The sequence below is a fragment of the Flammeovirga sp. SubArs3 genome (assembly GCF_947387565.1).
Taxonomy (GTDB): Bacteria; Bacteroidota; Bacteroidia; order Cytophagales; family Flammeovirgaceae; genus Flammeovirga; species Flammeovirga agarivorans.
This window is the reverse complement of the sequence record NZ_CANDOA010000011.1, coordinates 115,343-173,013: the sequence shown is the minus strand read 5'-3', so window position 1 is coordinate 173,013 and position 57,671 is coordinate 115,343. Positions and strand designations below refer to the sequence as shown.

The 57,671-nt window shown below is 34.7% G+C and carries 28 protein-coding genes (2 of these 28 running past the window's edge); 4 read left to right on the top strand and 24 right to left on the bottom strand.

The window, feature by feature from the left end; translation table 11 throughout:
- Together QL232_RS23585 and QL232_RS23580 are read right to left on the bottom strand one after the other, a co-directional pair.
- Nucleotides 1-2,697, bottom strand: partial view of an efflux RND transporter permease subunit gene (locus tag QL232_RS23585; RefSeq protein WP_281616027.1) — the 5' portion only. It extends 336 nt beyond the left edge of the window; 2,697 of the gene's 3,033 nt are visible here — the first part of the coding sequence; the start codon lies at nucleotides 2,695-2,697; the stop codon falls past the left edge of the window.
- Between the two features lie 6 nt (nucleotides 2,698-2,703).
- The gene (locus QL232_RS23580) at nucleotides 2,704-3,732 is read right to left on the bottom strand and encodes an efflux RND transporter periplasmic adaptor subunit (protein WP_281616026.1); all 1,029 of its coding nucleotides are present in this window, start codon (nucleotides 3,730-3,732) and stop codon (nucleotides 2,704-2,706) included.
- Between the two features lie 271 nt (nucleotides 3,733-4,003).
- Here QL232_RS23580 and QL232_RS23575 point away from each other — a divergent pair, with 271 nt between their 5' ends.
- Both QL232_RS23575 and QL232_RS23570 read left to right on the top strand, forming a co-directional pair.
- Nucleotides 4,004-5,176 (top strand): thioredoxin family protein, encoded by a 1,173-nt coding sequence (locus tag QL232_RS23575; RefSeq protein WP_281616025.1) that lies wholly within the window; start codon nucleotides 4,004-4,006, stop codon nucleotides 5,174-5,176.
- A gap of 180 nt (nucleotides 5,177-5,356) precedes the next feature.
- A complete protein-coding gene (locus QL232_RS23570; RefSeq protein ID WP_281616024.1) occupies nucleotides 5,357-7,042 on the top strand; it encodes a glycoside hydrolase family 43 protein in 1,686 nt (561 codons plus the stop codon).
- A gap of 760 nt (nucleotides 7,043-7,802) precedes the next feature.
- On the opposite strand, the gene QL232_RS23565 is transcribed toward QL232_RS23570, so the two are convergent.
- Nucleotides 7,803-8,813: a LacI family DNA-binding transcriptional regulator gene (locus QL232_RS23565; RefSeq protein WP_281616023.1), complete on the bottom strand. Its 1,011-nt coding sequence runs from the start codon at nucleotides 8,811-8,813 to the stop codon at nucleotides 7,803-7,805.
- Nucleotides 8,814-9,199: 386 nt separating this feature from the next.
- Here QL232_RS23565 and QL232_RS23560 point away from each other — a divergent pair, with 386 nt between their 5' ends.
- Nucleotides 9,200-9,991 (top strand): DUF481 domain-containing protein, encoded by a 792-nt coding sequence (locus QL232_RS23560; protein WP_281616022.1) that lies wholly within the window; start codon nucleotides 9,200-9,202, stop codon nucleotides 9,989-9,991.
- A 116-nt stretch (nucleotides 9,992-10,107) separates the two neighbouring features.
- A complete protein-coding gene (locus QL232_RS23555) occupies nucleotides 10,108-12,462 on the top strand; it encodes an arylsulfatase (RefSeq protein ID WP_281616021.1) in 2,355 nt (784 codons plus the stop codon).
- Nucleotides 12,463-12,525: 63 nt separating this feature from the next.
- On the opposite strand, the gene QL232_RS23550 is transcribed toward QL232_RS23555, so the two are convergent.
- From QL232_RS23550 to QL232_RS23450, 21 genes are all read right to left on the bottom strand, one after another.
- Entirely contained in the window at nucleotides 12,526-16,794 is a 4,269-nt protein-coding gene (locus QL232_RS23550) for a caspase family protein (RefSeq protein WP_281616020.1), read from the bottom strand.
- A 64-nt stretch (nucleotides 16,795-16,858) separates the two neighbouring features.
- Entirely contained in the window at nucleotides 16,859-17,821 is a 963-nt protein-coding gene (locus tag QL232_RS23545) for an AraC family transcriptional regulator (protein ID WP_281616019.1), read from the bottom strand.
- A gap of 1 nt (nucleotide 17,822) precedes the next feature.
- The gene (locus tag QL232_RS23540; RefSeq protein ID WP_281616018.1) at nucleotides 17,823-18,662 is read right to left on the bottom strand and encodes a type II CAAX endopeptidase family protein; all 840 of its coding nucleotides are present in this window, start codon (nucleotides 18,660-18,662) and stop codon (nucleotides 17,823-17,825) included.
- An 81-nt stretch (nucleotides 18,663-18,743) separates the two neighbouring features.
- Complete coding sequence (locus QL232_RS23535; protein WP_281616017.1) at nucleotides 18,744-20,579, bottom strand: hypothetical protein; 1,836 nt, start codon at nucleotides 20,577-20,579, stop codon at nucleotides 18,744-18,746.
- 185 nt (nucleotides 20,580-20,764) lie between these two features.
- Complete coding sequence (locus QL232_RS23530) at nucleotides 20,765-21,613, bottom strand: DUF1735 domain-containing protein (protein WP_281616016.1); 849 nt, start codon at nucleotides 21,611-21,613, stop codon at nucleotides 20,765-20,767.
- Nucleotides 21,614-21,627: 14 nt separating this feature from the next.
- Entirely contained in the window at nucleotides 21,628-23,310 is a 1,683-nt protein-coding gene (locus QL232_RS23525) for a RagB/SusD family nutrient uptake outer membrane protein (protein ID WP_281616015.1), read from the bottom strand.
- Between the two features lie 12 nt (nucleotides 23,311-23,322).
- Entirely contained in the window at nucleotides 23,323-26,352 is a 3,030-nt protein-coding gene (locus QL232_RS23520; protein WP_281616014.1) for a SusC/RagA family TonB-linked outer membrane protein, read from the bottom strand.
- A 12-nt stretch (nucleotides 26,353-26,364) separates the two neighbouring features.
- A complete protein-coding gene (locus tag QL232_RS23515; protein WP_281616013.1) occupies nucleotides 26,365-28,110 on the bottom strand; it encodes a RagB/SusD family nutrient uptake outer membrane protein in 1,746 nt (581 codons plus the stop codon).
- A 38-nt stretch (nucleotides 28,111-28,148) separates the two neighbouring features.
- The gene (locus QL232_RS23510) at nucleotides 28,149-31,268 is read right to left on the bottom strand and encodes a TonB-dependent receptor (RefSeq protein ID WP_281616012.1); all 3,120 of its coding nucleotides are present in this window, start codon (nucleotides 31,266-31,268) and stop codon (nucleotides 28,149-28,151) included.
- Between the two features lie 35 nt (nucleotides 31,269-31,303).
- On the bottom strand, nucleotides 31,304-33,535 hold the full coding sequence (locus QL232_RS23505; RefSeq protein WP_281616011.1) for a beta-galactosidase: 2,232 nt from the start codon (nucleotides 33,533-33,535) through the stop codon (nucleotides 31,304-31,306).
- A gap of 72 nt (nucleotides 33,536-33,607) precedes the next feature.
- Complete coding sequence (locus tag QL232_RS23500) at nucleotides 33,608-34,957, bottom strand: sulfatase-like hydrolase/transferase (protein ID WP_281616010.1); 1,350 nt, start codon at nucleotides 34,955-34,957, stop codon at nucleotides 33,608-33,610.
- 9 nt (nucleotides 34,958-34,966) lie between these two features.
- On the bottom strand, nucleotides 34,967-36,331 hold the full coding sequence (locus QL232_RS23495; RefSeq protein WP_281616009.1) for a sulfatase: 1,365 nt from the start codon (nucleotides 36,329-36,331) through the stop codon (nucleotides 34,967-34,969).
- A gap of 9 nt (nucleotides 36,332-36,340) precedes the next feature.
- Nucleotides 36,341-38,092, bottom strand: a complete 1,752-nt coding sequence (locus tag QL232_RS23490; RefSeq protein ID WP_281616008.1) for an arylsulfatase — start codon at nucleotides 38,090-38,092, stop codon at nucleotides 36,341-36,343.
- Nucleotides 38,093-38,171: 79 nt separating this feature from the next.
- Nucleotides 38,172-40,769, bottom strand: coding sequence for a glycoside hydrolase family 2 protein (locus QL232_RS23485; protein WP_281616007.1), 2,598 nt, complete (start codon nucleotides 40,767-40,769; stop codon nucleotides 38,172-38,174).
- A 455-nt stretch (nucleotides 40,770-41,224) separates the two neighbouring features.
- Nucleotides 41,225-42,559 carry a sulfatase-like hydrolase/transferase gene (locus tag QL232_RS23480; protein ID WP_281616006.1) on the bottom strand — a complete coding sequence of 445 codons (1,335 nt, stop codon included), beginning with the start codon at nucleotides 42,557-42,559 and terminating at the stop codon, nucleotides 41,225-41,227.
- Nucleotides 42,559-45,735, bottom strand: a complete 3,177-nt coding sequence (locus QL232_RS23475) for a T9SS type A sorting domain-containing protein (RefSeq protein WP_281616005.1) — start codon at nucleotides 45,733-45,735, stop codon at nucleotides 42,559-42,561. The genes QL232_RS23480 and QL232_RS23475 overlap by 1 nt, the downstream gene beginning before the upstream one ends.
- 125 nt (nucleotides 45,736-45,860) lie before the next feature.
- A complete protein-coding gene (locus QL232_RS23470; protein WP_281616004.1) occupies nucleotides 45,861-48,629 on the bottom strand; it encodes a T9SS type A sorting domain-containing protein in 2,769 nt (922 codons plus the stop codon).
- 117 nt (nucleotides 48,630-48,746) lie between these two features.
- Entirely contained in the window at nucleotides 48,747-50,702 is a 1,956-nt protein-coding gene (locus QL232_RS23465) for a hypothetical protein (RefSeq protein WP_281616003.1), read from the bottom strand.
- Between the two features lie 105 nt (nucleotides 50,703-50,807).
- Nucleotides 50,808-54,851: a two-component regulator propeller domain-containing protein gene (locus QL232_RS23460; protein WP_281616002.1), complete on the bottom strand. Its 4,044-nt coding sequence runs from the start codon at nucleotides 54,849-54,851 to the stop codon at nucleotides 50,808-50,810.
- A 290-nt stretch (nucleotides 54,852-55,141) separates the two neighbouring features.
- Nucleotides 55,142-56,479 (bottom strand): hypothetical protein, encoded by a 1,338-nt coding sequence (locus QL232_RS23455; RefSeq protein WP_281616001.1) that lies wholly within the window; start codon nucleotides 56,477-56,479, stop codon nucleotides 55,142-55,144.
- A 42-nt stretch (nucleotides 56,480-56,521) separates the two neighbouring features.
- Nucleotides 56,522-57,671, bottom strand: the end of a protein-coding gene (locus QL232_RS23450) for a TonB-dependent receptor plug domain-containing protein (RefSeq protein ID WP_281616000.1). Its footprint extends 1,364 nt past the window's final position; only the last 1,150 of its 2,514 coding nucleotides appear in the window; its start codon lies beyond the right edge, outside the window; its stop codon occupies nucleotides 56,522-56,524.

Sequence of the window (57,671 nt, the reverse complement as noted above, 5' to 3'; positions counted from 1 at the left end):
CCCTACTAATCCGAAGATTACTCCAATAAGAGATAAGGGTAACAATAAAACGACAATCATAGGCTGTTTGTAGTTTCCAAATAAGGCGATCAGAATGGCAATAATTAGCATAAATGCTAATGGGAAGAAAGTGACAATCGCAGACACCGCTTCGGATTGATTTTTCTTTTCTGCATCCCACATTAAACTATAGCCGTCTGGCAATTCGATGGCTTCGATTTTAGATACAATATCATTCTGTAGTTCAGCCGTAGTTATCCCATCTTTTGGATCACACAACGCTGAAATGGCTCTTTGTCTATTGTATGTTTGAATAATAGGGTATTCATAATCTACCTGCATTCCTGTTGTAATCTGCTGAAGTGGAACAGTTTTATTTCCAGATAAAACACCCATATTTTCCACCTTAGTGATATCAGCTACCGTCCCCTCGTTAGTTTTTAACATGATCGGCATCAGCTCATTTTCTTCTCGGTAAGTACCTACCGGAATACCATCACCCATAATTCTAAATGAATTGGCAATATCAGTTCTTGTTACCCCTGCCCTTGCTGCTTTATTGTTAGAATACATTGCATTCCAATTGGGAGACATATTAAACCAAGAACTATGAACATGCCTTGATAAAGGACTTTCCCTCATAATATCCATCGCTACATGGTGCAGAGAGTCTAATACCTGAATGTCTTTACCCATAAACCTCGCTTCAACCTTACCGTCTAATGGAGACATCACAGAATACAATTCAGGACGTACAAAAAGCTCTGGGAAAAGGTCGTATTTCTCTTTTTCTAATCGTTGAAAGACTTTTGATACATTATCAAAATCATCACATTCAACAATAAAACTTAAAACATTGGATTGAGGACCATAAGCAGAAGATGCTAAGAAATATCTCGGTGGAGTCATACCAATGGTCATCGTCACGTCATTAACTTCCTCCTGAGCTTTTAACCAATGGTATACTTTGTCGCCTTGTTCTTCAGTATATAAGATATACGATCCTTCGGGAGCAAATGCATTGATTTTAAATAATCGTTTCTCTAATTCCGGCATAAATACAATTTTCATGTATTTCGCGGTAAACAAAGAAGAAGCAAATAACCCAATGATAATGGCTAATGAAGCGTATTTATATTTGATTGAAGTTCTTAGAACCGATCGGAAAATATCATAGAATTTTCCTTGGTATAAACTTCCCTCTTCCTGTGCATTATTATCATCTTTGATAAAATCATCACACACTAAAGCCGATTGAGTTAATGCGAAGATCCAACTTAGTGATAACGATATGGCCAATACTGAAAATAAAGATGATAGATACTCACCTGTTGCATCTGGTGAAATACGTATTGGTAAGAAAGTCAGAATTGCAATTATAGTCGCCCCTAATAATGGCCAAGCAGAAGATTGTGCCGCTTCTAAAATGGCTTGACGTTTAGGTACTCCTTGCTTGATTTTCATTAAGATTGATTCTATGACAACTATAGAATTATCTACCAACATACCCATTGCGATAATCAAGGCGGCCAGTGATACTCTTTCCATATTGATTCCGAACACCAACATAAAAATAAGTGTACCGAGGATGGAGAATACCAACCCAGAACCTACCAATATGCCATTTTTTAAACCAATAAAGAACAGTAAAATAAGTACCACTGTACCGACTGAAGCGATCAAATTAAATATAAACCCATCATTTGCCTCCTTTGATTCCGCTCCTTGATTATAGATATTCTTTAAAAGAACACCTGCGGGTAAATCCTGCTGTAATTTTTCCAATCTTTGTTCTACCGCAGCACCCACTTCTACCACATTAGCACCGGCTGAGGCAGAAACGGCAAACCCAACTGCTGGTAAACCTTGTATCTTCATTTTAGAAGTATAGGGAGTAACATAGCTTTCTTCTACAGTTGCAATATCTTTTAGCTTTATCTGTTCTCCATTCTCAGTACTTACCAAGAAACTTCCTATTTCATTTACTGTGGAGAAGTCCCCACCGATTTTAACTCTTAAGCGTTGTTTTTCTGTATTGATGAATCCTGCATTCACCAATTTATTTTGTTTATTTAAGGCATTCATTACTTGTTCTAATGAAATACCCAATTGGTTCATTGCTGTGTAGGAGAGTTTAATATCGATGCTTTCTTGTGCCTTTCCAAAAAGGGTTACTTTAGCAACATTTGGTACTTTTAATAATTCTTTCTTGAAATCATCAGCGATATCATTCAGTTCTCTGTAGGAATAACCTTCACCATAAATACCATAGAATAATCCCAATACATCTGCAAAATCATCGTTTACAATTGATGGGTGTGCACCTGTGGGCAATTGAGGTTGAATGTCGCCTACTTTTCTTCTTAAAACATCCCACATTTGTGGGATTTCATCTCCTGGAACAGTTTTTTTGAGTACTACCAGAATTCTTGATACTCCCGGTCTACTATCAGAATCCAAGTAGTCTAAACCATCCATTGCCTGGATCGCCTCTTCCAACTTGTCTGTTACCTGTTGTTCTACTTCTTCAGCAGAAGCTCCCGGATATTGAGTTAATACTACAGCCTGTTTAATGGTAAAAGGTGCATCCTCTAACTTTCCTACTTTTTCGTAAGAAATGATACCTCCTAACACCACCAAGGCCAATACAAACCAACTAAATGGTTTGTTCTCTATGGTGAATTTCGTAAGGTTCATATTTGATTAATTGGCTGTAATGATAGAATTGTCTTGTATAGTTCTTACTTTCTGTCCATCTGATAAGAAAGTTGCTCCAGCGGAAACAATAAAATCTGCAGGTTCTTCTATTTGAACCATCATCTTATTATCGTTAAGTAGCTTTTCGATTTTTACTTGAACTGGAGATAATGTCTGATGATCAGGATGCACCCCCCAAACGAAACGTTGTCCATTCGGGGAAGCCATCACTGCGTTAGTCGGTAGTATAGCAGTATTGAAATTGATAGTAGTTAGATTAAAATATAACTCAGCAGTCATACCCGATAAAAGGGATGTTTCATGATTATCTACCTCTAATATCATTGGATATGCGTAATTAATATTTTCTGTATCGTTTGAGATTTCGATAATTTTCGCCTGGAAAGTTTTCTTCGGCATACCATCAAAAACGACTTGAATATGATCTATTTGTTCTTTGTTCAGCACCATCTCTTCTGGTACATTACATAATACTCTTACCTTAGAAAAATCTTGCAGAGTAATTATCCTTTGAGATGCTCTAACATGTTCGCCTTGTTCTACAGATGTTGTCTTCACATAACCCGAAAATGGGCTAACCAAACGCGTATCCTTCAATGCGTTTTCCGCATTATTAAGATTCACTTTTGCTGTTTCGAAATTTAGGATAGCTTGGTCGTAGTGCTGTTTTGATATATTATTACTTTGAAAAAGCTTTTTCGCTCTTTTCTTTTCAAGCTTAGCCATCTGAAACGAAGCCTCTGCTTTTTGTACTGCTAACTGAAAATCTCTTTGGTCTATTTGCCCGATAAAGTCGCCCTTTCTAATGTATTGACCTTCTTCTAATGTAAATTTTGACAAAGGGCCACTGACTCTAAAAGATAAGTTAACTTCTTTATTTGGTGCGGAAACACCTGTTACAATTTTTGTTTTGTATTGGTTGGATTCGTTGAGTTGAACCACTTTTACCAATTGTGGTTTTTTGTTCTGTTCTTCTTCCTTTTTGGAAGTACAGCCCACGAGAAATGTTATCAAAAGTAAGATAATGCTGTAGTAATTGTTCATCTGAGATGGAAAATAAGGTCATTGATTATGTACATTTTGTTATACACCAATATGTTCATCAATGATGCTGATTCTTACTCAATCCACTTTTTTGGGCTATGAAGCCGACAATCTTACAGATGAAGCCGTATCATTTTGGTATAAACTTCAGGTTAAAAAGCGTTTAATTTTCTTCAACTTCATCCAATTCGGCTATCTTGTAGTACAATTTAAATATTTAAATCAACCATAACGACTTCCAATGAAACTAATTTCAACTTTATTCATTCTATTGTCCGTCTCTCTTTCTACTTTCGCACAAGGTATCCAATTCTTCGAAGGAACTTGGGAAGAAGCCAAAGCCGAAGCAAAGAAACAAAACAAGCACATCTTTATGGATGCTTACACTACATGGTGTGGTCCTTGTAAAATGCTGAAGAAAAAGATATTCCCTCAAGATGAAGTTGGGAAGCTTTACAATGAAACTTTTATCAGTGTTGCCTTTGATATGGAAAAAGGTGAAGGTATTGAGTTGGCCAGAGCTTTTGATGTTAAAGCCTACCCTACACTTTTATTCTTTTCGGCAGAAGGTGAATTAGTCCATAAATCTGTTGGAGCCCCAGAAGCAACGAATTTTATCCAAATAGGAAAAGATGCTGTAGATCCTTCAAAACAGCTTTATGCATTAGAGAAAAAGGCCTTAAAAGAGGATGCAAAACAGGAAGATTTACAAAACTATATCAAGGCAGCAGGCCAGGCATTTACGTCTAATGATGTGATCTTGAATAAATGGCTGAAAACATTATCTGATGATGACTATAAAAATGAGGAGGTCTCAAAACTTATTTTAGTGAGTAGCTATGATGCTGATTTGAACTCTGCTATCATTGATGTCTTACCAAAACTAACAATTGATACAGATGAAGCTTATCAATCGATGGCATACAATACCATGAGACCATTGATAAAAGGTGAAGCTTCTAGAAAAGAATGGGAAGCTTCTTTTGATGTGATCAGAAAGAAAGTACCAAACCATCTTTCAGAGAAAATTATCTCAAATTTCAATATCAATTATTATTTCAAAGCTGAAGATTATCAGAATGCAAGTATCGAAATTGATAAAGCCGCTGCTGCTCTTAAAGAAAAAGAACCACTAATGGCAAGTAATATGCTCAATTCTTTTGCATGGAGATATTATGAACTAGGTCTCGACACAAAGTACATCAAAAAGGCACTTACATGGGTCAACCAATCGGTAATGATTGAAGAAAATTATTACAATCTAGATACCCAAGCTCATATTTGTTTTTCACTTGGAAAATATGATAAAGCACTAGTAGCTTGTGAAAAGGCCATTGAGGCAGGAAAAAAGAAAGGTGATGATGTAAGTGGTACCGAAAGTTTATTAGCAAAAATCAAAAAAGAGATGAAGTAATTTCTCTTATATACCATATTTAAAATAGGAATCTAGTAGTATTATTGGATTCCTATTTTTTTTCAATCGATTGCGGCAACGGTTTTTTCATTTCTCATTTTTACATTAACTGCAAATCTATTTACTTGTAGTCATAAATAAGCCAGAAAACAGAGCACTTTATTAATCGCGTTATTATCAATGAAAAGATTATTATTACTACTCCTTTGCGTTTGTAGTTTATCCGCTTTTGCACAAACGTTTAAGAACCCTATTATACAAGGTGGTTACCCTGATCCATCTATAACCACAGATGGTGAATATTATTATATCGTCAATTCTTCTTTTGAGTACTTCCCGGGGCTACCTATTCATAGAAGTAAAGATCTTGTCAATTGGGAGTTTGCAGGCTATGGCCTACATCGAATTGACCAATGTAATGGTAAGATGAATCTAGTAGACGTTCAGCAAAACGGTGGTATACATGCTCCAACAATTCGTTATCATGAAGGTAAATTCTATATTATCACTACCAATGTGTATTTACCAAATAAGGAAGGTGCTCCAGCAGAAATGATCAATTTTATTATTACAGCTGACAATATTACTGGTCCTTGGTCTGAGCCACATATTATAGAGGGAGCTCCTGGAATTGATCCCGATATTTTCTTTGATGAAGATGGTACTGTTTGGTTTACGGGTACTCATTCTCCAGAAAACCCTAACTATGAAGGAGAAGGAGAAATATGGACTCAACAATTGGATATTGTCAATTGGAAATTAAAAGGAGAAAGACATTACCTCTACAGAGGTGCTTGTGGTGGCGTTTGGGTTGAAGGGCCTCACCTTTATAAACATGATGGCCGTTATTACCTAATGGTTGCAGAAGGTGGTACTAGTTACAACCATGCCATGATGATTGCTGTTAGTGATCATATTACTGGACCATATGTGTCCAACGAAAGAAACCCTATTCTTACAACAAGAAATCTTTCCTACGACAATTGGGTAAATTCTACTGGACATGCTGATATTATTCAATTAAAAGATGGCCGTTGGTATATGGTGGCTTTAGGTATCCGAGGAGATGAAGAAAGAGCATCAAATATGGGTAGAGAGACATTTCTGATACCTGTTCAATGGGAAAAAGAAACTTTCTGGTGGAAAGAACCTAAATATGAATGGCCTGTTGTTGCTCCTGCCACTGGTAGAGTAATGAAAGAAGAAGCCTTACCTTTTGCGGATCAACCACAGATGAGAAATGATGCATATGAAGACAACTTTGATCAAGCAATTTTAGGTTATGAATGGAACTTCAGAAGAGTACCAAGAGAGAAAACGTATTCTTTAGATGCTCGAAAGGGATATTTACGTATATATGCTCATCCACAAAAGATCGCACTAAGAGAAAGAGCTTCTTTAATGGGTATTCGCCAAAAAGAAACAAAGTTTGAATATTCTGCCAAAATGAATTTCAAACCTAAAAAACAAGGTGTTGAAGCAGGTTTAAGTATTTTCCAGAAAGATGATAACTATATCAATTTTACTATCGTCAAGAAAGACGGTGTTTCTATGATCCAGTTAGCTGTTGCTGAGAAAAAACAGGCACCAAAAGTAATCAAAACTACGGCACTTGATAGTTATGAAGGAGATGTAATTCTAAAAATAGATGCTAGAGGAAATGAATATCAATACTTATATTCATTAGACCAAGGTGTTACATATCTCCTTCTAGGTACTACACCTACGAATATACTTCTCAGCTATGGTTGGAATAGTGGCTATACCGGAGCATATGTAGGCATTTATGCCACTTCTAATGGTGGTAACGCAAAAGAATATGCTGATTTCGATTGGGTTAATTACAAAGGGTTTGAACAGGAATGAGTTCTGTCTTAAATCTGATGATCACAGCTTTTGTCTATTGATGAAGGCTGTGATTGTTTCAAGAAATATGTGACAAAAAGTACTTGAACACAAGTACTTTTTAGTGGGTAAAGAATCATGATAACAGTCACATATATTTATCTTTTTAAACTACTTTATTCTTTTCTCCAAATATATCATAATAATGTATTTGAGAGTATCCCCCTTTTTGGTGATTTTGTATAAATCATACAGTTATCTAAAAGTAAAAGCCTCAATATGAGGCTCTACTAAGCTAAATAACTTTATTAGAATTAAGGATACAGCTAAATAGGTGTATCAATAACTCAGATAACTAAAATTATACTGTGTATTCAGAGTAAAGAAGTCATAACTAAGTATAACGGTCATTTATGTTTTATTTTAAGAGAAGATATCAGAGAGAGCCGATTTACTAATACAACTTAAATCCGTATGATTTGGATAGAAAAATGATTAAACTTTTATCAGATGAATAGATCCCTGAAATAGGAACAGACATACTACAACATTAAGAACTCACTTTCAAAGTGCAGTATGCTGTTCGCTACTTAGGTTATTAAGCAGTGTGACGATAAAATAAAATTTATCGATTTTGTCAGTTGAATATTTCTGAAATCTCCTCTTGTTAATCTCCGCTATTTTTGTTCATTTCAATTTTACTTATAGTACAAATGTAGAAGTAACACTAGGAAAGATCAATGCAATGGTTTGCACAACTTTTACCGTTTGAGAACCTGATTTAACAGCTTTCTCTCAGTACTAATGATGTTTTTGTTTTAATTGTCTGATACTCTATAGGTTTTTTGTTTTTCAGACATGAAATTTCATTTAATAATAGGTCTACCGCACTTTTACCCATATCCCCCGAAGATTGATCAACACTACTTAGTTTAGGAGTGGTATACTGACACATGGGAGCATCGGAGAAACCAATAACAGCTACTTCAGTAGGAACCGGTATATTCCGCTGTTGTGCAAATTCAAGGTATTCAAAAGCGTAATAATCATTGAAGCAGAAAACAGCATCATAATGATGTTCCAATGCTATTAATTTATCTTTTACCACCTTTTCTGATTTACACTGAATGATATAATTTTCTTGAATCGGTATTCCTTCACTTCTTAGGGCTTCTTCATACCCCTGCCTTCGGAAAAAAGCTGTTGATACTTCTTCTGGACCTTCTAGATGTATGATATTTTTTCTTCCAGAGACTATAAGATGCTTAACAGCATTAAACGCACCTATGTAGTCGTCGGATATCACAAAGTTGGCATCTACAGATTCTAATGCTCTATCTAAGAACAACATAGGAATTCCTTCATCATTAATATCATTGATAAAAGAGATGTTTTCATGATCAAAACTAAAGGCCGCAATTATTCCATCCACATGACTTTTTGCCAGTTCCCAACAGGCTTTTTTTTCTTGCTCAGCTGTTTTACCAGACCGGACAATAATCATTTTATAGCCTCTAACGAAAAGCTCTTCCTCTATACTTTCCAGTGTTTTAGAAAAAAAGACATCTCCGAAAGTGGGTATAAGGACACCGATGGTTTTTGTCTGTTTCTGTAGCAAACCTTTCGCAAAAGGATTCGGATGATACGATAGGTCTTTGGCCAAAGCCTTTACCTTCTTTTTTGTTTCTGTAGGAATTCTAGGGTGATCGTTTAAAGCCCTAGATATGGTTGATGTGCTCAAATTGAGCATAGACGCAAGGTCCGATAATTTAATTCGTTGGTTAGGTTTCATTTAGCTTAGTATAGAATCGATTGACAGAGTCTGATTTAATATTCGAAGTAAAGATACCAAATTCCGTTATTCCTCTATAATCCTCCTTCTTAATGATTTCCAATAAAAAAGAAACTTCTCCCTTTTAAGAAAAAGGAGAAGTCTATCAAATCTAATCTATTTATCAAGAATACTATCTTAGTATTGATATGATATTCAGTAATAAAAAATGGTAGTGGGTTAATAAATTATTTTATTCTCTCTCTATAAATTATGCTACAAATGTATGAGGTTAAAATTCAGTGGGCAATGCAATGGTTTGCACAAAAAATTCGGCTGTAAATAATGATTCCTTATATTTGTAGGAACTTTCACAAACTAAGATTACGACAATACTTCTTTTCAAAATGAAGAACTTTCTGTACATTTTTTTTACTGTTTCCCTATTTTTTATCCATATCACATCAAAAGCTCAGATTCTGAATGTTGAGAAGTCACGTTTAGATGTTGGTGATTCTTCTAGATGGGTTGGTAATATTAATGTCAACTTCGAACTGATCAATCAACAAATTGAGACTTATGGTGGAGGTATTAAAGGAAACTTTGCCCATGTCGGTCAAAAACATGATTTTATCGTTCTAGCTGATTTATCATTATTAAATTCAGAAGGTTTTGACCTTTTACAGAATGGTTTTATTCATATCAGATCAAAGTTTAGAAAACATAAGCGTCTATCATTTGAAGCTTTCACACAAGCACAGTATGACCAAGTAAAAGGTATGAATGAAAGACTGTTATTAGGAGGAAATGCCCGATGGAGATTCTTTAGAAAAGAACAGACGGTACTAATTTTTGGTGTAGGTACCTTTTATGAAATAGAAGATTGGCGATGGGAAGAAGTGACAGATACCGAGACGATCATAACAACTGCCAGTCCTAAATTATTCCGTTCTAATCTATATCTAAAGTACAGACTAGACTATAATGAAACAGTCTATTTAAACTTTATCGTTTACCATCAGAGTAGCTTTACTGATGCTCAGAATTACAGAATTAGTGGAGAAACGAATATCAACTTTAAGATATCTTCTTCTCTTACTTTTAATAATAAATTTACATTATGGTATGATAATCAACCCTATGTACCCATCGACCAACTCAATTATACTATGAAAAACGGTATCATTTATAAGTTTTAAGGTAAAAAAATACCAACTCATTATTTTGACTGTTTTATACCAATTGAATCTTGGAATATAACAGTAATTCACTTGTCTTGTAAGCTACATTTGTACTATCAACAAAAACAAAAAGTATGTTTACAAGAAGATTACGAAAAAGTATTAGTGCAATTGTATTAGCTGCTGCTTTGCCACTTACTTCAACAGCTCAGGAAGTAAAAGGACTTACAGTACATGAATCCAAAGATTCTGCACCAACACAATTAAACTTTAGAGAAAATAACTTAGGTGAAGCACCTAACATTGTTCTTATTTTATTAGATGATGTAGGTTATGCCCAAATGGGACATATGGGTGGACAGATTGAAACACCTGCTTTCGATGAAATTGCAGAAAACGGTTTAACCTATTCTCGCTTTCATACCACTGCTTTATGTTCGCCAACAAGAGCCTCTTTATTAACGGGTAGAAATCACCATAGAGCCGAAACAGGTGCTATTATGGAAATTGGTACCGGTAACGATGGCTATACCATGAAACTACCTAAAGAAGTTGGTTCTTTTGCCAGAGTTCTTCAACAGAAAGGATATTCTACCTCTTGGTATGGTAAAAACCATAATGTACCCGATTGGGAGGCTTCTTTTACTGGTCCTTTTGATCGTTGGCCCAATGATCTAGGTTTCGATTATTTTTATGGATTCTTAGGTGGTGACACCGACCAATTCCACCCTGCCTTAGTGGAAGATAGAAAAAGGATTGAAGCTCCTGAAACTAATGTTGACGGTTCTCCTTATCACTTAACCACTGATATGGCAGATAAGGCGATCAACTATATTCAATCGGTCAATGCGGTAGCTCCAGACAAACCATTTTTCGTTTACTTTTCACCTGGTGCAGTTCACGCTCCACACCAAGCACCTGCAGAATATATTGAAAAATATAAAGGTAAATTCGATGCCGGTTGGGATGTTTACAGAGAGCAAGCTTTTAACAATATGAAAGCAAAAGGTATTATTCCAGCAGATACTCAATTGACTCCACGTCCTGAATCGTTGCCTGCTTGGGACTCTTTAACCGACGAACAACGTATGGTTTATGCTCGAATGATGGAAGTTTTTGCTGGGTTCACTGAGCATACCGATACCCAAATCAAAAGGTTATACGATGCTGTAGAAGATATGGGCAAGATGGACAATACTATCTTTGTTTACATTGCTGGTGATAACGGTGCTTCTGCAGAAGGTGGCATTGAAGGGTTATTGAACGAGATGGCTTTTTTTAATGGTGTTCCCGAAAAATGGGAAGACAAAGTAGAGTCTGTAAAAAGTAATCGTTTGGGTTCTGAAGATTATTTTAATCATATGCCTGCTGCATGGGCTTGGGCAGTCAACTCACCTTATCAATGGACCAAACAAATTGCTTCTCACTTAGGTGGTGTCCGTAATGCTATGGCTATTTCTTATCCGAATGGAATTGACGAAAGAGGTGAAGTAAGAACGCAGTTTGCTCATGTTACTGATATTGCTCCTACTCTATTAGAAGTAGCTGGTATTGAAATGCCAAAAGAAATTGACGGTGCTCCACAAGAACCAATTGATGGTACATCTTTAGTGTATTCATTTAATGATGAAGATGCCGCTGAAACACATACCACTCAATATTTCGAAATCCTTGGCAACTTAGGTATTTACCATGATGGATGGTGGGCAGGTGCAATGCGTAACATCCCTTGGGAATCGAATTCAACAGGTCAAGTGAATATCACAGATATGGAATGGGAGTTATATGACCTTTCTAAAGATTTTTCACAATCCGAAAACATGGCTGAAAAAATGCCAGAAAAACTTGAGTACATGAAATACTTGTTCTTCGCAGAAGCAGCCAAAGGTAATGCCTTACCAATTGATGATAGAAGAACTGAGCGTTTCCGTTCATCATTTAGACCATCGCTAACAGCAGGGTTAAATGAGTTTAGATATCCAAATGGCTTACGTATTCCTGAAGGAGCTACTCCATTTACAAAATTCCAATCACATACTTTAGAAGCGAATTTAGATGGTTACAAAAAAGGAGATCAAGGTGTATTAATCACTCAAGGAGGTCGATTTGCAGGATTTGTATTAAGAGTAGATAAGTCAGGCTATGTATACTATGAGTATTGCAATAGTGTAGATAAATTCTCCATCAAATCTAAAGTAAAAGTACCTTCTGGTGTAACAAGTATAAAGGCGGAAATAGTAATGGATGAAAAGAAACCATATACTCCAGCTTCAATTAAATTGTTTGCAGATGGTAAAGAGATAGGAATGGGTAGAGTTGATAAAACTGTTCCTAACCTATATTCACTGGATGAAACATTAGATGTAGGTAAAGATTCTGGTACAGCAGTAACAGATAATTATAAAGTAAAAGGGTCACAGTATACAGGTATTCTGAACTATGTTCAGTTGAATATTATTGATAAGTACGGTAATACTTTAAGCAAATAAGTAGAACATATCAATTTATTAAAGGTTAAACTCGCAGTGGTATTCTATCGCTGTGAGTTTTTTTTATTTGAATAACACCTGTTCTCTCAATTTTAAAAGTCCTTTCTGAAATAATGGAACCTGATAATACCCTGATTTATTTTCTCCAACATTGATCTCTCCTTCTACTGTATTATCTGAGTAAATGAAAATTCTTAGTTGATGGTCTACAATTGCTGCAGATTCTACATTGTGATTTAATTTTAAATGAGATTGTTGTACTCCATTCTTATCAATCACATAGATATTGTTATCTACTACCCCTGTAAACAGTTCATGTTGGCTATTGTAGTTTAAAGTCGTAAATGCTACATTTTCATTGATATAACTCAGCTTTTGCTCTTTTGAATAGTCAAAAAAGAAAGATGATTTTTTATTTTGTAATACTATTAAATTATCACTCCTATATACTACCTTTAAAACATCTTCTTGATTATTTAATGGTAAGGTAATTTCTTTCAGGACAGAATCTTTAAAGATCCACTGATAGCCAAGAGAAGAGTTTTGGGAATTTCTTCGGTAATATTCCTTGACTAATTCCACCGTATTTCCCCTAACTTTCAATTTAAATTTATCGAGTTTGGTTAGACTAGTTTCTTGGTCGATCGGTAATAATTTCTGATTTTCAATATCTAATTCATAGAGGTAATGATTGGTTTTTAGTAAATATCTACTTCCATCATATATTAGATCTTGTAATGAAGGAGAATACTGTTTTGTTCTTCCCTTACTGTAATAATAGACTTCTTTCTCGGGTTGAATCAAGGCTACTTCTTCTAATGAGTTGATAGTATTCACCTGTATAAAATCTTGGTCAGTTTTATGAGCAATCAATTCATGATCAAAAATAATATTACTCGCAGAATAATTAACTTCCAATGTATTGAAATTAGTCAGGTTGATAAAGATAGATTTCTTACCACTTCTCCAACTTGTAAGGAACAAAATATTATTGGCTACATCATAATTGAATTTGAATTCATCTGGATGGTATTGATCCTTAAATGTATATATTTTCTGATCTGTATTGATGTTATGGATCTCAACTGTACTCTTTTGTAGCTGAGGTTTAGTAGAATTGAATAGAATAATTAGGCTATCGTTGATATGAATATAATGTTCAATGGGAGTATAAACATTAGTCTTTTTTCTATTATATGCTTTTACTTCATCTGAAAGAAGAATTGGAATATACTCTAAGTTGTTTTGTATAACATTAGACTTTTGAATGGGTACTTCTGAAACTCTAGAAAACTTTTCTTCAATACTATCCCGTTGAACAACATTCATAGCAAATTCGTCTTTATTACTTCCATAAAAAATCGAATCACTGATTGTATTGAGGAAAGCTGTTGATGGTGTACCTTCTAATGATAAAAACTGAATAGTCTGACTATCTTTAAAAAAGTTTTTCTTGATATAGGGCCCTTTTGATTGACCATCTTTATTCAACAGATAGATAAAATGAGAATTACTGTTCCAAGCATCTAACTGAAAAGAGGTTTCTATGTTTTTGGTTGTCAATAAAGAATCAGAATTGATGAGTTGAATGTTTGTGATATCTATCCAATGTTCACCACTCCATTGATAAATTTTTGTTGTATTCTGATCACTGTAAACAAAACTAGTTTCATCTAACTTATAGATATAATGTTCCATCTGATCAGTATACTCAGGTAAAGCAAACTGGTGGGTAATATCTCCCTCTTTATTGATTTCATAAAGTAAAGGTGACTGTTTTTCACTATCAAAAGCGGCAATTATACAGTGGTTTGATTTAATACTTTCGATGGCATTAACATACTCTGTGGGTATAAACACCTCCCCTTTTAATGTTTTAACTATGTGACCTTTATGATTAAAAATTCTCGGAGTTCGAGTGAGCATTTCAGAAGACTCTATACCTATATCACCATAAATAAGATAAGTATCTTCAGTCAGAAATTTCACTTCTCTTATAATTTGAGAACCATTTAAAATGGGGTCTGATTGGAACAAATATGCATCATAGATAAAATCATTATTTATTACTGAGAAATAGTAATTTTCGTAAGCAATTATCAGGTGCTTGTCATTAGGGCTTGCAAATAAATAAAGGGACTCATTTAGGGGAGTTTTGATTTGATGAAGTACCTCTCCTTGACTAGAAATCTGCTGTAGAAATCCTTTGGTTAATAGGAAGAACGACTTCTCATCTTTACCAGCCAACATTTTCACATAGTCTGTGCAACGAAAACGCTTTATTATTTTATTTGAATATAGGTTTGTGAGTGTTATATCATTCTCATGAGCAATAACAACAATACTATCCTCTAGTACTATATAGTCTTTTGGGTATTTATTTTCGGTAGTAATAATTATCCCTTTAGAATTGCTTTCTACCTTTTCTACTCCTGTCGTATCGTTTTTTAGGTGTTCTCTTACAAGTTCGTTAGATGAGTTGGTATAAAATATATCACACAACGTATCTGAATTGATAATTATATGAGCCTTCTTATCACTATTTTTCACTTCAAATAATTCTTGACCAAAATTGTTATAAATAGTTTGGTGAGACAAACGATAGTTTTGAAGTGTACTGTAATCGTTGTTTATTTGTTGTCCCTTTAAATTATAGCTTTTGAAATAAATGGGTGGGTCTGTTGGGTAAGTACTCAGGTCATCTTTATAGTATTCGAAAGTGATATGATTCTTATTAGTAAAATCAATGGAACGAAGAGCCGTTATATCACCTATCTGAATTTCGGTAACTAACTTCTTTCCTTTATAGAGTGTATAGTGATTTAAAGAAGAGGGAATCAGGACATATTCATTATCTTTTGCTACTTTAAAATTCAAATGAGAAGGTAAATTTATACTTGATTTCTGCTTCAACGGTATTGAATATTTCTCATTTAAATTTCCATCCAAAACAATAAAACTATTGCCTTTATGAATATAAATTTGGTTGTTTTGAAACGTAACCTGGAGTATTTTTTCCGTCTGTATATCAGTCCTTGATATAAGTAGATTTCCATCAAAATCAATAATCTGAATTTGTTGATTACTGATTAATACAATTTTTTGATTATCATAATCGACGTCAAATAATCTGATTGGTAAATCACTAATTACAGTAGACGACTCACTGACTAACCGTTCCTTTTTTAAGGGTAGCTTACTTAATACTTGCTCAAAATAAAGGGAATCATTTTCGAGCATCATTTTGTAATAAATATCCTGTACAACAGTATTACTTGAATCTAATTGGTATGCGTCATCTAGGTATTGAACGACCTTACAATAATTTTTATGGAAATAAGCTTCTCTGGCTTTCTGAACAAGTACCAAACTTCTTGATTCTCTCTCTTTCTTTTCTGCTTCTTGTTTAAGATTTTTCTCTTCCAGAATTTTATTTACTAGTGATGAATTGTCTTCACTTTTAATACCGCCTATGATAAATTCACTTCCGGGTTGGTTATCGCCGAAATATCCATAAAGTGATTCTGTGATATTTAGTTGTGCCTGCTGATGTAGCCAAGATAAAGTAATAGGGTGCCCTTTATTATCTCCATGTTCCAAAGCATCTAGTAACAGATAACAGAACGGTGAATGCTTTTCAGCGTATCCATCAGGAACGGGTTCTAATGCCCCTGAAGTCAAGAATAGTCTAGATTTTTTAGCTAGTTTTTGTCGGGCAAAATCTTGACTGCTTTTCCCTTGATATACTTGAGTATTACCAGACCGATAAGACCCCACCTTACTATTAAAAGTCCCTCCAAAACAAACATCCAATATTATACCGACATGTTTTGATGGTAAAGCATTTAAGATATTATTCAGTTGTTGATACCCAAGATAAGTACTTCTAGTTAAGTCCTCAGAAGGAATTTTTGAATCTTGAAACACCAAAAATCCATCATCATAAATTGTTTTATCATAATCTCCATGGCCAGCAATAAACAGAAGAAACCTATCATTACTTTTTAGCTTTTTATGGTAAGAGATTAATGCTTTGAAAACGTCATTCTTAGTTGGAGATAATAATAACTGGGTCGTAAAACCATACTTTACATTTAGAATCTCTTTGATACTTTCGGCATCATATTCGGCATTTTTTAAATCTCCCCAAACTGGTTTTCCTTTATACTCGTCTGTTCCGATTACCAAGGCATATTTTTTACTATCGATATCAACGGATTGTGAAGTCGATTTCAGTTTGATACCTCGATCAGGGATGGGCATTTCCTGAGCAAAAGTAAGTAGTGTAAAAAAGGTAAATATATAAGTTAAAGCGTAGTTTCGAAAGTCCATTCTCAGCGTTCATTTTGGAACTTTAAATGTATAAAAACTAATCGTCACTTAAAATAGTTACTTGTTAACTCATTAGTTTATCTTCCGATGGTCGAACTCCAAATTGCTTTTTATACACTTTACTGAAATGAGAAAGGTCTGAAAAACCTAACTCTAGTGCAATTTGTGTAAGGTCTTTGGTGTTTTGTTTCACCATCTTTCTCCCTTCTGTGATTCTTTGTGTGTTAAAAAACTGAAGGATTGGTTTCTGGAAAACTTTTTTGAATGTCCGCTGTAATTTCGATTCGCTAATACCAAACTTCTTACATAACTGATCCAAATTAGGTTGATGACTGTAATCCTTAAGAATTTCATCCTTTACCTCAATCATTAACTTCAGATCATCAGAATGTATATTGTAGACGATGTTTTTAAACTGATTTTTATCCCCATGTAATCTTAATTGAGTAATCAGTTCTATGGACTTCGATAGGAAAATAGCTCTACGGATACTCTTATCTTCTAAACATAAATAGATGTCTTTTAATAAAGTTTCAATCTGTGGAAGAATAGGGCTGTAGTAAAACCAAGGTTCATCATTAGAGATCAACTTATATAATTTGGATTGAGAATCTTCCGAAAAGAGGTCATAAAAAGCCAAAGGAAAACGGATAAATAACCATCTCATATTGGTATGTGCAGGGTAACTTATTTCGAATTCCTGGAGATTATTATAGATATAAATACTATCTCTTAGTAAAGCCGTTTTGTTGTCAAAATTACCTGCTTGACCAATTCTGATACTGACATATTTATGATCATGCAGTGGTTTATTTTTAAATGTAAGGTCTTTATTAAGGTTTATGTCCGTTACGCCAATAAACAAGGCATCCATGTACTTATATAGAATAGAATGGATTTCTCCTATCTCTTCATTTTTCAGATGGAATTCATCATTTATTCTCTCTCCTCCCACTTCTTCTCCAAATCGATCGAAGAAATTAAAGGGGTTATATTCATCACCTAAAAAAGAATCATCCTTTAACATATTATTCTGTAATGCTTATTTTATTTTTGTTTTCTTCTACGGCTTCATTTTGACCATTTAATTTCAAAATAATAAGTTTATTAAAAAATAATGCACTTAAAGAGAAAATGACGACGGTTGAGATCGTTCTTACCATCATAATAGGGTCTTCAAAATCAAATTCATTGGTCTGTGGAGCTCCATTTAGATTTAATAATTGTATAAACGTTATTCCATTCTGAAATATATGGAGGATTATTGTATAAGCAAGATTCCTTGTTTTATAATAGATCCAACCCCAAAAAAGCCCATAAACAGCCGTAAATATAAATTGAACAACTGAACCATTAATAATATGACAAAGACCAAAAGCTAACCCTGAAACTGAAATAGCTATCCATGGAGAATAATTTTTTAATAGGCCTCTTTGAATAATTCCTCGAAATATGACTTCCTCCAAAAAAGGGGCAATGAATACTACAATTGCTGCTTTTAGTGGAACATTGGTTTCTAAAGGTACTGCGGGTATCGCTTCATTAAACCAAGGAATCAATGTAAGTGGACCAATAGCTATTATTATACAGAAGTGTGCACATATAGAAAAAAGTACGATCATTGCATTAACTTTACTTAACTCAAGCTTTGTATTGCTATTTCTATACTGCTGATATCGATAAACAAGATAAGTGATCAAAGAGAGAAGAAGGATATTCTTCATCGTCAAAATTAAAAATTCAGGAACATCACTTGATTTAAGAAAATCACCCAATTGTTTACTCAGATATACTTCACCTAAAAGGGTAATAGTGAACAATAGAGTTTCCCATATATTGGGAAAGAAAGTCTTTTTCAATAGTTGCATTACTTAATTAGAAGTTAGTTTTTACGGTTTTAATTACCTAACAAATCTAGTAATATTTCTATTGAAACCAACTTTCTCTTGCTACTTTAATTCTCCTTGATGTGACTCTGGTAAGAGGTTATAATCGAGAAATAATAGTTCTTTTTCATCCTCAGTAACAATACCTTTCCCTCGTTTTTGATCATTTTCCATTTCTAAGAATACATCATAATTAAACTTTGTCAGAGGTCCTCTTATCGCATTATAGTATTCTTTCTCATACTTTTCTCTATTACTCTTATAGGTACTTGAATTGATATCATGTTGTAATAGATTCTTACGTTTTTGGACTGTGTATGTAAATAAAGCATCGTACCACATCGCCGTTTCCTCACTGCTTAATAAGAATCTACTTTTTTGGTTTTGAATATAATTATTGATAATTGACTGGGTATATTCCTTCCATAATTTTTCATCGGCTGTCGAAGATGAAAAATAGATCGTATCTGAAAACTTTCTTTTGGGAATTTGTACTAGTTTTTGTTCGAAAACTTTAGTCGCACCTCTTCTAACAGAGTATTTTTTTGCTTTTGCTATATCTGATGGATAATCAATTACAGTTAACCCTGATTGCAATACTTGATAAAATTGACCATTGATATATAAATCAGCCGGTGAATTAAGCAATGTCACCAACTCAAAAGCAATCTTATCTGCGACCTCATCTTCTGTTCCTAAATTATATGTTGACGTAGTAGAGTATTGATTGATATGGCATTGTTCTGTTACTTTTGAGAGTTCGTTTCTCCAATCAGAAAGTTTGAATTTTAGAATTTCGCTCAAAGAAAACTGTAGATGCATTTCTGGAGCTATGTGTGATCCTTCATCATAATTATTCCATGATGTTAAGTCGATAAAGTCTGCATCTCTTCTGATTGCTTGATCTAATGTTTTCACAAAATTCTTACTAAAGTCTTTAGGGTTTGGATTGAGATAAACATCATTTGGATCAAGCTCTTCTTTGTATGCTTTGCCAACATATTTATTATTCGATTTCCATTTTAATCTATTATTGTGAACTTGGTTGTACACTGGTTGAATAAAAGGAATCATCTTGCGTTCACAGAAAACTGAAATATTATCCATCTCTTTTTCTCTGAACTGTTTTAAAGGAGGGTAATACATCAGTGAAAAGTAATTCGATACTTTCTTCGCATAGTTTAAATCTTTGATATAATTATTGTAATACACAATACTACAAGAAGCATTCACTTTAGAAAGTACTTTATTATATTCCAAAGAAATATCTTCCAATAAACCTTTTATTTCTTTAGCATTCTGTTGATGTTTTTTAGTGTAGAAATACTCTTCTATATATTCTGGATTTCTGACAAAAAGCATAATATTACCTTCCTTATCCCTTAACCATGAAGTTGAGTTTTGTCTGCCTTCAAAGATTTTCCCCAATCGGTCCGTCAACATCTTTTGATAAAATTGATGACTGATCTGTTTGTTATTATTCCTCAGAATCACTTCGATTGAAAACTGAAAATCAAGACCTTTTTCCTGTGCTGTAGTAAAGTATTGGTTGAGTACTTCTAAAAAGGCTTCATCATAACTAGGATTAGCCATGATATAGTAGGGAAATCGAAATGCATTAATCCCCATTTTACTTGCAGATTCCATCTCGAACAATACCGCATCTTGTAAATTTAATGGATAAGATACTTGAGAAATTAGTGGTACAAAAGTCCTTAGTTTACCTGCATTTAACTGATTGACTTTATAGTCATTAGATAGACAGTTCATGCTTTTTAGATAAGCACTATTCTGACTATAATTATTAAATGGATTACATTCAGCAATGACTATTTTTTTCGTCTGTCCAAGAAGTAAATAAGTATTCAGTAATAGTAAAGTTAATAGTTGTAATTTCATCTCTAAATCAGTTATTTAATATCATTCATACGGTAAAATTAGGTTTTAGATCAAAGAAAAAATGAGAGAAATATTAAAATTATAGGGGGATATATCTACTATTTGGGATTCATTGTGGCATAAAAAAAGCTGCTCCAAAAAAGAATTGAAACAGCTCCTATTATATTAAAAGAGTATAAGTATTTCTACCAAGTTTCGAACACTATATTTCTATCCGCAAAGATTAAAGTGTCTGTCGATTCATAGACCAAAGTGTCTCTTTGAAAAGAATACGATAAATAAATTTCCTTCTTGTCATTGGACAATGAGGCACTTTTAGATATAAAGTTCTCTTCGTCGGTTGCTGTAACAAAAAGTGAATGGTCATCATTTAAGTCAATCTGTAAGCTTCCTTCCAAATAGCCAATACCATTACTTTCTACTTTTGTTGATGTAAGGGAATTCAATACCCAAGTATGGTTTTTCTCCAATGTGGAATGAGTATATGTTCTTACCCAAGTGGAATCGGAATTTAGGTTTAAACCTTTTGTTATTCCTTTATGGTACCAAGTTCCATCAAGATTTGCGATATACTTGATGGCTATAATAGTACTATTCTTTGTTTCATGAATTTTGTCTAAAGAAGTAGATGTAATTGTTACTGGCAATGCATATTCTGTAACTGGTTCATCCAAAGCGGTCAGTTGTTCCATATTAAAAGAAACTGTGATATCTCCTTGCATTTCACCTTTAGGTATAATAATCTCATGGTCATTCTCAAGAGTATATACTTCACTTGGTAAAATTTTATAGGGTGTCCCTGCCAATAACTCAGGTGTTATTTCAAAATGTGCCCATTCATCTACTTTATTTTCTCTCTTGCCACCCATGGCAACCCCTAGCTTGATGGCCTCATATTCATCAACGATTAATGTACGAATAGGCGTTTGGAAAGAGAAATACACTGTTGTGTAATCATAGTCATTTATGTATTCTTCATACTTACAGCTCGTCACTGTAAGAAGTACTAATACGATTAAAATATATTTTTTCATTTCTGTTATATTATTTACCAACCATCATTTTGTCTTAAGCCTAAAGTCACCTGTTTTAAGGGAATAGGACCAAATCTCATATGTTCTGAATAGTTTCTTTGTTCAACCATTGGGTAATCATATTGGAATTCATCCTCACCCATTTTTGTAATTCTTACTCCTGATATGGTTGTACTCAGAGGATCGTTCCATCTTCGAATATCCCAGAATCTATGTCCTTCAAAACAAAGTTCTATTCTTCTTTCTCTATGAATCAATTTTCTAAATTCACTTTGTCCCATTGCAGCTACCTCATCGACGTACTCTGTGCTTTTAATTCCTGCCCTTCTTCTTACTTCAATGATTGCTTCTTTTGCACTCATCGATAGTCCTCCAAAAGATACTTTGACATCGGGGCCAACCCATTCATTTATACTCTCAGCAAGGTTTAGAAAAACTTCTCCATACCTGAAAAGTCCATAATAATGTAAACCAATACTAGAATCCACTTCATCTGTTCCAGCTCTGGAAGTCATCCATTTCCTTAAATAATACCCTGTTCTAGTCGTAAATATATGTTCACCTTCTGCGTCAAAAGCACCAATATAAGTTTCGATAGTACCTCTGAAATTTGATCCATTGTATGCGATTGTTCCATTGAAACGGTTCGACCTGTTCTTGTATGGGTTGTCTGGGTCATAATTACTTAATGGATGATCGATCGGGTAACCATCACTTCCAAAAAATATATTGACAAGGTTTTGTGATGGAGATGTTCGACCTTCTCCATTTAAAGATGGAGGATAGTTTTGTTTAAAGAAGTTATTATTACGATCAAACTTTCTCATAATGATTTCATTATGATTTTGTGAGTTGTAATAAGAATCCAAGTTACTCCAATTTATTTTTGGTAGTGATGTTCTTGTTTTACTTAATAGCTCTAAAGAAACCCTAGCCACTTCACTCCAATCTGATTTTGAAAAGGCAGGGCTTGCTGCATACAATAACACTCTTGATTTTAATGCCATTGCTGCAATTGCGTTTGCTCTACCCACATGAGTATCACCAACGACATGATCATTACCATCATAATCTTCAGGAAGTTTTTCGATGGCAATATTACAGTCCTCTAGGATAAATTCCAAGACTTCTTCATAGGTAGATCTTTTGATTTTATTGGCCTTATCAATATTCCCTTCTAAAGGAAAACGGTATAAGGGAACTCCCATCATTTCTCCATCAACTATACCTGCATACGACTGTAGTAATTTAAAATAATACCATGCTCTTAGGAAATGAGCCTCACCTGTCAACCTCTTTTTGATTTGCTCATTTAAATGACCATCAGATAGGTAATAATTGGCTTGGTCACCATATTTTAACCAAAGATTGATGTATTCGACTTGCATGTACCAATTTTCCCATTGTCCCAGGTTATTGTTGTCACTTCTCCAACCTCCATTGGCATTCTGATAAATCAGACTACCATAGTCGTTAGTGACAGCATTATCCGTTGCACAATCCATAAAGGTTCCATTTTCTACACTGTAGTTATCTGGAATTGCTTCATAGGCATTTAACAACACACCTTCAGCGTATACCGGGTTGGTCCAAACGTTTTCATCAGAAACAGAACCATCAAAGTTTGTTTCCAAATAGTTACTGCATGAACCCAGCATGAGGCTAACAATTATCCAATATATATTCTTTTTCATCATACTAAGTTCTGTTTATAGTGTTACATGAACTCCTACAACATAGGATGTTAGAAGTGGTAAATTGGTATAACCCGAATTCAGATTAGATGGGTCTACATTTTCTAGTTTTGACCAAGTGAAAAGGTTGTTTCCTCTTGCATATACTTTCATCCCACTGACCACATTGTTTGTCCATTTCTTAGTTGGCAATCGATAAGTCAGTTGCAAGTTGTCTAAGCGGAGGTAGTTACCATTTTCTATCCAATAACTATTGTTCTGAAAGTTATTTTGGTATTCTTTGGTGGTCAATCTTGGGTATGTACCATTAGGGTTAGATTCTGACCATCGATCTAAGGCAACGTCAGAATATTTTCCTTCGCCATAATTCCAGTAGTAAGCATTATTCAATACTACTTCTCTTCCTATCACCCCTGAAAATTGAGCAAATAACTCAAAGTTTTTATAATTCAGTTTAATGGAACTGTTCAATACAAAATCGGGAAAACTATCCCCAATCAATACCTTATCTTGTTCGTTGATTACGCCGTCGCCATTTTGGTCTATGTATTTGATATCTCCTGGGCGAACTGTTCCATACATTTGTTGAGGGTGACTCTGTATTTCTTCATAAGACTGAAACAAACCGTCTGCCTGTAGGCCATAAATCCCATTTACAGGTTTACCTATTTTATTCATTCCGTCTTCTTCATAACGAATCACATTACCATCCATAAGAATGGCTTGAGAATACATTCCCCCAACACCAATAGCGTATCTAAAATGCTTGATTTTATTTTGGTAATTTAATGCTACTTCTACTCCTTGATTTTTCACCTCACCATAATTTTCATACTGAGCATAAGGCATACCATTGATCATTTTATTATCCACTTGTTCAGGGATATCGTAGCGGTAGTTATAAAAATAATTACCAAAGAAGCTTAATCTTCTAAAAATTCTTCCTTCGATACCAACATTTAATTCCTTTTGCTTTTCCCAGTCTAAAAGTTCTGTTCCTGTATGCTCTAGTTCAGTAGGCTTTAGTGTCGTATTGTTGTTACTTCCAAAGTATACATTGCCCGATTGACTCCAAACATTTTGATGTAACCTATGATTCATAAAATTCCTATCAGTAGCCATTAAACCATAGTTAGCTTTTACCTTTAGATAATCAAAAATGCTATTGTACATAAAGTTTTCTTCCGATAATACCCATCCCAAACTTGCTACATAGTTTAAATGACCCGAGTTCTTATCCAATCTGTTTGTACCATAATGACTTACCACTCCCTCAATAATGTACTTGTCTTTAAACCTGTACGATGCCAAAAAGGAAGCTGTCATATTTTGAGGTTCCTGCACCGAAGATTTGTATTCCTCTCTAACAAAACTGTACATTCCTTGTAGGTAGATATTATGTAGATCGTTCCAAGATTTATCATATTTAATTCTACTGTACATGGCATATCCTCTAAAAACATCGTCAGAGGTCTTGCTTTGTTTACTAAGTTCTGTTTTTCTTCCTTTTTGAATAAACTGGTTTAAAGTATCTCCTTTATAAACCGGTAAGTACGCATTATAACTTGCATTTTGACCATATGTAACGCTATTATAAGTATCCAACGCAACATTTACATCAGCTGATAGTCCTTCAGTAATCTGCTTTAAATTAAAATCTAATCCCATATTGGTTTGTCCAATAATACGTTGCTCCCTTTGATACCCTCTTTCTGTCACTTCAGCATAAAGGTTTTTATTGGACAGCCTTGAAACCCCAAAACCTGCCGCTTCTCCTTCCTTGATCATATTTTCTTCGACATAGATTGGGTAATCCATAGGTCTATGTGTAGACATCATATCAAAGAAGTCTCTTCCTGTTAATGTACTGGTATTGATAATTTCGGTTCTTGCTGAAATGTTCGCATTCAATGTAATCACTTGATTCATTCTTGCTTTTAGATTGGCTCTGATATTAAACCTATCTAAACCATTTTTTGGACCTTCTGCAACCATTCCTTCTTGATTTTGGTATCCAAGGTTGACAGAATACTTACTATTTCTTGTCGCTCCAGTTAATGTAACATAGGCCTTTTGATATTGTGTCTGATCTTTTAGTAGTAATGCTGAAAAGTCATTGTTTGGATATCTAAAAGGGTCTGAACCATCTTTGAACTTCTGTAACGCATCTTCAGAATAAAAGGGAGAAAGTCCATCATTAGCTCTTGCTTCATTGTACAATAAAGCAGAGTTGTAGCTATCTAAATAATGGTGTGATGTTGTAGGTGTTTGAATCCCACTTTCGTAACCAACATCGATTTTTCTCTTCACAGCCTGCCCTTGTTTTGTCGTAATCCAAATGACGCCATTCACAGCAGCAGGTCCTACTAAGATCTTAGCTCTAATATCTTTTAAGTATTCAATAGATTCTACCTCTTCAATATTCAGTTGATAAATACTTCTTTCAAAACCATCGATAAATACTGCCGGTGCATTATCACCTGTTGTACTTAGACCTCTGATGGTAATATTGGAAACATCCCAACCAGGATTACTTGTTAATTGCTCAACCAATACACTTGGGTCTGTTCCCGTTAAGGAAGTTCCAACATTGATACCATAAGTATGACTTAAATATTGGTCATCAATTTTTGTCGAAAAAGTGGTTGCATCTTCTCTTTTTTGGATTTGATATCCTCCTTCTAAAACTACTTTTTCGAATGGTAATTTTAATGGCTTCATAAAGAAACCCTTTTTCTTTTCAGTAGTTTTCAGGATATATTTTAGCGATTTCATCCCTTCTGCTTCGATGGATACTTCATCACCTTCTAAGCCACTTACTACTACTTGGCCATCACTATCTGAATAGAAAACATCTTCTGTTCCGTCTAATAAAGTTACCGTTAATATAGCTCCTCGAATCGGGAAGTGTCGTTCATCTAATACTCTACATTTTACTTCAACATATGATTTACTTTGAGCAGCACCTGTCAAAGGCGTAACCAATGTTATCAGCACCCCAATTATGAAGCTATAAAGCGGGTATTTTTGAATTGCTTTTCTCATCATTCAATATTTTTACCAACCAGGGTTTTGTTTAAATTTTTCAGTCATAAAAATCACATCTCTAGAGAAAGGGTACCAATAGTGTTTCTCTTCAAAAACTCTTGTTGTCCCGGTAACATCAACCACTGAGAATGTTTCTTTTCCAGTAGTATTATCCCTAACAATGTGCATTCCTTTTATCTCTTTATTTTCTCTTAGGTGGGCAATGTGCCATCTTCTCATGTCGAACCAACGTTGGAACTCTCCATTTAACTCAACATTCCTCTCATTCCAGATTCTTTTTCTGAAAGTGGCTTTATCTGTAAGATACATTGGATTAACCGCTGGCATACCCACCCTTTCTCTTACAATATTAATAGCATCTACTGCTGTTAAGGAGTAACCGTCAGCTGTACCATAAGGGCCATACGCTTCATTGACTGCTTCGGCATAATCCAAGTACACCTGTGTTAGTCGCATGTAATTCCAATTCATATAATAGTTACCATCCTGTTGCCAAGGGTTAGCAGTTTCTGGCCAGAATTTTCGCATATAATATCCTGTGACGATATCGGGTCCAGCACCCCTAATATCAATGCCATTTAAGTCTGAGTTTCCTTCACTATCATAAGAAAAGTCTAATACTCTAAGCTCTCCTTTACCATCTATACCATGTGAGTGACCATGGTATAATACAGAATAGCTTAGTCGAGGATCTCTATTTTCATATGGATTTTGAGGATCATATTCTGGATCATCTTCGATCGCCAATCCATTAGCAGTCTCGAATGATCTCACTAAATTGTGAGTCGCTAGCGTATACCTATTGTTACTTAAGCCAAAAGATCTTGGGATATATAATTGCTTTAGTGTGCTTCCGTATGTGATGAAGTTTTTCTGAATTAATGGAAAAATACATTCTCTAGAAGCTACATTATTTCTACTATAAAAAATCTCTCTATACTTTTCAAAAGTGGTTCCGTTCACCAATGATAACCCTGCTTCATCAGCCATTTGTAGTGTGTTTGCAATCTCCATGGCTGCAACTCTACATTTTTCTTCATTATATTCTTCACCGTAACCATTGGCAATATTCATGGTAGGGCTAGCATCATATAATAATGCCATCCCTTTTAGAAACTGAGCCATTGTAGCTGTTGCTCTCCCATAATTTGGTCCAGATCTGCTCTTTGATAAAAGTCCAATTGCTATATCACAATCCTGAATTATTCTTTGTGTAGTTTCTTCGTATGTGAGTCTTTCGAAATCAAGATCTTCATCTACTTCATACACCCTATCGATATAGTGAATACCACCATACCTTTTAATCAATTCAAAGTGGAAGAACGCTCTTAAGAAATAAGCTTGTCCGGAGAGGTCCTTTTTTTGTGATTCAGTAATCGCTGTAGATATTTCAGCTTGCTCAATAACATTATTTACAACTCTCAGAGCAGTCATGGCATTGTAAAAAGTGGATGCTTCTCCGTAGCCATTTCCTTTTTCCCAACCGACTTCAAAAGCTCCAGCAGAGTTATCGTAGTTTCCAGTATTTACGTACTGAGCATAGTCTTGCCAAGCAGTATTACTTGGACATTGAAACTGATCAGAAACAGTACTTACCGCTGTATTTTGTTTATATAAATGATAGTTGAAAAGTCCTTTATAACCATAATCTAAATGGGCTCTAAAGTCGTTATAGTTAGAGAAAATATCTTCGTCTGTCACTATCGATTCTTCAACACCATCGAGATAAGATTCACAAGAGCTAAATCCTATCATGCTTATCAAAATTAGTAATAATCTCTTTTTCATATCATTTAGAATTTAACCGTTAAACCAGTATTGTAGCTTCTAATTAATGGATAGGAAGACAGTGTAGCTGCCTCAGGGTCAAACCTTTTATCCATTTTAGTGAGCGTAAATAAGTTGTTCCCACCAACATACACTAGGATACTACCAATACCCATGGTCTTCTTCATTCGTTTAGAACGGATCATATAGCTCAATTCCACTCTCTGCAAGCGTAAATAATTAGCATTCTGAAATTGATAATCACTGTATTGTTGGTTGTGTAACCTTGTTGTATTATTTGATCTTAAAATAGGTACATTCGTATCCGTATTGGTTGGTGTCCAAGCATTTAAATTATGAGGATTGGCTTGTTCATAATCTGCACTTGTAAATTCATAAAGTAATGCATCTGGTACTGATTTTTGAACTCCTGAAGCTCCTGTAAATAAACTAGTCAACATGATTCCTTTATAAGTGAACCCCAGTTGTAGTGAATAAGAAAGCATAGGGTAATCTTGATATTCTGCTACCACTTTATCTAAATCATCAATGATACCATCCCCATTATAATCGACATATTTCTGATCTCCCGGAATACGGTTTTCTTGTCCCCAAATAGAACCTGGAGAATTGTAAACATCATCCCAGTCTTGATACAAACCATCCGTTTTTAATGTATAATCAGACCCGATAGGTTTACCCGCATCTTTTAGGTAATCGGGTGTTTTTGCAGGATCATCTCTGAATACAACTCTGTTTTGTGAGAAACTGGTAATTGCTTTTGCATTGATATTGAAATCTTTTCGGATATTTTGATTCCAACCCATTGTCATTTCAAAACCTCTCGATTTTGTCTCACCAATATTTTCATAAGGGTTATCCAAACCAAACCAAGGTGGAATTGTCTTACGTTCCATCAGTATGCTTGAGCGATGCTCATTGAATACATCCACAATTAATGTCAGATGAGAGAACATCTCCAATTCGACCCCAATATTAGCTTTTAAAGCTCTCTCCCAAGTAGCATTAGGGTTCGCCGCTCTTCCTTCTTTATTGGTATAGAATTTTGATGGTGGTGTACCGAAGTAAACATCACTTCCTCTTTCATATAGCTCTAGGTATGTCCATCTATTAACCCCTTTATCATAACCTACTTCGCCGTATGAAGCTCTAATTTTAAAAAGATTGATTTGATCACTTAGGCTAGAGTTTTTAAAGAATTTCTCATTCGAAACCATCCATCCCCCTGCAAATGAGGGAAAGAAACCAAAACGTAAACCTGGAGCAAATTTTTCAGAACCATTGTAAGCTCCATTCATTTCTATGAAATAACGTTGGTCATAATCATAGGTAGCTCTACCGATCCAGCTTTCTTCATAGGCAGGCCAATTAATTCGACTGATATTCTCACTTCTCATAAATAGCCCTAAACCCGATACGGTATGTTTTCCAAACTTTCTGCTATATCGAAGTGCTGCCTCATAATACAAGTTTCTTTTATAGGCACCTAAGGTTTCGTTTCCTACCGTAACAGGCCCCACTACATAATTGTCTGAAGGAAAACGTAAAGTATCTGTTGGAGTATAGAGATATGTAGGCACATTAAATCCTGTGTTTCTACCACTCTTGTTTGAAATCGTCTGCTTATAATCAAAAGACGTATTGTAAGAAAGCTTACCTGTGAGTGATAAACCTTTTGTAATAAAATCTAACTTTTGCTCTAACTGAATATCTGATGCCTGAGTGTTTTTTCTGTTTTTATGAGCACCACTATAATTTAATAAGAGATATGGGTTAGATCCACCACCATCATCACCTAAATTACCATCTGAATATTGGATTGGATAGACATAAGTAGGTGCTTTGTAATACACTAATTTAAAGAAATCTGACTTTGCCCAATCATCATCACTACTGCTACCGTATGCTGCCTGATTTTTAAATGACATACTACCAGCAAGACCAATTTTGATGTTGGTAGAATTGGTTAGTTTCACTTTGAAATTGGTTCTGTAGTTGTATTTCTCATAGCTAAAGCTGGGATCATAATATGGGTTAGGCTCTGTCTTAAAAATATCTCCATCGTTAGAATAACCTAATGAAACAAAGTAGTTTATTCTTTTACTACCACCACTTACATTAAAGTTATAGTTTGAAGTAACGCCATAATCTTTTACTAACTCATTATACCAATCCACATCAGGGTATAAATCTGGATTTACTTGATGCGCCCAATTATTAATATCTTGCTGAGAATAGTAAGCATTCGGATCATAGATCTTATCGTTTTTCAATGCCTGGTTTTTCATTTCCATCACTTCTACTCGATCTGCCATATAAAAATCAGAGATCGGTTGTTTGAATGAAAAATTCGTTGAGAAACTAAATTTTGGTTTCCCTTCTTCACCTTGTTTTGTAGTAATTAGAATAACACCATTGGCTCCTTTTGTACCAAAAACGGCTGTCGCTGATGCATCTTTTAATACCGAAATACTTTCGATTTCATTTGGATCAATATCCTCATAATCTCTTTCAATACCATCTACCAAGAATAACGGCGAGTTATCCACCCAAGAGGCTTTACCACGAATAAAAATTTCTGCTGCATTCTCTCCCGGCTGCCCCGATGTCTGAATGGAAGATAAACCAGAGACCAAACCTACTAAAGAGTTGGTTAGACTAGTAGAACCCCTATTCATTAATAATTCATCGCCATTTGTTTGTACAATGGCACCAACTACACTTTCCTTTTTCTGCGTATCATACCCTACTACTACTACTTCATCCATTACCGTATTCTCGGCCTTTAATGAAATATGTAAATTAGTTTTGTGGGTAATATTCACCTCTTTCTTTTTATACCCTAAATAGCTAATTACTAGTGTTTTTGAAGAAATAGGTGTCATTAATTTGAACTTACCATCAATATCAGTTGTCGTACCAATACTGCTGCCTTTTACTAATACACTGGCTCCTATTAAAGTCTCTCCTGTTAGCTCATCTTTAACTACACCTGTAATTATAGATTCATGCTCTTGTGCCAGAGATGGTATCACAAAACCCAACAATAAAACACTTAATAAGAGTATTTTTATTGAAAAGGATGTGAGTATTTTATTTATCGTTAGTTTCTTATTGTCATTCATTTCATTATAAAATCAGAAGTCCAATATTTATTTCTTTATGGAATCACAATGATATCCGTTTGATGATCAGATGAAGCTTTTACTTTGATAATAAATTCCCCGGAGGGCAGGTCATGCAAGTCTATGATGGGATCTTGTTGAGGAACATCTTCAGCTTGAAACATCCTACCTTCGTAGGTCATGACCTGATAAGTATATTTTCCGCTTATTTCGACCTTATATTTCTTATCGTAAAGTCTGATTAGTCTTTTTTTTTTCTTCTTTTTCTTGAATTTATCTATAGATGTGACTTGATCTCTTGCTTTAGTGTATTCGTAATAAGACTTAAGAATACTAGCATTAAATGCTCTTTTGTTACTCCCTACATCTAATAGGTTGAAGTAATGACTTCCAATGTAAAAAATATCACCTTGACCTAGTGTCTGAATACCAATAGCAATTCCTCCGTTATCCCAAGTGGCTAAAACTTCTAAATCATCTGTTGGCGATAGTGATATCTGATCATTTTTAGGTGTATAAGAACTCTTTGCTCTAATGGAATAAAAGTCTTTTTGGAAGGTCAATTTATGTTTATTTGTTCCCTCTACTAATGTCTGGAAAGCCAAACCTAAATTGCTATCTAATCTTCTTACACCTTTGTTTTGGACCTCTTGTTGATTACTAAATGTATATTGATTGAATCTACCCGCTACAAAAACATGCGAGCCATCGTTCTTGATATGTTTTTTTAATGTGTTTCCTACTTTTTTGTGCGTCATCGGCATAGGAGGAACTAAAAGTGGCAGGGACTTATCATAATCTCCATTAATTAATTGCTTTTCAGTAATGACATTAACCGGTAAGTCGTTATCTATATTTCCATAGTTAAACGCCGAAACATAAAGGTTTAAGTTAAAATCTTCCTGTAAGTAAGTATATATTTTATTCATCTGAGGCCACAAGAAGTTTAACATCGGTTCGGGTAATGGAGCATTTAATATTTCATCCTCATTCCCTTCGACTTCAGTCTTCATATAGTTTTGTAGCTCATAGAAAGCATCTTTCTTTTTTCTATTTCGGTCCAATACTCCGTAATGCTCAATACCATATTCTTCTCCACCTTTTTCTGCCTGCCCATTATAAGTAAAATAGACAAAACCAGTACACCCTACTTCAAAGGCACCACTCAACATGTCTGATAAATTCTCCTCCGTTGGGTTACCACTTTTGATACTAAATTCACCTAACCAAACGGGTTTCTCATTTTGAAACATTGAACGAATAAAATTGACAGAAGCTCCTACTTTGTAAGCATTTTTAGGATAAGGATAAACATTGATACCAATGATATCGGCATAATCATAATTGATCTCTGGATCTAAGGCTACATTTACACCATATTTTCCAGACCATTTCCACATCATGTTCTGGGTGAATAAATGGTTCTTATCAATCTTTTTACAGTCTGAGATTAATCCACTGATAAAGTCCGCTTTTGCCACACAATTCCATAAATTCCAATCGGCAAAATGTTTTCTTTCACTATCTGGCATTTGGGTCCAGTCACTTTCTGGAGTTTTTTTGTAAGGCTCTACTTTATCAAAACTCCCAAAAGTGGTATTCCAAGCTTCATTTAACTGATCAATAGACTCATATCTTGTTTTTATCCAAGTTCTAAAACCTTGTCTATTGTATTTATTATAATCCAACCATTGTTCTTTGTCTGCAAAGTGTGGTTCAGTATAAACAGAGTACGCAATTATAGAAGAACGGTCTTTGACATGGGCAACCGTATTACGAACATAATTATAATAGTGCTTTTTATAAGAAACAGATGAGAAAGACAACCTTCCGTATTGATGTTTACCAACAACATCCTTTACTAGTAATTCTTTGCTTGAATATTTTTGTTCAAACCAAGTTGGTTTCCACTCATGTGCTGATTGGTTAAACTGAAGTACAACAGTTAAATCATTTTTTTCTAAAAGATCTAAAAGTCCATCCAATTGATCAAAAGTGAATACCCCTTCTTGAGCTTCAATATGATCCCATGCAATGTTTAAACGGACACCATTTAAACCCAGCTTCTTGATATTTTTGATATCTTCCTCCCAATACCCAGTATTCCAATCGTCTAATCCCCAATATTGTATTCCTTTAAAAAGAATAGGATCACCATCCCTTAACACCACTGGTTTGTCTCCAATTTTTCCAAGGGTTGTAGGTCGTACTTGAGCTTGTAGGAAGTTAGATAGAATTAAAAAAATTAGTAGATAAAATAACTTCATTTCATTTACATTAGATAGTTTTGATACCTCCCCAAATTCAAAACGAATACATGGGGAGGTGTACAATGATCCTTATTTCAATTGTTTTTTCTGGCCTTTCCCTTTACCCTTTCCTTTCTTTTTCTTCTTCTTTTTGGTAAAGTCTCCAGGCTTCTTTAATTCTTCAACTTTTGCTTTCAAGAAATCGTATTGTTTCTGCTCTTTTGAGGACAAAGCCAACACATCTAATTTTTTCTTTTCTGCAGGATCTTTCTTTGTGTTATAGAATTCGCCAGTCGAGTAGTATTTATATTTTGTATTGAAAGCGTATTGCTTTACAGGATATGTTTTCTTTCCGAAATAACTGATAAAAACAAAGTCTCTTATTTCTGTAGGCTCTTTACCAATCAACTGATCATGGAAGCTAATTCCATTTAATTTAGTATCTGGCATTTTTGCTCCAGTAATGTCCATTAATGTAGGATAGAAATCTGTTAGATCCACAAGATTGGTATTGACATTAGGTTGGATATACCCTGGGCAATTGGCAACAAATGGAACATGAGACCCTGTCGTTAACGACTTTCCTTTCCCTCCTTTGATTTGTTGGCCTTGCCAATTAGTCACTACTTTTGAAGACGTACCGTTATCTCCAATCAACATGATGACCGTATTTTCTCTGATCTTGTTCTTTTCCAAGTTCTTTACAATCTGACCAATCATTTTATCCATGTATTCTACATTACTTTGGAAGTACTTTGGATCGTTTAGTGAAAGATCTTTTAATGTATCGTACTCAGCCATTCCTGGAACTGGTTGGAATGGATCATGTGTTAACATCATAGTGTAGTAAACAAAGAATGGTTTTTTCTTATTCTTTTTCACAAAACTATTAACGAACCCATTGATTACATCAGGACCATAGATATCCTTATTGGGAAGTTGTTTCCCATTTTGCGTTAAGACAGCATTTTTAAATCTTGCTTGTCCTTTTTCCACAACATTCCAAAGACAATATTCATCAAATCCGAAATGATATGGATCTTGCAAGGCTTGCTCTTTATCTCTGTTGTAGCTCAGTTGCCACTTACCAGCGATCGCCGTCGTATAGCCTTCTTTCTTTACTGCATTGGCAAATGTTTCAACATGCTGAGGTAGGTATCCAAATCTCTCGTAATTGTGAGAATTGTATTTTCCAGACATAATCTTCACTCTCGAAGGAGTACAAATTGGTGTCGCATGTGCATTTTCGAATTTAATCCCAGTTGCTGCAAGTTGATCGATGTTCGGTGTTTTATAGTCATCAGTACCATAACAACCAACGGCCTCAGCACCAATATCATCTATCAGAATAAGTATAACGTTCTTTTTCTCCTGTGCTTTTACGCCAAAAGCTAAGATGCACAACGAGATCGAAATGAATGTTTTGAGAAGTTTTTTCATCGTTGCTTATTATTTAGTCTCTTTGAGTTCTGGTTCGAACTTGTTAGTATTTAATTTCTTATTGAAGGATTTCATTCTCTTCAGATATTTCTGATAAGTTTCTTCCTTTTTATTTATAATGTTTTCTTTTTCAGAAGGATCTTTATCCAAGTTAAAAACTGATGCTTCCAATTCTTTTTTAAATACCTTCAATTTACCTGATTCACCATTTATCACCACATTTTCAGGGTATGAACTTCTGTATTTATGAGGTTTGTGAATCTTAATATTTCCTTTTCTATACGCTTCTACCGTCTTACCCTGAAAATAAAAGAACTCCCTTCTAGGTGAAGTCTCGCCTTCCTTCAAGGTGGACAACATATTTACACCATCAATTTTATACTCTGGTAGTTCCGCTTGTACCATTGCAGCAATTGTTGGAAAGATGTCAATCTGAGAAGTCATATCTGTTACAATCTGCTGTTTAACAGTACCAGGCATATAAAAAATTCCGGGGACTCTATGTCCTCCTTCAAAGGTAGTTCCTTTACCTTCTCTAAAAATTCCAGCGTTACCAGCATGATTGCCTTGCTTCAAAGATGGACCGTTATCCGAAGATACAATTATTAGTGTATTTTCTTCAAGCCCTTGTTTTTTTACTTCTTCAAGTACCTGATTAACAGACCAGTCAATTTCCATGATCACATCACCATATAGTCCATTTTCTGACTTACCTTCAAATTTAGAAGATACTGCTAATGGGGTGTGAGGCATGTTGTGTGCAAGATACAAAAAGAATGGTTTATCTTTATTTTCTTTGATATATTCTACAGCTTTTTCCGTGTATCTTGTTGTTAATTGTGCAGGATCAGGATTACGTTCAATGATTTTCTCATTTTCATAGAACGGAAGTTCACCATTTACCTTCAAGTCATGAGAGTGAGGTAAACCATAGAAGGTATCAAATCCATGATTTAATGGAAGAAATTCATCATGGTACCCCAAGTGCCATTTCCCGATTAATGCTGTTGCATAATCTTTTGTCTTTAATAATTCTGCCAGTGTGGTTAGCTCATAATTTATCCCTTTTGGTGTATCTAAGTATACTCTAGGAACACTTGCTCTTGGTGGATACATCCCTGTAAGAAGCGCAGCTCTTGAGGGAGAACAGATGTTTGAACCCGCATAAAAACTAGTAAAAATAGTTCCTTCTGAAGCCATTTTATCAATAGCTGGAGTAGCATTAAGGGAGCCTTCATAGCAACCTAAATCTGCATAACCCATATCATCCATATAAATGATTATGATATTTGGTGTTTTTGATCGGTCTTGTGCCTGGATTGAGAACAAGCTCCCAATTATAAGGCCTAAGACAAGTAATAATTTTGTTTTCATTTCTTTCATTTATGATTGTTGTGTGCTATTGACCACTAGTTCTTTAAGTCTAAAATTATTTGAAGGGTTAATCTCGTTATTGACTCTTACCTTCACTTTATACTTTCCTTTCTTTAAGAATAATTTACCCATTTGCATCGTTCCCCAAGTAAACTCATGCACTTCTGTTCTTGCTTCTCTATCAGGGCTTACCAACTGTTGTGTTTCAAATGGTTTTGACATCTTTTTAGTAATGACTTTTTCACCCACTTCAATCATAATGTTAAAGCCAATATATTCTTCAGAACAGCTATATAACATGTCAAAGTTATACTCACCATCTTCTACTATTTTCACATCCCATTGGATGACACCTTTTTTATTTTTGAAGTTCTTTGCCCATTCGTTAGACCAGCCTTTACCTTCATATCTCACCTTATTTTTAGTATTCCCATCCACTGCTGTTAATACCGTTTTTGGTGCTTCTTTGTGTCCTATTTGAATACGCTCAGCGGTTGGTTCTTTCCCTCCGTTCGTAATATTCATAAACCATTGGTGATAATCTGATGTCATTTTATTGACTACTTCAGTTTTGGATGCACTAAGGTCATGGAGTTGAGAAGGATCGACATTCATGTCGTATAATGTAGTGTCGTTTTCCTTGCTCATCACTAATCTATATTGTTCCGATCTTACTGCTGCAGCTGGAGTCTCTTCAAATTTCCAAGGTTGGTTATGAGTATAAATAACTCTGTCTTCCCATTGCTTATTTTTTCCATCTAATAATGGCAAAATGCTTTTACCATGCAGTTGGATTGAATCAGGAACTTCTATATCACATAGTTCAGCTAAAGTAGGGAAAATATCAATATGAGCTGTTAATTCTTCTACTTTAGTCACATTATAATTTGGTGCTTTAATAAACATAGGAACTCTTACTCCTCCTTCATGAACTGTCGCCTTTTTTCCTTTCATCTGTGCATTATAACGCTCTCCATTAGGTCCGTTATCTGATGAATAAATAAAGATCGTATTTTCCCATAAACCTTCTTCTTTTAATGTCGCAATCAATCTACCGACATTATCATCAATATTTTCACACATTCCGTAGACTGCAGCAGTTCTTTCATCAAGTCCCATCTTCTCATACTTTTCATAGTACTCATCACCTACTTGGAATGGTGCGTGAGGTGCATTATATGGTACAAAACAGAAGAAGTTCTCGTCTTTGTTTTCTTTAATAAAATCGATGGCATGGTCTGTTAAAACATCTGTGATATACCCTTCTGTCTTGACAAACTCACCCTTTTCATTTTCTAATTCTGTATCAAAATAATTGTTCCAATGACCTGCACAGAATCCAAAAAATGTTTCAAAACCTTGTCCTACAGGATTATGTGGATAAGTAGACCCGTTGTGCCACTTTCCAAATAGGCCTGTTTTGTAGTTATTACTTTTAAATAATTCTGCTAATGTTACTTCATCAGCGTTCATTACCTCTTTTCTTCTCGTTACCCAATTTACGCCAGTTGCTAAATTGTACCTACCTGTAAGTAAACTTGCTCTAGTTGGAGCACATACAGCATTCACTAAGAAATGATCTAAAGTGATATTCTCATTGGCCAACTTATCAATGTTAGGCGTAGAGATATGAGGGTTCCCCGTTACACCAAGATCACCATAACCTTGGTCGTCTGTAAGAATGAATACTACATTTGGTCTACTTTGACCAAATACAGCAAAGGAGGAAAGAATTAAATAAAAAGCTAATAATCGTTTCATTTTCTTGAAGTTTAAAGAGATATGGGCAGCATTAATATAAAAGTAGTCACTTGCTGCCCTATATCGCTTATGCTTAAAATTAAAGTTGACTTAATACTTCAGCAGGTTGATCTTTAAGTACCTTGTTTAACGTCTGTACTTTAAAGTTCACCTTATCCATATTTTTGTCCACAGGTTGCCACACAATCACTTTTTTATTTCCTGGTAATAGATCAAAGTAATTATCAGTCCATTTTCCACTTTCTACTGAGGCAGAAATTTTAACACCTCTAAGTACTTTGTCTGTTGTTAACTCAATGATATAAGAACCATCTTTCTGAGCTGTAACATTTTTTGTCAACTGATAATCGGTTGATAAAGTAAGGTCTTTGTTTTTAGCTAAGAAGAATTCGTTTTGATCAATTACTTCATTCTTAGCAATAATCGTTGTTACTACCACTAAGTTATTTTGCTCTACCTTGATATCTGAAGCTGCAATTTTTGCATAAATATCAGATGTGTTTGGAGCCACTTTTATATTTTCTGTTGATGTTTTTATTACCTGACCACTCAGATCCATTACTTCCACTTTCAAAGTTGCTTTCATCTCTTTTAGAAGATCTGAAACTACGTATACATTGAAAGTTTCATCATCAAAAGATACTGAACTAATCACCGGTTGATAAGCTTCTTGAATTCTATAATGTGATGCCTTCCAGTTACCTAGATAATCGATACTTGCCCATGAAGCTACTGGCCAACAGTCATTTACCTGCCAGTATAGAGAACCCATACAGTGAGGCATTTTTCTTCGGTGTGTTTCAATCGCAAACTTTAGATCATATGCTTGATACAGTTGAGATGCATAAACTACTTTTTCAAAGTTCTTTCCGTTGACATCAAATTCTTTGGTTACGTTTTTCATAATTCTCTTATTACCAAACTTCGCTTTCTGATGATTTCTCATCCCTTTCGACCAAAGATTTAGCTCGTCTTTTGCAACATATTTTGCCATCACTTCTACTTCTGGATAAGATTGGTACCCGTACTCACTCATAAATCTTGGTACATGCGATTTATAGTAGTCCCATGATTTTGGTCCTTTCCATACATCCCAAAGGTGACGGTCACCTTTTGTCTCTAAATGATCTCCATACTTTCTAAAGTAAGGTGAAGAAGCCCAGTAATCTTTGTCGTCAAATTGATGTAAGACATCTGGAATTTCTTTGGTAAACAATCTAAAGTAATCATTGATGATTTTTGTTGAATCTGCTTCAGACCAGTTCATTTGCTTTTGGATACCCCAACCGAACCAAGCCCATTCAATTTCATTATTACCACACCACATCGCTAACGAAGGGTGATTTCTTAAGCGGATAACGTTATCTTTTACCTCTGCCTTTACGTTTTCCACAAACTTCTCATCACCTGGATATAAACTACAAGCGAACATGAAGTCTTGCCATACCAATAAGCCGTACTTATCACATAGATCATAGAATAAGTCTTTTTCGTAGGTTCCTCCACCCCAAACACGAATCATGTTCATGTTTGCTTCTGCACATGCTTTGATCGTTTCTTCCATTTTTTCATCAGAAACTCGGTCTAAGAACATATCTCCAGGAATGTAATTTGTTCCTTTCATAAATACATCATGGCCGTTTAATCTGATTTTGAAACTTTCACCAATATGGTCTTTTTCAGTGATTAGGTTTACAGTACGAATACCAATGTTTTGAACGTTCTCATCTAAAATTTCATCCCCTTGTTTGATCACAACTTTCATAGGGTATAAATGCTGATCACCCAAACCATTTGTCCACCATAACTTTGGCTTTTTGATATTGAAAGCTAACTCTTGAGCAACATCTCCTTTCTTAACTTTCACTACTTTAGAAGCATACTTTTTACCTGATTGAGCATCTAACACATCAATAGTAACATTAGTATTTTCTAATACATTAAGTTGAACCGTAGTAAGGATATCTACATTTTTTTCAGAAATATTCTTTTGCTGATAACGGATATTATCTACTGATACCGCATTCCATGTTTTTAGGTAAATTGGACGGTAGATACCAGAAGTTACCAAACGAGGGCCCCAATCCCATCCATAGTGGTAACCTGCCTTTCTTGTCATCACAGACAATTTTCTTTCTCCTGTGTTTCCAGTCTTTGCATCATCATTGATAGCATAAAGTGGATATCCTACAGCATCCCAAAGTGGTTCAGCGGTTTTGATTGGACTGTGGAAATAAACTTTTAGTTCGTTTGCTCCCTTTTTAAGTTTTCCAGTTACGTCTACTGTCCAAGATCTGAACATATTGTCTGCTGTCAATATCTTCTTATCATTTAAATAAACATCAGCATAAGTATCTAACCCTTCAAACACTAGTTGCTGCTTTTGGTCTTCGATAGAATTTACTGTGAAAGTTGTCTTATACTCCCAATCTTTCTTATCGATCCATTGTACTTTCTTTTCGTTTTCACCAAAGTAGGGATCCTTGATCAATTGGTGGTTCAATAAATCTGTATGTACACACCCGGGAACAGTAGCTGCTCTCCAATCTTGTTTATCTGATTGTTTGAACTCCCATCCTTTATTTAAAATATATTTGTTGACTTGTGCTGATGTCTTGCCGTAGAATCCAACGACAAGAATACTAAAAAATAAAAGCCTTTTGATTGAATTGCTCATATACCTTTCTATTAATACTTGCAAAAAATTTCATTTCAGTTCTTTGATCAATAATGGGTATCATTTCTTTACCTCCCCATTGAAGACACTTCAAATTTACAGTGAAAATTCCCACCTCAGAGGGGGGATATATTAAAATGAGAAGGGGATATATCTTTGAAAACCTTTATTTTTGATATCACTAGGGTATATTATTGATATGTACCCAGAATACAACTATTGAAGTGAAGTAATGAAATAATTTTAACTCAAATCGATGTAGAATTAGATACTTTGTAATTAAGTGATTACTCTGTCTCTTTCCTGAATCAAAAATAACAACATGTAGATCGAGAATGATTATAGTTATCCAATAGCACATCATTCTATTATTCCAATGATTCATTTTTAACAAAAAAACCTTGAAAGGATAAAATCCAATCAAGGTATGCTTTGAGTAAAACTATTATTGTAAACTAATCTGTAAGTAGGTTTTGCCAGGATACACCTCCTGAATTGACAATGTGTTTTCTTAGTATCTTATCAAAATTCTTTTTCTTTTTCGGTAGGTCTGAAGCCGGAATTGGATGCATCTCTTCTTTATCTTTACTCATGTTATAGAAGACATAAGGTTGGCAAGCTGAATTCTGCATATATTTCCAACCGTTTTTTTGTACACTGTAGAAGATAGTTCCATCAACACAATCACTACGATTTCCTCTACGAACACCAATATCCACTCGGTCTTCTTTGGCTACTGCTCCGTTTAACAAATAATTTTTCTGATCGATCCCTGATAAATCTTCAACTACTTCAGCACCAATGATCGACGCCATTGTAGGAAAAATATCAGTTACTGACATATACATATCGGTCTTTTGAGGTTTTATGTTTTTACCCCATCTAACGATAAAAGGAACCCTTGTACCCCCTTCATACAGATCGCCTTTCTGTCCTTTAAATACTCCGTTGTCTGCACCATGGTTTTCTGCTCCCCCATTATCTGATAAGAACATGATCACTGTGTTATCCAATTGTCCATTCTCTCTAAGTTTCTGAACTACCCTTGCAATTTGATCGTCCATATGTTCTACTAACCCAGCATATTTTGCTCGCTTTTCTGAGATACCTTTCTCTCTGGCTATAACTTTTTCATAGTATTCAGCCGGTGGTTGTAAAGGAGAATGTGGTGCAGTATAGGTTAAGAATAAACAAAAAGGTTGATCATTTTGATCTAAATATTCTAAAGTCCAATCTGTAAATAGATCTGTACAATGTCCTTCTGGTTCAATCTTTTGATCATTTTTTCTCATCCAATTTTCATTGTATCGGACATGTTTATAATAGTCCGTCATACCTACTAGCCACCCTTGGAAGAAGTCAAACCCTCTTTCATTGGGTAGGTTTGGTGATGCGTGGCCTAAATGCCATTTCCCAATTAATGCCGTAGTATAATCAGATTGTTCTTTAAAGACATTCATTATGGTTTTGGCTTTTGGAGCAAAAAATCCAAAACTATTAGATTGATTTACTCTAACCACTCCAGGTACTCCTACTAAGTCTGGATATTTACCTGTATACATCGATGCTCTAGATGGAGAACAAACGGAAGAAGTCGTATGGAAATTGGTAAATAAAGCTCCTTCACTGGCTAGTTGATCAATGTTAGGTGTTTTTATATCTTTCGCTCCATAACAGGAGAGATCTCCATATCCTAAATCATCTGCCACGATGATCAGAAAATTTGGTTTCTTTTGGGCGTATGTACCCCATGACATCATTAAAAAAATGCCTATAAGTAGTGCTTTCATTATTTTTTCTGAATTTTAACCGGTTTGCTTTCCGAAGACTTAATAATATAAATTCCTCTAGGTAATGAGGTTAAGGATAGTACTGTTTTATTCTCTGTCAGATCTTGTTGGTATACTACCTGTCCCGTTAAATTAATAATCTGAATAGACTGTGGTTTTGTAACAAGGATATTCACTTCAGACGTAAATGGATTTGGATAAACATTGATCCATTCATCCGTAGGGTCTAAAGAAGAAATGGTACTCTTTTTAAATGTAGCCGAAATGGAATAGTTGTTCCATACATTCTCAAAGGTATGAGCATATGCAGTTTTATCTGTTTCTAATGTATCAATACTGTTGTCATCTCCTACAAAAACCAGATCAATTTCGTAACCCGGGTCAGGAATAATATCAAAAGTAATATCCTCACCTTCACTCACTTCTCCTAAAAGTGGAGTAATGCTCCCGTTTTCTCCTGCAATAGCTGGAATGATAAAAATAGTAGGTTCATACTCTTTAAACCTAGCTGAAAAACTATAGGATTGCGTTACCGCTTTAAAAGTATATTCTGTAGTAGCTAAAATGGTATCCTGATCCACAAGTAGGTAATCTACTTCATAACCATCATCTGGAACGATCTGAAATGTAAAATCATCATTGTGGAAAACAGTTAATGTACCTGGAGTAATTGTACCGTTATCGGATTGACTTACTTCAATAATATATTCATCTGCTCCAAGGATAGCTTTGTATTCATCATTATGATTAGCAACTACAATTTCTACTGATGAATCTGTTGATAGAAATTCACCATTTTTTTGCCATTCAATAAAATAATGACCTGCAAGTGTTAACGCTTTAATCTTTACTTTTTCTCCTTCAAGATATCTGCCATTACCGGTCAGTACACCCCAATCTCTTCTATTGGCAGTCACATTAATCCAATGTTTTTGTAACTCAAAGGGATAAGGTCTCTCCACTTGATCATATTTTGTGTTTATTAAAATAGACCAATTGACTTCTGATGATGCCCAACCTACAAAGTTATCCAAATCACTAAATGCTGAAGTCGACAAACCAAATGTATCCTCTTGTAAATGTGAAGACGTAAGTCCAGTAGTTTCACGGTCCCAATACGCATTGGTAACACTCACAACATCTTCTTTGTGTCCATTACCAATTAATCCACCTGAATTTGATGCATTTTCAACACTTCCAACAGCATAAACTTCATTTACTGATGATCTATTGTAGATTGTACCTACTAAACCCCCAAGGTTTTTCCCGCCTTCAATCACACTTACATCAACGAAAGAGGCCGATTGAGATAAGTGGCTTCCTTTATTCAATTCACCAACTGCTCCACCTATTAATCTTTCCGCTTCTACTTTACCTGAAACGACGATATTTTCAATATTTGTACTGTCAGCTTTACCAAGGAGTGCACCTACATATCTATCCCCTTTGAAGTCTACATTTAAGAGCTGTAAATTCCTTATTGATGCACTGTCTTTACTATAACCGAACAATCCAATATATCTTTCTTGTTCTCTTTGTGATACTAGATCATGAATCTCATAATGTTGTCCATTAAAATGGCCTCTAAATGGTTTGGATTCAGTACCAATTGGGAAAAAACCTAACCCTGCATTCCAATGCTGAGTTTCTTCTGCATAAATATTAGCATCCAATATCACATGGCTTCTCCAACGAGTACCTTGTCCAATACCTGTGGTTGTATCTCCTTCTGAAAACCATCTTAGTTCTTCTAATGTTCGAATAACATATGGGCTTTCTGCTGTCCCCTCGCCCTCAGGTAATTGATAGTCAATACTTTTATATTTCACTTCAATAACTATATCTTCAGAAACTCCCGATAATGTGATATATGGTACTGTTCCGATTGAATTTCCATTTAGAAATACTTCCTCAATTTCGTAGGCTGTCTTTGGAAAGATGGGTAATTGTACGGTTTCAAATGAGGTAACCTTTAATGTATCGTCTCCGATTACCTTACCTCTTGGAGAACTTATTTCGGTAATTAGATATTCGGCAGGTTCAAATGATGCTTCAAATACCATATGTTCTTCCACAGTCACATTTATCTCTGGTTGATCAGAATATACCTCATTGTTGAGTTCCCATTGTACAAATTCTACATTTTGATTGGGAACTGCCTTTAATGAAATCTGCTCTCCAATCGAATAATATCCTTCTCCTTGGACTGCTCCCCAATCTTCATTTTCATTTTTCACTTGAACGAATACACCGCCAATCCATGAAAGATAAGGTCTACTTGTTTCCGAAAAATCACTATTGGTATCCATCTTCCAAATGTTTTCAAAATCAAGATCCAAAAAGCTATCTTCTGATTTAAATTCTTCCACTGTTAAACCATAGGAATCTGCAATACCTTCATTAGAGTTTAGTCCTGTAATATCCTTGTCCCAGTAACTTTCTTTGATTGACACCAATTTGTCTTCACTACTGGCAAAGTGGCCAGCGCCTACTAATGGTCCTACACTTGATGATCCTGTAACAACTGCTGCTACATAAGACTGTGAAATTGATGATTTATTGTATATAACTCCTGCAATACCACCCACATTTTTCTCTCCATCAATTACTGATGTTGCTACAAATGATTGTATATATGATACTTCAGACTTGTTATTGATCTCACCAATAATACCTCCAATACCTCTTTCACCATGTACAGTACCCTTCGCAATGATATGATGAATGATGGTGCTTTCGTCAATTTTCCCTGCCAAAGTCCCAATAAACCTTTCTCCTGAAACATTAACATTATTCAGTTGCAAATGATGCACTGTTCCCGATAAAATAACACCAAACAAACCCAAGTACCTAGATGACGACTGGTCAATACTTAAACTTGAAATTGTATATCCTCTTCCATCAAAAGTTCCTTTGAAAGGCGTTTCTGTTGAACCAATAGGCACAAAGTCCACATTGGTTAAATCAATATCTGCCATTAAAATGTAATGATGTTCAAGTCTATTGAGTACATCATCTGTATCCCCTTCTGCTTTGGAAAGCCATAACAGGTGAGACACATTTTCAATTTGATATGGATTACTTATTGAACCATCTCCTTCCAATGGTTTTTCTTGTGAAAATCCAGTTTGAAAAAAGAAGAGAATACATATGATAAGTATTAAATGCTTAATCATTTTAATTTCTTTGTTAGTAGCTAGGGCAAACAATTCCCTAGTTTTTATTTAAAAGTATGCTTCTATTTTCTACTCTTTGTGATAAAAAATAGAAGCATATGTATTAAAAAGTTTCGTTATTTAGTTTATTCCTTAATGATCTTAAAATTACCAATATTTTCAATGTGGATCACATATATCCCAGAGTTTAACAAACTCATATCTATGGTTTCTTTTGAAAACTGAGTAGTGTTAGAATAAACTATGTTTCCTATTAAATTATAGATGACCACTTTTGTATTTATTGGAACACCTGCTAACGTAATTTTGTCTGATGTTGGGTTAGGTCCCACTTTTACCTTGGCTAATAATGATGGATCTAACGAGGTTGGAAGCTCTTCTTCGATGAAAATTACTTCCAATGAATTTGAAGCACTTACCTCTTTGAAAGTGTAACTTTCCAGACTTCCCATATCCGCACCATTTACAAGTACTTCAGATACTATATAGCCTTCATTTGGAGTAAATACAAAGGTTTGGTTTTGCCCTTCGACTACATACATTGAAGATGGAGTAATTTCACCATTAGTTGGTTCAACAACAGTAATATAGTGTACCTTATTATAGATCGCCTCTATACTATGGTTGCTTTCAACATTCTCAAAAGTATAAGTAGTCACACTTCCTTTTGATTCACCGTCTACTTGAACATCAACTAGCATATACCCTTCATTTTCTTCAATGCTATAAGTAATTGATTCCCCTTTAGAAACTTCAGTTGTACCTGGTGTTATGCTTCCACCTTCGTTCTCTATTACCTGAATAGTAAAAAGTACTGCCTCTTCTTTAAAGTTTGCTGTAATCGTATGATCACTCATCACATTAGTAAATGTAAATTCATCAATCACACCTTGAGATTCTCCATCTACCAATACTTCACTTATCTCGTATCCTTCGGAAGCTTCGATTATAAAGGTCTGATCACTTCCTTCATCCACTACTGTAGTTGAAGGAGTAATCGTACCGTTGGAAACCTGAACTACTGTTAATGTGTAGGTTGGGACAATAACCTCTGTAAAGCTTGCTGTTATCGTATGGTCACTCATCACATCAGTAAATGTGTACTCATTGATAACACCTTGAGATTCTCCATCCACCAATACTTCACTAATCTCGTATCCTTCAGATGCTTCAATTATAAAGGTCTGATCACTTCCTTCATCTACTACGGTAGTTGAAGGAGTAATCGTTCCATTGGAAACCTGAACTACTGTTAATGTATATGTTGGGACAACAACTTCAGTAAAGCTTGCTGTTATCGTATGTTCACTCATTACATCGGCAAATGTATATTCATCGATAACGCCTTGAGATTCTCCGTCCACCAATACTTCACTAATCTCGTATCCTTCGGAAGCTTCGATTATAAAGGTCTGATCGCTTCCTTCATCCACTACTGTAGTTGAAGGAGTAATCGTTCCATTGGAAACCTGAACTACTGTTAATGTGTAGGTTGGGACATCAACCTCTGTAAAGCTTGCTGTTATCGTATGGTCACTCATTACATCGGCAAATGTATATTCGGTGATTACGCCTTGAGATTCTCCATCCACCAAAACCTCACTAATCTCGTAACCTTCGGAAGCTGCTATTGTAAAGATCTGAGAACTACCAGAATCAACAACAGTAGTTGATGGAGTGATCGTTCCATTAGTTCCTTGAGTAACCGTTATTGTATATTTCTTAAGCTCAAAAACAGCCTGATAATCTACATCGTCTGTGATTTCAAATGAATACTCAGCATCTGTAGAAACGATCGTTTCGCCATTTAACCAATGTATAAAGTTATATTCATTTGCAGGTGTTGCAGTTATGGTAGCATTATTTCCTACATGGTAAACACCATCTCCTTCAACACTACCAAATGAATCATCATTTACTGATAAACTAACTGTTCTTGCACTTAGACGCTGTAAATAAGGTCTGAATTGGTTATCATATGCTGTTAATTTGGCGATTGCCCACATAGCATCAAAATCCCAAAGATTAAAGTTATTGGAATCACCAAACTCTGCTGTGGTTAAACCTTCGATATCAGGAAATTTATTTTCAGAATCAGCAATATCGATACCTGAAATTTCTGTATCCCAATATGAGTTTTCGATAACAATAGAAGTTTGTGATAAAGCCACTAATCCTCCTTTGTTAAGGCTAACATCAAAGTTATTGACAGCATATGAGTTTCTTATTACCGATTTATCATAATATCTTCCTGCAATACCACCCGCTGCTCTATTGTCATTATTAGATGCTTCGCCTGTACCTGTAAGTGTTACAAAAGTAATTGTATTTTCAATCACAGAACTCACATTTCCTTCACCAACAACTCCTCCAAAAAACCTTCTTGCTGTAACGTTTCCTGTTAATAAAATATTGGATAATGTACTAGCATCATTTAAATAGCCTGCTAAACCACCTACATAACGGTCACCTGTAATATCCATATCAGTCACCTGAAGATTCTTAACTACACCATTCTTGTCTATGTAACCGAAAAGACCTACATAATCTACAATTCTATTGATATATAAATTTGAGATAGTAAAGCCACTCCCATCATAATTACCTTTAAATTTTTTGTTGGTATTACCCATTGGTCTAAAGCCTTCACCTGTATTCCAATTCTTAGAATCTGCAGCATCAATATCGGCGGTCTGTTTATAATATAACTGCCACCTTGAGCCGTCACCAAGACTACTTCCATCTCCACCTTCAGAAATCCATCTTAAATGATCTAAAGATGAAACTAGATAAGGATGATCTACTGTACCATCTCCCTCCGTTGGCATTATTTGAGCAGATGATATAGAATAAATGCAAAAAAATAACAGGTAAAAAAGTAGATGTTTTTTCATTTCAAATCAAAATTAGTTGCTGTTCTTGTATTACTTCAAAATTAGAGAGTGTTACCTTTACTTAAGGTGTCATATATTAAAATGAAGGGGTGATATATCTTTAAAAAACAGCCTCAACTATCTCTTAAACACCCTTTTTGCTTCATCACCACATTTTATAAGATACCACCCTGAAGTGACTGTATTTAGAGAAACCGTTCTGAAAATATCTTGATCCGTCACAATTATTTTATCAGAAAAGTCTTGCCCCTGCATGTTGAATAATTGAATGGGATAATTTTTATGACTAATAATTTTTATATCTCCATCAGTTACTGTTGGGTATACTTCTAAGGATTGATCTAATGAGGATTGATACTTTAAAAAAGTAGAATAATAGTGTGTCGTTCCATCAAAATCGACTTGCTTCAGTCTATAGTAAATATGAACTGCTGTGAAACCATTCAACCTATCTATGTACTCATATTGTAAAGTAGTATTAGAATTTCCTCCACCTTCAAGTTGGTCTATAACTGTCCAATTGATTTTATCTGATGACCTTTCTATCTGGAAATAATCATTATTAATTTCCGTAGCAGTGGCCCATTGTAATACTACATTATCACTATTTGCTTTAGCGTTAAAATACAATAATTCCACTGGTAAATCATCGCTGATTCTACTTACACTTCTCATATAAGGACGATCTGCACTATTGTATTTTGTGAGGGTTCCAATCTCCCAATTATTTGTAAAATCAAAACCAGAAAAATTATCTTGGTCATTAAAATCGGCAGTAGTTAGTGGTGTTACTTCAGCCTCATCTTTATCGCTTAGATCAACCCCTGCATCAAAGGTGTCATCATCAAAATAAGTCTTGGTAATAGTACTACTGTTTCCTATTTCACCAACAATACCACCAATAGTTGGAGAACTGACAAGACTTCCACCCAACTCTACTGAAAAGCTGACTACAACTGCATAAGCTCGATCTACCTCTGAATTATAATTTCCACCAACTACGCCTCCGACATAATCTCCATCATCCAAAACAACAAGATCAGTAATAATGGCATTTACATTTTTGATTTTGCTACTTGTATTGCTATCACCGGTTATACCTCCAATTCTTCTTTTACCAGAAATTTTACCATGTACCATCGATAGTTTTATTTCACCACCATCGTTTCTACCAACTAAACCTCCAACATATTTATTTGTGATCTTTATATCAAGGTTCGATACTATGCTATTACTGATTTTTGTACTGCTATTATAACCAACTATCCCCCCTGCATAAGATCTTGCTGTTATCGTCACATCATCGATATCTATGTTTGATAAATTGGTTTGTGATTCGGCTAACCCTATTACTCCTCCAATATTGGAGTAGCTTGAAGATACCGTTAGATTAGAAATATTGATATTTGTAAGTACTCTATTTGCTCCTGAATTCTGATTGTAACCAATAACACCACCAAGGTTTGATATACCATTAACAACAGAGTGTCTAACTGTTACTGAGTTAATATTGATGTTACTTAATGTAGATTCTTCATTTTTTCCAACTAAACCTCCAACATTATTTTGTCCTTCAACACTCCCATTGGAAATACTAATTGATGAAACCTGACTTGAGTTTTTTATATATCCAACAATAGAACCCACATGATCTTTTCCTAAGATCTCAAAATCAGTTAGATTGATGTTATTCACTTCAGATGTGGTAACACTGATATAACCAAAAAGACCTACATGATCACTATTTCCTCTATCAATATGTAAATTTGAGATGGAATATCCATCAGCTGATCCACCATCAAAATACCCTTTAAAAGGGTTTGACTCAGATCCTATTGGTTGAAATCCATTGGTCTCAAACTCTGAGTCATCTGCTTCGATATTAGACACTACCTTAAAGTATATATCATCACCCCATTTACTTGGATTGTCAGAGACCATCTTCAAATCATCATAATTTGCAATTTCATAAGGGTTCAATGATGTCCCTTCTCCATTGAGTGTGAATTGAGCTAGTAAGGTGTTTATGGTAAGTAAATTCAATAAAAAATAAGTCAGTAATGTATAATTCATAACATCTTCGATTTGTATATCTCAAAGGTGTTATAAATACAATTAAAGAAGAGGGTCGTATATTAAATTCCAGAGGGTGAAATCTCTAAAAACGGCCTTTCTAGCTTACAGAGATTCTTTTACATCTACTTTTCTAAATTTTTTCAGGTATTCTGAAGGAGTAATTTCAAAGATCTTTTTAAAGTTGGTTCTAAAGTATTTCGCATCATTAAAGCCCACTAAAAATTGTATTTCTTTGATCGAGTGGTCCGAGTTTGCGATCAATTCTGCGGCGCAATGTAGTCTAATTTTTCGAATATAACCTGTAGCAGATTCGTTTTCATATTTCTTTAATCTATTATATAAAGTAGCATACGTTAAACCCATTTTTTTGGCAAACATTTTCGAATCAAACTCTTCTGTAAGTAAATTATCTTCGACCGTTTGTTGTGCCTTTTTTAAGAATTTATCCTTTTCAGGATCTTCTTGTAATTGTTGCACTTCTTTTTTAGCTGCGTAGAATTGTTTTGTTGCTCTTCTTTCTTCAATCAAGTTCATCACTTTAGCTAGTAAGAACTCCGTTTTGAAAGGTTTTACGATATAGGCATCGGCACCGCTTTCTATGCCTTCCAATTTATCTTCGTCAGTATTTTTTGCCGTAAGAAGTATCACTGGAATATGATTTAAATGAGGGTTTTTCTTAATTTCCTTACATAATTCCAGACCGTTCATTTCAGCCATCATGATATCAGAAATAACAATATCCGGTTGATTTTTTACTACAAACTCATACCCCTCTTTACCGTTTTGTGCTAAAATGATATTAAATTCCGATTGAAGTTCTTTTTTTAGATAAAGAGCAATATCCATATTGTCTTCTACAATCAATACCTTTGGAAGGTCTTCTGAAACAATGGTAGTTGATTCAATTTTTTCATCTTCCACAGAGACTTCCTCTATCACCTTTTCTTCCTCTTTCATGAAGTCATTTGATAAAGGTAAAGTAATGATAAACTTCGTGCCTTCTCCCTCTTTACTTTCGAAAGTAATCTTACCATAATGGGCTTCAATCAGCCTTTTTACTAAAGACAACCCTAAACCTGTACCTCTATCTGTCTTATTCTGTGTTTGATAAAACTCTTCAAAAATATGTTTTTGCTCTTCCTCTGATATACCATTGCCTGTATCAGAAACAACGATAGTGAAAAATTTATCATCTGGTGTTTTTGCTAACTCCACTAAAATATTCCCCCCTTCATCTGTATTTTTAAATGCATTGGAAACCAAGTTATAAATTGATTTTTCAATGATGTCTTCATCAATCCAAGCTTCCTGAAAATCCAAATGTGAATGAAAAGCATAGTTTATCTGATTATCTTTTGCCAAGGTATTGAATGAGGACGATACCAATCTGGTAAAATTGACAATATCTCTTTCTTTAAACTGAACCTTATGATTACCCGTTTCTATTTTCCTAAAATCTAATAACTGATCGAACAATACTAAAAGACGGTCTGAATTGCGTTTCATAATATCCAGATACTCTTTCATATGAAGAGTTAGGTTACTGTCTTTTAATAATGTTTCTAGCGGACTTGAGATTAACGTTAATGGTGTTCTTAATTCATGAGAAATATTGACGAAGAATCGGATTTTCATTAATGTAAGTTCCTCATTTTTTTCCATCTTGAAACGTTCTAGCTCTAAGGTTTGCTCTAACTTATGTCTATTGATAATCATCCTATTGACTTTATATATGATCAGACCAATAAGGACTAAGTAGATACAGTACGCAAGATCAGTTCTCCACCAAGGCGTTAGTATCATGATATGTAATTCTTGTGCTTTTTCTTCCCAAATTCCATCACTATTCGCAGCCTTCACTTTAAAAGTATATTCTCCAAATGGCAGATTAGAATAGACCACTCTTTTCCTTGAAGTTGTTATCCACTCTTTATCAAAACCATCCAATTTATACTGATAAGTATTCTTTTCTGCACTACCATAATGCATCGCATTGTAACCAATTTCAATATTGTTTTGAAAATGCTCTAAAGTAATTTCTTTGGTTTCTTCGATGGGTTCAGAAAAAATTAATTGCCCCCTAATGATATCTCCTTGGTGCACCTCTCTTCCATAAATATAGAACTTGTTGATAATGGTCTCAGGAGTAAATTTATTTGCTTCGATTTTACCGGGAAGAATAAAATTTAGTGCTTGATCCGAAGCAAATACCATTCGGCCATCAGACAGAAGCTTTGCACAGTTTACTCTAAAGTACCCTCCTTCAATTCCATCTTTTGTATTAAAAACCTGAGTTGTTTCTGTTTTAGTATCTAATAAAGTCAACCCATTACCTCCAATCCATAGATTTGTATTGATAGCATCATATACTAATGATTGAATCGAGTTAGAAGCTAATCCATCCTCTTTAGTAAAGGTTTTTACGGCTAGTAACTCTAAGGTTTTAGGATCAAATGTTAGCCTAGATAAACCATTTTCTATAGTTCCTACCCATAGCTCTTCTCTCGAAGTACGCAAAATTTCCCAACAGAATGATGGAGTCATCTGTCCGTTGATGTTGGTGATATTATACTGTTTATAAACCACTTTCTTTCCTTTACGTTTTACTTTCTCAAGACCATCTGGAGTTGATATCCACAAACATTTTTCAAAAGGATCTACATATAGATAATTTACTGTATTACTGATCAAGCGAAATTCTTTTCCTTTTCGCTTATTGTAATTTTTCGTACTTAAAATATCTCCTTTAGGGGAAATTTCGAGCTTCACCAACCCTTTTCTAAATGTCCCTACATATAGTGCATCATCAAAATAAGCAATAGAAGTGATGGTATTAGAAGTGAGAAACTTACCATCTATTTTCTTGAAGTTGACCTTACCTAGTTGTTCTTTTTCCAACGAAATCATAGTTAGTCCACCTCCCCAACTACCAATCCAAAGGTTTCCATAGGGATCTTCAAATAACGACTCGATTCCTCCGTATGTATTTAAACGATAACCAGACTTAGGATCATTTTTGTAAGTGACCACCTTGTTATTGTGGTATTTTAAAAGTGTACCATTTTTTAGTCCAAACCATATCTGACCACGACTATCTTCGTAAACCACATTGACATTTTCTTTGTGGAGTTCATTTAAATGTACTGTTGATAACCCAATAGATTGAAGGTTTGCATAACAACTACCTGAAGTGGTTCCTACCCACAATACATTTGATCTATCAATTAGAATTGTATTGACATTATCATTAATCAAACTGTTGACTACCTGTTTATCACTTTGGAAATGTATATGTTGCTCTGGTTGCTGTACATCAACTTTATAAACCCCTTTTTTTGTTCCTATCCATAGAAAGTCATTCTTAAATAAGATCGATGATATCGCATTAATACTATTAGGTAATGGGAGTTGTTCAATCTCAGCTAAGTGATTGGATCGAATTTGAAGAGACAATACTTTATCAAAACAAGCAACGAGAATTGCACTGCCATTCGTTTGAAAACCTCGAATAGTTTCTGTTGTTAAATCGAGTGTACTCTTTAACCTAGAATATTTCTTCTGTTCAATATTAAATATATATATACCATTTCCTCTTGTACCAATAAGAAGCTCATGGTCATTTAACTCATAAATATTGGATATTATAATCTTGTTATCTAAAGGTTGGTAATAATTTGCTGTTTCACTTTCTGTGTCTAACATGCCCAAGCCTTTTCTGAGTTCACCAAACCATAACTGATGTTTTCCATCTTCTAGGATGGTAGTTACGTTATGTCCTTTTCCTAAGAAATGCTCAAATTCATCATTCCTTGTGATATATTTATTTAACCCTGCATCTCTTGTGCCTACCCATATTTCTCCTGATGTAGTCTCATAAATTGTTGAAATTCGATTACTACTCAACCCTTTACTATTCCCGACATTAGAATTAAAATTTTTTACAGTGAACCCGTCAAATCGATTGAGTCCATTATTAGTACCCAACCAAATGTAACCATGACGATCTTGCAATAAACTAGTAACGTTAATATGTGACAGCCCTTTTTCTGGTGTAAGAGGCCTGAAGTTTAATAATTTATTGGCTTCACAATTAATCGTTAGGATATATAAGAATATAAAACTGAATGTTATAAATAGCTTCTTCATGAACAAAGAAATGGTAGTCATTTAAAAAGTGGTTCTTTCAAAACCAAAGTAATATTTCATTTATTTCTTCAAATGTAACTCAATTAATTTAATTTATTGAACATGATAGTTCTAATCTTATTGAATTAGATATATAGTACCCTACACACTGAATATATGTCCCTCTATAAATTAAAATATGACCTCATAAAAAATAAGTAGAAATTGACGTTTCAGTAAAAAAAATGGCTATCGACAATGATCGATAGCCAAATACATATACTACAATTTACTAATTATTAGACTACTCTTTAGTAATTCTGAGCCCCAATGGGTGCACCCACAATTATTGAGTTAGTCACAGTCAGATGACTATAGTTTGATGCTTTTAATCCGTTTTGAAACTGAGGATCATACAACCCTTCCGATAGATATAAAGGACCTACAGCAGTTACATTTGAAAATACACAGGCGGTCTCAGGAACGGCACTAGAATTTTTTGAGGAAGTCGATTCAAAACATTTAGAACCTGATATATCAGCCGCCAATTCGTCTCTTAATACATAGGCATATTGTACTGATCCAGAAAAGCCTGCATCAGTATCAAAATCATCGTCTAAAGTATTGAAAGCTACTAGATGATGTAGGTTTACAGTCCCACCAAACCACTCATATGCATCATCTCCAGCATAAGATGTGATAATATGGTCTATTTTGGTTTTACTGCCAATACTACCTAAGGTTAATGTATTTATTTCATTACCGGGAGAAAGTGCAATGCCTGAATATTCTATTCTTACAAACCTCAGGATACCCGAATCATCATCAGGATCATTTCCGCCATATTGACCATTATTGCCTGTAGCATCAATCCCTTCAATCGTTACATTTTCTCCTTTATTATTGGGGGATTTTCCTAAGAGAACAATGCCTCCCCAATCTCCTCTATCTCTTGCCCCAACCGATGCTGAAGAAGTAAATACAATAGGATTTTCGGGTGTTCCTTCAGCAAAAATTTTAGCACCCCTATTGATGATTAATACACCAGGTTCTGTATTTCCTGTTCTACCTGCTCCAAAAATAACTGTACCCGGATCTATAGTAATACTATATCCTTCTTGAATAAATACTTGTCCTACTAAAAGATATTGATTGTTGGATGTTAGGTGTAGGTTCTCAGCAATATTTCCTGACAGCTTAATCACTTGAGAGGAGTTGTACTTATAGTCTTTTTGGATAGGATCTATTAAAAACCATTCTGAGTCTGAATACCACTCTTTGTCTACCGATTTACCAAAAGCACCAATATGTGACGGGATCTCCATGGATGTAGGCAAATTATTATCTATCTGAATACCCAAAAATGTATCAGAAGTTAATACAGCTAACTCCTCTCTATGGCCCTCTTTTCCAAAACTAGTGTTTGAAAATACATCCTCAACTAATAAATCTGATACATTCTCTGTGGTATCATCCATCTGCATATAAGTCAGATCATTTTCCACCATGATTGAGCTTATCAGTTTTGCAAAACCCGTAATATCTACAGTAGTGTCACCAAATTGTGGTTTTGAAGGGTCAACATGAAAGGATTCTACTTGACATCCAAATATCAACAAGGATATTAAAAGGTATATATATTTATGCATTCTATTTTTTCTTTTAAAATTATAAGCAACCATCACTAGTGATTAGAATTTCACACTAAGACCAAATGTAAACGAAGGTCCAACTTCTACTTCTCTAATTAGTTTATCTGCTCCATTTCCAGGATTTATCTGCCCATCCATATTGGCATCTTCATAGAAAGTCGCTTTCGCATTTAATAAGTTCTGAGCGGTAAAAGAAAAGTCTAACTTATCCGTTACATTTCTTTTTAGTTTGAATCCTAAATGATGCACAGGCATCAAATACCAAGGGTATGTTTCTTGTCCGTCCCCAACCGTATACAGACTCATGCCTTGTGTATAATACATTAGACTGAAAACTTGTTTTTTCCAAGTATAACTAAGTGCCATGTTTACTGTATAGGGAGCCTGCCCTTGCAATGCTCTGGTGGATGAAGCCTCTTGAGATTCTTCAGATAATGCTACTTGTGAGTATACATACGAAGCATTGGTCATTAATGTAAAATCGTTAAGCCAATGATGTTTATTGGTACTTAATGGTGTGATCCATTGTACTGCCACACCATAAACCTGAGCAGATTCTGAATTCTCATAAGTAAACATTGGGCTTTCAGAACGTATGCGATAGGCTTTTTCAATCGGGTTATCAAGGTATTTATAAAATGCAGAGGCTGAAAACCTCATCCCTGATTGAAAAGATTTGGAGTACCCAATTTCAAAATTATGTATCTCCGTATTCTCTAAATCAGGATTTCCAGAGATATCTGTTCGCCACTCAAAATCATAATAGGTAAAAGGTGCAAGTTCTCTAAAAGCAGGACGATTTATGGTCTTGGCATAAGATGCAGTCCAAGCTCCTCCCCAATGGTCTTTTTGTGTGATATTTATATAAGGAAGAATATCTGTTGAATTATTATTTACTTGAACGGTATCACTATTTAGCGTCTGATCAAAAGTTTCTATTCTTACTCCTGTAGACATAAAAGTTGACTTAGAAATTGGTAATTCAACCCCAATGTACTCTGCCATAAGCTTACTATTTGCATAGTATGAATCAGAAGGACGAGTACCATCAATCAAATAATATCCATTTGGACCAAAGTTTTCTGGAGAAAAGATACTCCCAATCTCACTAGCTGAAGGATAACGTAACTCGTATGCAGTGTTATCGTCTTGTGCAAAAGATGTCAATCTACTATCAAAACCTCTTTCG

Bases quoted from the DNA above. Each gene is read 5' to 3' on its own strand.
- QL232_RS23470 (WP_281616004.1), bottom strand. From the start codon at position 48,629: ATGAAAAAACATCTACTTTTTTACCTGTTATTTTTTTGCATTTATTCT.
- QL232_RS23460 (WP_281616002.1), bottom strand. From the start codon at position 54,851: ATGAAGAAGCTATTTATAACATTCAGTTTTATATTCTTATATATCCTA.
- QL232_RS23465 (WP_281616003.1), bottom strand. From the start codon at position 50,702: ATGAATTATACATTACTGACTTATTTTTTATTGAATTTACTTACCATA.
- QL232_RS23495 (WP_281616009.1), bottom strand. From the start codon at position 36,331: ATGAAAACAAAATTATTACTTGTCTTAGGCCTTATAATTGGGAGCTTG.
- QL232_RS23565 (WP_281616023.1), bottom strand. From the start codon at position 8,813: ATGAAACCTAACCAACGAATTAAATTATCGGACCTTGCGTCTATGCTC.
- QL232_RS23555 (WP_281616021.1), top strand. From the start codon at position 10,108: ATGTTTACAAGAAGATTACGAAAAAGTATTAGTGCAATTGTATTAGCT.
- QL232_RS23535 (WP_281616017.1), bottom strand. From the start codon at position 20,579: ATGAAATTACAACTATTAACTTTACTATTACTGAATACTTATTTACTT.
- QL232_RS23560 (WP_281616022.1), top strand. From the start codon at position 9,200: ATGAAGAACTTTCTGTACATTTTTTTTACTGTTTCCCTATTTTTTATC.
- QL232_RS23490 (WP_281616008.1), bottom strand. From the start codon at position 38,092: ATGAAACGATTATTAGCTTTTTATTTAATTCTTTCCTCCTTTGCTGTA.
- QL232_RS23505 (WP_281616011.1), bottom strand. From the start codon at position 33,535: ATGAAGTTATTTTATCTACTAATTTTTTTAATTCTATCTAACTTCCTA.
- QL232_RS23525 (WP_281616015.1), bottom strand. From the start codon at position 23,310: ATGATGAAAAAGAATATATATTGGATAATTGTTAGCCTCATGCTGGGT.
- QL232_RS23515 (WP_281616013.1), bottom strand. From the start codon at position 28,110: ATGATAGGATTTAGCTCTTGTGAATCTTATCTCGATGGTGTTGAAGAA.
- QL232_RS23570 (WP_281616024.1), top strand. From the start codon at position 5,357: ATGAAAAGATTATTATTACTACTCCTTTGCGTTTGTAGTTTATCCGCT.
- QL232_RS23540 (WP_281616018.1), bottom strand. From the start codon at position 18,662: ATGCAACTATTGAAAAAGACTTTCTTTCCCAATATATGGGAAACTCTA.
- QL232_RS23530 (WP_281616016.1), bottom strand. From the start codon at position 21,613: ATGAAAAAATATATTTTAATCGTATTAGTACTTCTTACAGTGACGAGC.
- QL232_RS23455 (WP_281616001.1), bottom strand. From the start codon at position 56,479: ATGCATAAATATATATACCTTTTAATATCCTTGTTGATATTTGGATGT.
- QL232_RS23575 (WP_281616025.1), top strand. From the start codon at position 4,004: ATGAAACTAATTTCAACTTTATTCATTCTATTGTCCGTCTCTCTTTCT.
- QL232_RS23480 (WP_281616006.1), bottom strand. From the start codon at position 42,559: ATGAAAGCACTACTTATAGGCATTTTTTTAATGATGTCATGGGGTACA.
- QL232_RS23520 (WP_281616014.1), bottom strand. From the start codon at position 26,352: ATGAGAAAAGCAATTCAAAAATACCCGCTTTATAGCTTCATAATTGGG.
- QL232_RS23485 (WP_281616007.1), bottom strand. From the start codon at position 40,769: ATGAGCAATTCAATCAAAAGGCTTTTATTTTTTAGTATTCTTGTCGTT.
- QL232_RS23545 (WP_281616019.1), bottom strand. From the start codon at position 17,821: ATGTTAAAGGATGATTCTTTTTTAGGTGATGAATATAACCCCTTTAAT.
- QL232_RS23500 (WP_281616010.1), bottom strand. From the start codon at position 34,957: ATGAAAAAACTTCTCAAAACATTCATTTCGATCTCGTTGTGCATCTTA.
- QL232_RS23550 (WP_281616020.1), bottom strand. From the start codon at position 16,794: ATGGACTTTCGAAACTACGCTTTAACTTATATATTTACCTTTTTTACA.
- QL232_RS23475 (WP_281616005.1), bottom strand. From the start codon at position 45,735: ATGATTAAGCATTTAATACTTATCATATGTATTCTCTTCTTTTTTCAA.
- QL232_RS23510 (WP_281616012.1), bottom strand. From the start codon at position 31,268: ATGAATGACAATAAGAAACTAACGATAAATAAAATACTCACATCCTTT.